This is a genomic window from Micromonospora sonchi, from assembly GCF_014646235.1.
Lineage (GTDB): Bacteria > Actinomycetota > Actinomycetes > Mycobacteriales > Micromonosporaceae > Micromonospora > Micromonospora sonchi.
Map to the genome: position 1 here is coordinate 1 of NZ_BMNB01000003.1, position 57,244 is coordinate 57,244.

A 57,244-nucleotide genomic window follows, 5' to 3' on the forward strand; every position below is an offset into this window, starting at 1 on the left:
GGTCCACCAGTGCCCACCGAGACCGGCGACAACACCCCCCGGATCATGCACACGACAGGGGCAGTAAGTCATACCGGCCTCGGTGACCAGCGAGCCCTTGCCTCAGGGCCACGAAAAAGGTAACGGGGGGGACTTCCGGAGCCGGTTGTGGGCGCACCCACTCGTAAGTGACGCAGGTCACATCAGCCGCCGCGTCACGAACGAGAGGGCAGCTTGCGTCTGCTGGTCGTCCGCCCAATGGGGACGACCGACACGGAAGAGACAGCAGAGCGATGAACGCGACAAGAGCACAGCAGCACGAGGTCCTGGTCCTGGGCGCCGGCTACGCCGGGCTTTCCGCCGCGATCCAGCTCGCGGCCCGCACCAGGAAGAGCGGGAACCTGCGAGTGACGCTGGTCAACCCCTACGACACCTTCACCGAGCGGCTCCGACTGCACATGACTGCCACCGGCCAGGAGACGGCCGAGATGAACATCCCGGAGCTGCTGGACGGCACCGGCGCCCGCTTTGTCCGCGGCTGGGTCACCGCCGTTGACGCCGAGGCGAAGACCGTCCGGATCGACGACGACCGGGTCCTGCGCTACGACACCCTGGTCTACGGCCTGGGCAGCATCGCGGACACCGTCGCCGTCGCCGGCGTGGACGACCACGCCTACACCCTCAACAGCCCGGAGGACGCCACCCTCCTCGCCGACCGGCTGACCCGGCTCGACAGCGGGACCGTCGTGGTCGGCGGCAGCGGCCTCACCGGCGTCGAGGCCGCCGCTGAGATCGCCGAGCGGCACCCGGAGCTCCAGGTGGTGCTGCTGGGCCGGCAGGAGCCGGGCGCGAACATGCACCCGAAGGCCAAGGCCTACCTGGGCGCGGCGCTCGCCCGGATCGGCGTGCGGGTGTGCAGCGGCGTCGAGGTGACCAAGGTGCTGCCGGACAGCGTCGAGCTCGCGGATGGCTCCAGCATCCCGGCGGCCGCGGTGCTGTGGACCAGCGGCACCCGTGTCTCGCCGTTGGCTGCCGCCGCGGGCCTGACCGTCGACGAACGCGGCCGCGTCGTCACCGACAGCGCGCTGCGCTCGATCTCCCACCCGGACGTCTACGCCGTGGGCGACGCGGCGGCGATCCGTCAGGGCTACGGCGTGATGCACGGGACCTGCCAGGGCGGCATGCCCACCGGCGTGCATGCGGCCCTCTCGATCCTGCGGGTGCTGGCCGGCGAAGAGCCCAAGCCCTTCCGCTTCGGCTACTACCACACACCCGTCAGCCTCGGCCGGAACGACGCCGTCGTGCAGTTCACCCACCCAGACGACAGCCCGCGCCGGATCGTGTTGACCGGCAAGCGGGCCGCGAAATACAAGGAGGCGGTCACTGCCGCGCCGTGGCCGGCCTTTGCCCGCATGAAGAAAATGCCCGCCTCGGGCGCGTTCTGGCCGCACGGCGGCCGCTACACCCGGATCCGGAGCGCCAAGTGACCCAGCCGCAGCAGGCCGACCCCGACCAGATCGCCTTCCAGCAGTACCGCACCCTGCTCTTCTCCGTCGCCTACCGCATCCTCGGCACCGCCGCCGACGCCGAGGATCTGGTCCAGGACGCCTGGCTCAAGTGGTCGGCGGTTGACCGCTCCCAGGTCGCCGACCCCAAGGCCTATCTGACCCGGATCGTCTCCAACCTAGCGATGGGACGGCTTCGTTCGACCCGCCATCAGCGCGAGACCTACTTCGGGCCATGGCTCCCCGAGCCGATCCTCACCGGCCCGGACACCGCCGACGGCGTCGCCACGGCGGACTCGGTCTCCATGGCCCTGCTGGTGGTCCTGGAGACGCTGAGCCCCCTGGAGCGCGCGGTGTTCGTGCTGAAGGAGGTCTTCGCCTTCAGCTACGCGGAGATCGGGGAGGCGGTGGAACGTTCGGAGTCGGCGGTCCGGCAGGCCGCGCACCGCGCCCGCGAGCACGTCCAGGCCCGCCGGCCCCGTTTCACCGCCGACCGCGCCCGCCAACGCGACGTCACCGAGCGCTTCTTCGCGGCGACGACGGGCGGCGACATCAACACGCTCATGGAGTTGCTCTCCCCGGACGTGACGCTGTGGACCGACGGCGGCGGCAAGGTCCGCCAGGCCATCGAGCCGGTGGTCGGCCTGGAGACCGTGGCCCGTTGGTTCGCCGCGCTCAGCACCGTGACCTATCAGGGCATCGAGCCCGGGCAGATGCGGGCAGAGATCACCTGGATCAACGGCGGCCCGGGCGTGGTCTTCCGCGGCCCGGACCGCGTGGTCGCCACGCTGACCTTCGACTTCGACCCGGAGGGCCGCATCTCGACCATCCACAACGTGGCCAACCCCGACAAGCTCCACGCCGTCGCCGACGGAACTCGGCACGAACTATCGTGAACTGCCCGATCGTTGTCGACGCCCTCCAGAATCCTCGTGCGCGCCCGGGCCCGCTGCGCCAGCACCCCGGGGCACTTCTCACCAAGATCCAGGGCAACCCTGGTGAATCGGCTCAGGGATTCCCCCGGACGCTGGGGCTCGCGCCGCATGGCAGGGTGGACGCATGCCGGTCCGGGATGACGTGTTGGTCGACGAGCATCTGCGGCAGTTGGCTGGCCGACTACGCGGGCCGCGCCGGGTGCGGGCGGATCTGATGACCGAGGCGCGGCACGGGCTGCTCGACGCGGTCGAGGCGTACCGGGATGTTGGTCTGCCCGTTCACGAGGCCGCTCGGCGGGCCGTCACCGACTTCGGTACGCCGGAGCAGCTCGCCCCGGCGTACCAGGCCGAGCTGGCGGTGGCGGCGCTGCGCGGTCTGTCGCTGCGGGTCCTCGCCTTCGCCGGAGCCGCCGCGATCGCCGGCGATCTGACCTGGCAAGGTTCGAGTTGGAGCGAGGGCCCGCCACCGCCCGCCGGCTACCTGCTGGTGTCGCAGTCGGTGGAGTGGATCTGGGCGATGGCGTTCCTGCTCGGCGCGGCCGGTCTGGTGCTGGTGGGAGCGACCGCGCGCTCGTCCCGCCCGGGGCTCACCGTGCTGGCCCACGCGGTGGGTGGCCTGTTGACCGGCACCGCCGTGTTGGGCGCGCTGGCCGCCGCGGTGCTGTTCGGCTGGTCGATCCTGCTCTGGGACGCGGCGCTCACCTGGCCGCCGATGATCGTCGGCATGCTCGCCGCCGGGGCCGCCCATGTCTGGCTGGGCCGGGCGGCGCACACCTGGCTGCTCGCCACCCGCTGAGCACCGTGGATCAGCCCGCCGGCGCGGACGAGGTGCCCGAGTCGAGGAAGCGGGCGACGGTCGCGCTGAACTCGCGCCATCCCGATCGCTGATCGGCCAGCGCGCGTCGGCCCGCGTCGGTCAGCTCGTAGGTGCGTCGCTCACGGCCGTTGACGATGCTCCAGGCGCTGGCCACGTGGCCGGCCCGCTCCAGTCGCCGCAGCGCCGGGTAGACCGTGCCGGTGGCCAGGTCGAGCCGGCCGTCGCTGCGGGTCCGCAACGCCTCGATGATGGCGTAGCCGTGCAGGGCGCCCCGCTCCAGCACGGCGAGCAGCAAGGCGTCGAGGTGTCCGTGCAGCGCCTGGGCGTTCATAAGTAGACAGGCTACCTGTCAAGTGGCGGCGCCGCCACCGGGGCGGAGACCCGTTACCCACCGCAGCCAACTAGGGTATGTGCCCAGAGTCACCCACCGGCACCCCGCCGTGGGTGGGCAGCCCGACGCACACGGAGGTCACCGTGGCCCGCCAGTCGCCTCAACGGCCAGACGCCGACGAGCCAGAGCTCGATGACACGACCGGCCCCGCCGAACCGGACGCCGCCGTGTCGGCCGACGCGGCCCGCGCGCTCTGGGACGAGCTGCGGATCGACCCGGTGGAGATCGCCCTGCCCGCCGGCACCGGTTACACCCTGCGGGCGTACCGGCCGGCCAGCGAGCTGACCCCGACCGATGTGGCCGAACGCGACGCCGACGACCCCTTCCTGGCCCGCCGTCAGGTGGTGGAGGCCGAGGACGACGAGGACGACGAGGTCGTCATCCTCGACGAGGAGGTCGCCCGGGAGTTCGCCGAGAGCGACGACGAGGAGAAGCAGGCCGAGCGCGGCGCGGGCGACGCCGAGAAGGGCGACGCCGAGAAGGGCGACACCGAGGAGGAGGACGACACCGACGAGAAGGCGGCCGACGAGGCCGGCGACGAGGAAGTGCCGGCATTCCTGAGCCACCGGGGGCGCCTGCTGCTGTTCAAGACCCCCGAGTCGCTGGTGAGTTTCGTCCGCTCCGGCGCGCCCAACGATCTGTCTCAGCTGGACAGTTGGAATGAATTGTCCGAACGGGTGGAACCGGCCGACATCGCGCCCCGCGCCGAGGACGTCTACGAGCTCGATCTCGTGGTGGAAAACCTCCGCGGCGGGCACGACAGCTGGGATCCGACGCTGCTCATCGAGGCTGGCGAGGTGGCCCGCGACGTGGCGTACGCGCTGCGCCTGCCCGCCGTGCTCGACATGCTTTCCAGCGGCTCCAGTCTCGACGATCTGGACGAGGCACTGCGGGCCTCGGTCAATGGCGGGATCGGCGGATTCATGGGGCGTCGTCGATTGAAGAAAATCGGGGCACAAACCGCAAGTCTGGGCTGGCGGACCATTGTCGGCAAGATCTCTGCGGTCGTGGACTGGCGCGACTGACCCGCACCAGGGAGCATCAGTCTCTGGCAGAGGTAGCCCTGTGTCCGGGAGGAGGACGACGCCGTGGCGCTCGTGCGCGTGTACTGCGGTCTGGCCTCGGCTGATCCGGCCGACCGATCGGCTCCGGCCGGTTCGGCGCTGACGTCCGCTGTGGTCGACGACGCAGGCCGTCTGCTGAATGTCTGCGAGATCGGCGACGACCCGGCGGGCTACGCCCGGCTGGTCACGCTGCTCGTGGAACGCTCCGGCGGGCCGAGCGGCGCGGCGATAGCCGCCGACAGCGACGACCACAGCGTCACCTCTCTGCTCAGCGCCGCCGGGCGCCCGTTGGCGATCGCCGACGACGACTCGGTCGACGACTTCGCCGAACGGTTCGCCGATGACGACTCGGTCGAGGAGATGCAGTCGCCCCCGGCCGTACGACGGGCCGTGGGCCTGGCCCGCGCGCTACAGGCGGGTGCGCTGTCGGCGGTGACCCTGCCGGCGCCCCGGGACCTCGCCGGCTACAAGCAGGTGCTCGCGGCGCACGCGGCGCTGGCCAGCGGGCGGCACTCCGCCGCGGTGACGCTCCGCGAGGTGCTCCGCGAGCTCTACCCGGCCGCGCTGCGCGCCTACCCCGACCCCGCCGACCTGATTCCGCTGGCCGTGCTGGACGCCCTCCCCGAACCGGGAATGCTCACCGATGCCGCCGGCCGCGGCCGCGACGCCGCGGTCACCGCCGACGCCGTCGCCGCCCAGCTGACGGCCGACGGCCTGGGCGACGCCGACGCGATCGACGAGGCCGTCACCGCACTACGGGTGGCGATCGCCGAGACCCCCCGGCGGTCTGCGGTCAACCGTGCCCTCACCTCCGCCGCCGCCGAGACGATCCGGCAGGCGGTCGCCTCCGTACGCGCCTGTGACGCCGGCTGTCAGGCGCTGGTCGGCGCGCTGCACGCGCGCATGGCCGCGCCGGTGCAACTGCCCGGCCGGCGGACCGTCGACCGGCGTGGTGAGCCGGCCGGTGAACTGTCGACCGCCGGTTCCGGAACCGGCCTACGTGCGGTGCGTCCCACCGGGCCCGAGCCGAGCGGCGGGCGCCGTAGCCGCCCCGAGCCGGTACCGGGAAGCGCGACGCCACCGTCGCCCCGACCGCTGGGTCCGCCGCCGGTGGCACCCGCCCCGGTCACCCCGCCGCCGGTCGCACCCGCTCCGGTGGCGCCGGCCGCGGTCGCCGGCCCGCCCGTCTCGGCGCCCCCGTCGCGACCCGAGCCGCCGCCGTCGCGACCCGAGCCGCCGCCGTCGCGACCCGAGCCGCCCCCGTCGCGGATCGACGGCCCGACCAACCGGCCGATCTCCACGCCACCGCCGCCCCCGCCCGGAATCACCCCGATCGCGCCGGCGCAGCGCGGCTCGGTGCCGCCCGCCGAGGCGGGCGAACCGTTCCGGCCGATCCTCACCACCGCGGCGATCAACAGCGCGCGCGCCGAACGCCAGCGCACCGTCATCCCGCCACGGCCGAAGACGAACGGTGAACCGCCGGCACCGACGGGTGGCTTCAGCGCCACCGACCTGAGCATCCCGATGCCGGCGTCCCGTCCCGGCCAGGAGGAGCCGCCCGCGCCCGGTTCCCGGGCGAACTGGCCGCTGGTCAACAACCCGGAGAGTCCGGCCGACAGTCCGGCGCACGACCCGGCCGTCGGTCCCTACGAGGGCGCCCGGCGGGCCGCCGCCGACCCGCCGGCCGACGACTCCGCCGCCGAGCGCCGGGTGACTCCACCGTGGCTCGCCGACGACCTGCCGCCGGAGCCCCCGGTGTTGCGGCTGGTCGAGCCTGCGCCGCTGGCCGACCGGGCACTGCGCACCGGGGCGGAATCCCAGTTGGACACCCCGCCGCTGCGCCTGGTGGACCGGGAGAACACGGAACGCGGTGACCGGCCGTCCGAACGCCTGGACGTCACGCTGCCGGCCCGCCGGCCGGAGCCGCCGTCCGAACGCCTAGACGTCGCGCTGCCGGCCCGCCGGCCGGAGCCGCCGTCCGAACGCCTGGACGTCGCGCTGCCGGCCCGCCGGCCGGAGCCGCCGGCCGAGCGCCGGCCGCCACCGATCTCCGACGACGGGGACGGCGACCTGCTGATCTTCGCTCAGGCCAGGTCAGCCTGGTTCGTCGGGCACGGCGAGGACACGGATGCGGATCTGGACTGGTCGTCCCTGGCCGACAGCGGCTGGCAGGCCGCCGAGCAGGCGGCCCGCCCGGCGGTGGGCGCCGAGACGACGGCCGGGCTGCCCAAACGCGTGCCGCAGGCCAACCTCGTGCCCGGTTCTCCGCTGCGCGAGGAGCGTCCACTACGCATCGTGCGGGACGCGGCGAGCCTGGCCGAGAACACCACCGGCTACTTCCGCGGCTGGCGCCGGGGACAGGAGATCGGTGGGTTCGCGGTCGGTGGCCGCCCGGGGCGGGAGTCGGCCGGCGGCTGGGACTTCAGCCGGGACACCGGTGACCGTGACGACGATCGGGAGTACGAGTACCGCTCCGCCGGCTACCGCTCCTGACGCCCCCGCACCCCCGTTCACCTGCGTGTTCATGCCCACACCCGGATAATTTGACGCCGGGTCGCTGGGGCCGGGAGCATACCCGCAGAACGGCCGGCGGCAGGTCGCCGGGCGGGAAGGCGAGTCATGGCAACACCGGCAACCGGCCCATCCGTGCTCACCCGGCGGGGGGTTCTCGCCGCTGCTGCGGGCACCCTGCTGTTGGGCGCCTGCGGGCGCGACGGGGAGCCCGAGGCGACCGTCATCCGGGCCACCGGTGGACCCGAACTGGTCATCGGGGCGACCCTGGAGCTGAGCGGCCCCGGAGCCGCCCTGGGGGTGGGCCAGGAGCGGGCGCTGGCCATCAGCCTGGAGGCCGTGAACGCCAAGGGCGTCCCGGTCGGCAATCTCCGCCGGACGGTACGGCTCGAGGTGCTGGACAACCGCAGTGATCCCCGGCTCGCCGCCCGGCAGGCCACCGAACTGGGCCGACGCGGCGACGTGCACGCCCTGCTCGGCGGCACGCTCGCGGAGACCTCGATGTCGGTCATCAAGGTGGCGCAGGAACTGCGGCTGCCGTTCGTGTCGCTGGCGTTCGGCGACGCGATCACGGTCCCCCTGGCCCAGCGGGCCTTCATCTACAAGGTGACCCCGGATGCCGGGGACGTGGCCCGCAGACTGGCTCGGGTGATCGACACCGGAGGGCTGCGCCGGGTCGTGCTGCTGGCCGAGGAGGGGCTGCACGGCGACTCCGGCGTACGCGCCATGACCGGGGCGTTGCGTACCGTCGGGGTGACGCTCGCCGACACGGTACGGCTACCCCGGCCGGAGGACGGCCTCGCGCGGGCCGCTGAAACGGCCGTGGCGGCGCGAACGGACGGCGTGGTGGTATGGGCCACCGCGCCGAACTCCGGCGCCGCCGCACGGGCGCTACGCGGCGCCGGATTCACCGGCCAACTGTTCTTCGACGCCGGGGCGGTCGCCGAGGAGACACTGGAGGACCACAACGTCCCCGCCGTCGAGGGCGCCCACGCCGTCCACCCGGCCTCGTTGGGCGGCTCCACCCTGGCCAACAGCAGCGCCACCGGGCGGGCGTACCGCGAACTCGTCTCGCAGTACATCCGCCGGCACGGCGCCTACAACGGCTTCGCGCCGTACGCCTCGGACGCCCTGCTGCTCATCACCAACGCCGCCAAGCTGGCCAACAGCGTGGACCGGGGCCGGCTGCGGGCCTACCTGCAGAACCAGATCACCGACGGGATGGCCGGGCTCTACTCCTTCACGCCGATCCGGCACAGCGGCATGGAACGCCACTCCCTCGGCGTGTACCGAGTGGACGGTGGCGCCTGGAACCGCCTCAGCTGACCGTGCCGGGGCCATGGACAGCGACCATCGCCCGGTGTCGACACCAGCCGTCACCGGGCGCGGCGCGCGATCGTCAGGCCGGGGCGACGGCGCGGGAGCGACGCATGGTGAGCACGTACTCGACCAGCGAGATCAGCACGTGCTTCGTCGACTCCCGGTTCCGGGCGTCACAGGCCACCACCGGAACGTCGCTGGAGATCGCGAGCGCGTCCCGGACGTCCTGCGGATCGTGGTACTGCATGCCGTCGAAGCAGTTGATGGCCACCAGGTACGGCAGCCGCCGATGCTCGAAGAAGTCGATCGCCGCGAAGCAGTCGGCCAGGCGGCGGGTATCCACCAACACGACCGCGCCGATCGCACCCCGGACCAGTTCATCCCACATGAACCAGAACCGGGTCTGACCCGGCGTACCGAACAGGTACAGGATCAGGTCACGATCGATCGAGATGCGGCCGAAGTCCATGGCCACCGTGGTCGTCGTCTTTCCCGGCACCTGTCGGGTGTCGTCGACGCCGACCCCGGCTGAGGTCATGATGGCCTCGGTCGTCAGCGGCGTGATCTCCGAAACCGAGCCGACCAGAGTCGTCTTGCCGACGCCGAAACCACCGGCAATAACGATCTTCGCCGACGTCACGCGCCCGCTCGGGGTCGGCGGGCGGTGCGACATGTCAGAGCCTGCGAAGTCCACTCAGCACCCTCTCCAGCAGTTCAGTGCCCACCGCGTCGTCCGAGTCGTCCAGGATGGTCGGCTCGTGGACCGCGACCAGGCCGTCCGTCGCCATGTCGGCGATGAGCACCCGGGCCACGCCGAGCGGAAGTTGCATCCGCGCCGCAATTTCAGCGAGCGACTGCACCCGTCCGTCACACAGCGCGGCGATGTACTGGTGTTCACGGCCATGGCCACCGTTGCTTGTGGCAGCGGCCCGACCGCGCACCGTTGTCTCGACGAGCGCCTCCAAGGCGATGTCGAGGCGGGGACGGGTACGACCGCGGGTCACGGCGTATGGACGGACCAGAGCGCCGGTCGGCTCGTCACGATCGGTCATGTCGCCGCTCACCTCCTTCGTACCCCACACCGGATCCCACCGGCGCTACCCGTCGTGTGCAATATTCTCGCCCTGCTCGTCTCACCGGATGGCGCGACGATCAGCCCATCATCCCGACAGCCGTACGTGGCTGCGGAGTCAGGGCGTCGCCCACCCGATCGACGAGCAGGGCCATTTCGTAACCAACCTGCCCGACGTCGCAGCTGCGCGCGGCGAGCACCGCGAAGGACGAGCCGTCCGAAATCGACATCAGGAACAGGAAGCCATTGTCCATCTCGACCACAGTCTGCAGCACCGCGCCACCTTCGAAGCAGCGGGCCGCGCCCTGGGTCAGGCTGACCAGCCCGGATGCGATCGCCGCCAGCTGGTCCGCCCGGTCCCGCGGAAGGTCTCGTGACGACGCCAGAAGCAGGCCGTCCGCGGAGACGGCGACCGCATGTGCGACACCGGGCACCCGATCGGCGAAGTTGGCCAGCAGCCAACCGAGATCCTGCGTAGTAGTCATCCTTCTTGCTCCTTCTGCCCGCTCCCGGCCACCGGGCCTGAGCCAGACTGCGAGGATTGCTGCCCGCCCGAGGTCTCCTCCGGGCCGGTCGGGTTGCTGTCCGAGGAGTGGCTGCTACGCCCTCGCTGGACACCCCGGTGGTAGGCGGAGAGCAGACCGCGCACCGACTCCGGGTTGCGCCGCTGCACCGAGGTGGTCGGCTTGGCCACCGCTCCCGGAACGAGCTGGGCCATCGGCGTACGCTTCGGCAACCCGGTCTGGGTGGTTCCGGCATCCGGCACCTGACTGGCGGCGCTGGCCGCCCGCCAGCCGTCGTCGGCGGCAGTCTGCCACACATTCTCCTGCGGAGCCGAGCGGTACGGCGGCTTGCTCTCGGCGGCGCCCGGTCGGGCTCCACCGCTCGCCGCCGCGTACCCGCCGGACGCCCCCGCGGCCGTCGGAGTCTCTGCCATCGGCTCGTTACCTGTCGTCCCACTCGGGCTCTGCTGTGCGGCCGGTCGACCGGTGGTGTCGACCGCGGAAAGCTGCTGGGTCGCGCCGTTCGCCGTCGGCTGCCGGGCACCCGCCGACTCCTCCGGGCCGGGACGGCGGGTGCGGAACCACGCCGACTCGAGCTCCCGGAAAATCGGCAACTCCATCGTCTCATCCGCGTACCGCTGCCGGTTCTGGGCCTGCGGCATGGCCGGCCGGGCGGGAGCGGGCGGCGGCGCCGCCGGGCGCTGCACCCGCGGCAGCTCGGTGGTCATGTCCAGCGCCGCGGCCAGCCGCTCGGGCGCGGGCGGCGCGGACGGTTCCCCGGCGACCGGTGGCCATGCCGGCGGTGCCGCGGCGTACGTGTTCGCCGGCCCGGCCGTGGGTGCCGCCGAGACGGGCCGCTGCGGCAGGTGGCCACCGGGCGGCGTCGAGACCGGCGAACCCGACATCGGCGCCGCCGAGATCGGGGCGGACGACACGGGCTGGCCGGAGACTGGAGCGGCCGAGTAGGGCGGGGCGGAGTAGGGCGGGGCGGAGTAGGGCGTGCCCGAGACCGGGGGCGCCGACACTGCCGGCGGCGCGTACGGCCCGGCCTCCGGGCTGCTCGGCAGCTGGCGCGGGATGGTCGGCTGCTGGTCGGTGACGGTCGGTTCGTCGGCGGCCCGGCGTTGCGGCAGCGGATCGATCGACTGGCCGTTGGAGTTGCGCGTGGTGAAGCCACTTCCGCTGCTGACCCCGCTGGCGCCGGTCAGGTCCGACCAGGCGGGCAGGTTTCCCGCGCCCGCCACCTGGGCCGGCGTGCCGGAACCGTTGCGGCTGGCCGGGTCGAAGGGCCGGCCGCCCAGGGTCACCTGGTTACCCGAGCCACCGGGACGCTGCGCGGGCGGCGTCGGCGCGGTCGTCCCGCCGCCCAGCGCAGGCGCCGCGCCGAACGCCGGGTTCGGCCCGGATGGCAGCGCCGGCGAGGCAGGCAGCGCGGCGGGATGCTGCCCCCGACCGGTGAGCGCCCGGGGCACCAGCACCGTGGGCGGCAGCGCGACCTCGGCCACCGTGCCCCGGTCGCTGCTGCCCGGACGCAGCTCGACCTTGACGCCGTGCCGGGACGCGAGTCGGGCGACCACGACCAGACCCATCATCCGGGACACCGCGACGTCCACCTGCGGCGGCGTGGCCAGCCGCTCGTTCAGGTCGGCCAACTGCTCGGCACTGATGCCGATGCCCCGGTCCTCCACGTACAGCGAGGCGCGGTCACCGATCCGGCGGGCCTCGACCAGCACCTGCGAGTCCGGCGGCGAGAAGGCGGTGGCGTTGTCGAACAGCTCAGCGACGAGGTGAACCAGGTCGTTGACCGCGTGCGCGGCGACCTCTATGTCCCGGTCGATCACCCCGAACTCGATCCGGGTGTAGTGCTCGACCTCCGACTGACCGGCGCGCAGTACGTCGATCAGCGCGGCCGGCTCCCGCTGCACCCGGGTCGAGTCCGCGCCGGCGAGGACGAGGAGGTTCTCGTCGTTGCGGCGCATCCGGGTGGCGAGGTGGTCCAGCTGGAACAGCTCGGCCAGTCGGTCCGGATCCTCCTCGCCGCGCTCCAGCCGGTCGAGGTGCCCGATCAGCCGGTCGACCAGGATCTGGGAGCGGCGGGCCAGGTTGACGAACATGGTCGCGACGGACGCCCGCAGCGCGGCCTGCTCGGCGGCGGTGCGGACCGCCTCCAGGTGGACGGCGTTGAACGCCTCGGTCACCTGGCCGAACTCGTCCTTGCTGCGCACCGGCAGCGGCTCGGCGATCTGATTGGCCAACTGCACCGGGGAGAGCTGCCCGGTCACCTGCGGGTCACGCAGCCTGGCCACCGCGTGCGGCAGCCCGTACCGGGCGATGGAGAGCGCGCCCTCGCGTAGCTCACGCAGCGAACGGGCCATCGAGCGGGCGACCAGGTAGGCCAGGAAGATGGCCAGCAGCAGCATGGTCAGCAGCAGGCCGGTCTCCAGGAAGACCTGACGCTGCACGCCGGAGCGAAGCTCGCCAGCCTTCGCCACCACGTCCGAGTCGAACTTCTGCTCGACCGTCCGGATCAGCTCGCCGTTCGCCACCAACGCCGCGTCCCACTGCTCCGGCCGGAAGGAGACGCCGGAGAGGTTCTCGGAGGTGTCGGCGTTGACCTGACTGATGTAGATGGTGGCCTGCCGGCGGTCACCGCCGCCGATGGTCTGGGCGTGGAACTCCGACTCCGCTTCGGTGGCCACCGCGTTGAAGCTCTGCTGTGCCTGTTGCTGGCCGGTCTCGCTGGAGATGTAGTCGGTCCGCAGGGTGGCGCTCATGCCGCCTTGGATCAGGGCGCGGTGCACCACCACCCGGCGGATGGAGAGCCACTCCTTCTCCCGGGACACGGCGGCAGCGGTCCGCATCCGGTCGCTGAGTTCGCTGTCACCGGCGAGCTGGCTGGCCGAGTCCCGGACGGCGAGCAGTTGGTTGATCAGTTCGTCGTACGACTGCAGCGCGTCGGTGATCTTGAACTTGCCGTTCAACACCTGGCTACGGGTGCCCGGCAGGTCACCGAGGCGCTCGTTGATCTGGTTGAGCAACGCATCCAGGCTGTCGGGCAGGTCGCTCAACTCACCCCGCTGCCGCGAGTAGGGGGCCTTGGCCTCGTCCACCCGCGCCGCCACCTCGCCGTAGAGGGCGGAATAACGCTTCTTCTCCGCCGGCTCGGCCCGACCCGGCTGCGGCGTCACACCGAGCAGCAACACGGCCGCGGTCCGCTCGTCCTGGAGGCCGTCCACCAGCTTGCCGGAGTGCCCGACGAGTTCAGCGAGATCACCGGCCCGGTTGGCGTTGCCCAGCGATTCCAGGTGATCGATCAGGCCGCTGGTGCCCACGACAACCGTGGCGATGGTCGGCACGATCATGATGAGACCGAGCTTGGACCAGATCGGCATGTCGCGGAGCCGACCAGCCGGCCGGCGCAGACGCGACAGGAAAGAGCCCGCCGTCTTCGGCCGTTTGCTCACGTCACCGCCCTCGTGATTGCAGCGTCCGCGTTGCCTCGGGCAACGCCCAGCGGCCGACCCGGCGGGGTCGGACCATCCGAGATTCCATCACGCCGTCCCGGAAAGAGAAAGCCCAGGTTGTCCCCAACCGGAGGTGTGATGAGATGTTGATGCAATTTGCTCGCGGTCCGTCTGTCCGGAGTCACTGAACGTTATGGAATCCCCTCGCCGAGTCGTGTTACTTGCCGGTCCCTCCGGCTCCGGAAAGTCGTACATAGCTCAACAAACAGGGTTACCCGTCCTTTGCCTGGACGATTTTTACAAGAACGGCAATGACCCAACGTTACCGCGACGGAACGGTCAGATCGACTGGGAGTCGCCCGGTTCGTGGGATGCGGCTACTGCTGTCGAGGTCATTACGCGACTTGTCCGGCACGGCCGGGCAGAAGTACCGGTCTATGCGATCAACGAGGATCGGCGGGTCGCCAACCGACTGTTCGAACTGGCCGACTCGCCACTCTTTGTCGCCGAAGGGATATTTGCCGCCGAGATTGTGGAGGAATGCCGGCGTCGGGGCCTGCTCGCCGGGGCGTACGCGCTGCGGCGACCGCGCGGCGCGACCTTTCTCCGCCGGCTGGCCCGCGACCTCGCCGAGCAGCGTAAGGGGCCCGGGGTCCTGCTCCGCCGTGGCCTGACCCTGTTGCGCACGGAACCGGCGGTGCTGCGTCGGCAGACCGGCCTGGGCGCCGAGGCGGCCCGTGGCCGGGACGTGCTGCGCCAGGTGGCGGGCCTGCTCGCCGCCGGGCATCCGCACGCCCGCTGAGCTCAGTCGCCCGCTCGCCGCGGCCCGGTCGCCCTCACACCAGCAGCTTCGCGTACGCGGGCTTGATCACCTCGTCGATGATCCGCAGCCGCTGGTCGAACGGGATGAAGGCGCTCTTCATCGCGTTGATGGTGAACCACTGCACCTCGCGCCAGCCGTAGCCGAACGCCTCACAGAGCAGGGCCATCTCCCGGGAGACCGAGGTGCCGCTCATCAGCCGGTTGTCGGTGTTGACGGTGACCCGGAAGCGCAGGTCGCGCAGCAGGCCGATGGGGTGTTCGGCGATCGAGGCGGCGGCACCGGTCTGCACGTTGGACGACGGGCAGAGTTCCAACGGGATCCGCTTGTCCCGCACGTACGCCGCCAACCGGCCGAGCACCGGCTCGGGTCCGGGTGTGATGTCGTCGACGATGCGTACCCCGTGGCCGAGGCGGTCGGCCCCGCACCACTGGATCGCCTGCCAGATGGAGGGCAGCCCGAACGCCTCGCCGGCGTGGATGGTGAAGTGGAAGTTCTCCCGCTGGAGGTACTCGAAGGCATCCAGGTGCCGGGTGGGCGGGAAGCCCGCCTCCGCACCCGCGATGTCGAAGCCCACCACGCCGTGGTCGCGGTGCCGCACGGCCAACTCGGCGATCTCCTGTGACCGGGCCGCGTGCCGCATCGCGGTGAGCAGCGTGCCGACCCGGATCGGGGTACCGACCTCGGCGGCGAGCGCGCTGCCCTCCACGAAGCCGGCCAGCACCGCTTCGACCACCTCGTCCAGGGTCAGGTTCCGCTCCAGGTGCTGCTCCGGGGCGAACCGCACCTCGGCGTAGACCACCCCGTCGGCAGCCAGGTCCAGGGCGCACTCGCGGGCCACCCGGCGCAACGCGGAGGCGGTCTGCATCACGGCGACCGTGTGCGCGAACGTCTCCAGGTAGCGCTCCAGCGAGCCGGAGTCGGCCGCCGCCACGAACCATCGGCCCAGCGCCACCGGATCGGTGGTGGGCAGCTCGTGACCGACCTCGGCGGCCAGGTCGACGATCGTCGCGGGTCGCAGGCCGCCGTCCAGGTGGTCGTGCAGCAGCGCCTTGGGCGCCTTGACGATGTCCTCGTAGCGGATCCTCGCGACCATGACCAGACCCTAGTCCGCGGCGGTGCACTCGGTACGCTCGGGCACGTGGAATCGGCCTGCGACCTGCTGCGGTGATGGATCGTCGAGTCGTCGACCGGCTGCGCTGCCCGGTCTGCGTCGAGCCCCTGGCCGAGATCACCGCCGGTGCGAGCCGGGCGCTGGGCTGCCCGCGCCGGCACAGTTTCGACATCGCCCGGCAGGGTTACGTCAACCTGCTCGCCGGCCGCGCCCCGCACGGCGGGGACACCGCCGAAATGGTCGCCGCCCGAGCGGACTTCCTGGCCGCCGGCCACTACGACATCATCTCCGCCGCGCTCGCCGACGCCGCCCGCAGCGTCCTACCCGTCGACGCACGAGGTGGAGTGGTTGACGACGAGAGGCACGGCGACACCCGGAGGCACGGCGGCCCCGCTGGGGCGTACCCGCTGGTGGTGGAGGCCGGCGCGGGCACCGGCTGGCACCTCGCGGCGGTGCTGGCGGCGCTGCCAGGCGCGGCCGGTCTCGCCCTGGACGTGTCCAAGCCGGCGTTGCGTCGGGCCGCGCGGATCCACCCGCGCGTCACCGCGGCGCTGGCCGACACCTGGCAGCGGTTGCCGCTGGCGGACGCCTCGGCGGCGCTGCTGCTGAACGTCTTCGCGCCCCGCAACGGTGCCGAGTTCCACCGGATCCTGCACCCGGGCGGCCGGCTGCTGGTGGTGACCCCGGCCGCCGACCACCTCACCGAACTGGTCGACGCCCTCGATCTGCTGCGGGTCGACCCGGCCAAGGCGGACCGGGTCGCGGCCAGCCTCGGCGGGCACTTCACCGAGGAGTCGGCCACCGTGCACCGGCAGGAGCTGATCCTCTCCGGTGCGGAGGTGACCACCCTCGTCGGCATGGGCCCGAGCGCCTGGCACGCCGACCCGGCGGGACTGGGCGCCCGGCTCGCCCAGCTGGGCGAGCCGGTCCGGGTGACCATGGCGGTACGCCTCGACGTCCACCGCCCACGCTAGTGCGGTGTCCATGAACGTTCGCCGGGTTGGGCCGATGCGGCAAATTGTCGTACCCGTGGTGTTGGGTGTGGTCCGTGCCTCGTCGTCGGAATCCTGCCGCTGCTCGGGTCGTTTATCGCACGGCGCGTGTCGCTCTGCGGGTGACGGTTGGGCAGCGGCGGCGGTGTTTTGGGCTGCTGCGTTCGGCGGGTGACGTGTGGGCGTGCGTGTTGGAGATCAACGCGTGGCGGCGGCGCCGTGACGACACACCGTTGACCGGTTATCAGGAGTTGTGTCGGGAGTTGTCGGGGTCGGGGCCGGGCACGTTCGGTGAGTTGGACAGCACGGGTGCCCGGTCGGTGTTGCGGCGGTTTTCGGATGCGTGGTTCGCGGCGGCGAAACGCCGTAAGGACGGTGACCTGTCGGCGCGGTTCCCACGGCGCCGCCGTGGGTTGGTGCCGGTGCGCTGGTACCACGGCACATTCAGCATTGAGGGACGTCGGGTGCGGATCCCGATGGCTCAGGGTGCCCGGCCGTTGTGGGTGCGGTTGGCGCGAAAGATGCCGTACCCGGTGGAGCAGGTCCGATCGGTCACGCTGTTGTGTGAGGGCAGTCGGCTGTTCCTGGACGTGACCGCCGAGGTTCCGGTGACAACCTATCCGCCCGGTGAAGGGCCGGATCCGGCCCGGGTGGCCGGGGTGGATCTCGGGATCATCCACCCCTACGCCGTCGCCAGCCCCGACGGGGAAGGGCTGTTGGTGTCGGGGCGGGCGATCCGCGCCGAGCACCGCATGCACCTGGCCGACACCAAAGCCCGCCGCCGCGCCGTCTCACGGCGGGCCCCGACACCGGGCCAGCGGGGTTCGCGGCGGTGGCGCAAGTACCGGCGACGGGCCCGGCTGGTCGAAGGCCGACACAAGCGGCGGGTCCGGCAGGCCCAGCACGAAGCCGCCGCAGCGGTGGTGTCCTGGGCGGTGCAGCAGCGAATCGGTGTGCTCAAGGTCGGGAACCCACGCGGCGTGTTGGACATCGACGCGGGGCGGCGGCACAACCTGCGGCTACGGCAGTGGCAGATCGGCCGCCTCATGCAAGTCCTGGAAGACAAGGCCACACTGGCGGGTATCACCGTTGATCCCGTTAACGAACGGGGCACCTCCTCCACCTGCCCTGCTTGCCGGCGGCGGGTACCCAAGCCGCGTGGGCGGACCCTGACCTGCCCGCACTGCCAATTCTCTGGGCACCGCGACCTGGTCGCGGCTGCCATCATCGCCACCCGCACCCCGGGCGGCGGACCCACCACCCCCACCGCACCTGCTGTGGTGCCGGAGGTGGTCACGCACCGTCGAGCCGGCCGACACCTCCCCGGTGCCGGCCAGTCCCGGCGTGATCCCCGCCGCCCACACCGGGCAGCGAGCGGATCAGTTGGCCCGCGGAGGCCCGCCCCACCACCGAGCGGTGGGGAGTCGCTCGCCCAACGGCGAGGATCCACAACAGCGCACCGGAAACCCGGCAAACGTTAGTGGACACCGCACTAGGTGGAGAGGTCGACCTCTTCCCAGCCGGGCGGCTCGTCATGGTACGGCCCGCGCAGGATCACCGCCCACTCCAGCGCCCACCGGCGCTGCCCGATCGCGTTCGCGTCCACCAGACCGGGTAGCGTCCGTCCCGAGCGGTCCACCTCCAGGTACGCCCAGTCCAGGCAGTAGTGCAGGTCGAGCAGGGCGGCGGCATCCGCTGGGTGTTGCGGCGCGGCCAGGATCCGCGAGCGCCACTGCCGGAAGGTCTCCCCCTCGGCGAAGTTGGGCAGGCGCTCGACCAGCCGCTCGTCCACCGGCATGGTGGGGTCCAGTTGCTTGGCCAGGCCGAGCACCCAGGCCAGCGAGAACAGCGCGTCATGGTGCAGGACGAAGGAGCGGTGGTCGCCCTTGGCGCCGGTGACGAACTGGAACTCCGGCGGGGTGACCATCTCCACCAGGTGCGAGGCGAGCAGCCAACTCATCGCCGCCTGGGGCGGCATCCCGAAGCACCGGGCCAGGATGAGGTGCAGCACTGCAATCCGGGCCTCGATCTCCCCGGTGGGTCGCAGCTCGATCCGGTCGCCGGGTTCCCAGACCAGCGGGAACTGCGGCGGCGGCAACGGCAGACGCAGCCGGGACAGTTCCTCCAGGCTCGCCTCACGCACTTCCCGAGGATCGGGGGCGGGAACGATCACGGCAACATCCCTGTCTGCTCACGACGGCGCAGGCGCCGCCTGTCCCCCATGGCCTGCGAGAGTAGTCGTCCGGTCGGCTCGGCACCATGGGGTCCGACCAGGGTCTCGTCACTCGACGCGTTCGATCACCAACGGCAGCGGCGCCGGCGGACGCTCCGCGAGGGTGACCGCCCGAGCCGCCTCCGCCAGAGCCGACGGGAACTTCTCCGGTTGTTCGGCGCGCAACTCGTAGAGCGGCTCCCCGGCCCTGACCGGGTCACCGGGACGCTTGTGCAGCACCACGCCGGCGGAAACGCTGACCGGGTCCTCCTTGCGCGCCCGTCCCGCGCCGAGCCGCCACGCGGCCACCCCCATGGCGTACGCGTCGACCGCCGCGACGTATCCGTCCCGGTCGGCGCGTACCACCTCGACCTCGTTCGCCTCGGGCATCGGCGCGTCCGGGTCACCGCCCTGTGCCCGGATCATCGACCGCCAGACGTCCATCGCCCGCCCGTCGCGCAGCGCGGCGGCGGGGTCGGCGTCGGGCAACCCGGCCACGTCGAGCATCTCCCGGGCCAGTGCCAGGGTCAGCTCCACCACGTCGGCGGGACCGCCACCGGCCAGCACCTCGACGGACTCGGTGACCTCCACCCCGTTGCCGATGGCCCGGCCGAGCGGGGCCGACATGTCGGTGAGCAGGGCGACGGTCCGCACGCGGTGCGCGCCGCCCAGCTCTACCATGGTCCGGGCCAGCTCGCGGGCGTCGTCGACCGATTTCATGAACGCGCCGGAGCCGACCTTCACGTCGAGCACCAGCGCACCGGTGCCCTCGGCGATCTTCTTGCTCATGATCGAGCTGGCGATCAGCGGAATCGCCTCGACGGTGCCGGTGACGTCGCGCAGCGCGTACAACTTGCGGTCGGCCGGGGCGAGCCCGGACCCGGCGGCGCAGATCACCGCGCCGATGTCGCGCAGCTGGGCGGCGAACTCCTCGTTGCTCAGCGCGGCGCGCCAGCCCGGGATCGACTCCAACTTGTCCAGCGTGCCGCCGGTGTGCCCGAGCCCGCGCCCGGACAGCTGCGGAACCGCCGCGCCGCAGGCGGCCACCAGCGGGGTGAGCGGCAGGGTGATCTTGTCACCGACGCCGCCGGTCGAGTGCTTGTCCACGGTCGGCCGAGGCACGGACGACAGGTCGAGCCGCTCGCCGCTGGCGATCATGGCGGCCGTCCACCGGGCGATCTCCGCCCCGGTCATCCCGTTCAGCAGGATCGCCATGGCCAGCGCCGACATCTGCTCGTCGGCCACCGCCCCCCGGGTGTACGCGTCCACCACCCAGTCGATCTGCGCGTCCGACAACACCCCCCCGTCCCGCTTCACCCGAATGACATCAACCGCAGTAAAAGCACTCACCCTTGAGTCCCATCAGTATTCAAGTCGACCGTCATCCCACACCGACCCACCGCCGGAGCTACGACGTCATGCGTTCCGCGACCGTGCCGCCCGAGCTGACCCGGGGCCGCTTCAGCACGCACGGACCGCGCCCACGACGGGCCGGGGCCTGCCGTGCCCGGCGCAGGGATCAAGCCTGACCGCCCGGAGCCGGGTACGGCAGGCCCCGGCCCCAACCGCAACCACCGGGTACGGCAGGCCCCGGCCCCAGCCGCAACCACCGCGCAAGCTCAACCCCAACGAACCGGTATCTCCGCAGGCGGCTCACCCTCACCGGCCCAGAAGATGGTGCCGGACGGATCCACCACCACCACCCGGGGCGTACGCGCCAGCCCCCAGGTGATCGCCTCGGCCGGATCGTTCCAACTCGGCCCTTCCTCCAGCACCCCGGTCTCGGCGCCCGCGTCGTCGCCGGCCGAGCGTTCCCAGTAGGCCGTCCAGACCTGCTGTCCCGCCGACAGGTCGGCGTGCACGAAGACGGTGCCGCGTCCGCGCCAGGCGGCCAGCCGGTCGGGCACCACCGGCACCGGCTGCTCGCCGGTGACCGCCTCGAGGTCGGCCACGTCGAAGGCGTGCGGCAGCAGCTCGGCCATCCGTAGCGGGCCGCCCCTGGCCTCGACGAGGCACTCCGGCCCGCCCTGCTCCCAGAGCAGCTGCCGGCAGCGCCCGCACGGCATCAGCGGCTCGCCGGTGGCGTCCACGCAGGAGAGCGCGACGATCCGGCCCCCGCCGGTGGCGTGCAGCGAGGAGACCACCCCGCACTCGGCGCAGAGCACCACGCCGTACGCGGCGTTCTCGACGTTGCAGCCGACCACGATCCGTCCGTCGTCGACCAGCGCCGCCGCTCCCACCGGGAACTTCGAGTACGGCACGTACGCGTGCCGCATCACCTCGATGGCCGCGGCCCGCAACCGCTCCCAGTCGATCTCCATGGTTCGCTCCCTGGATCAGCCCTTGATGTACGGCTTGCCGTCGGCGGCCGGTGCCCGGACCCGTCCGACCAGCCCGGCCACTGCCAGGATCGTCGCCAGGTACGGCAGCATGGCCAGGAACTGGCCGGGGATGATGCTGTTGATCGCCCCCAGGTAGGTGGCCAACTGGTCGGCGAAGCCGAAGAAGAGCGCGGCGAGCAGCGCCCCGGTCGGGCTCCACCGGCCGAAGATCAGCGCGGCCAGGGCGATGAAGCCCTTACCACCGATCATGTTCTTGGTGAACGAGAAGAGCGCCAGCGTGTACGAGGCGCCGCCGATGCCGGCGACCGCGCCGGCCATGATCACGTTGCGGTAGCGCAGCCCGAGAACCTTCACGCCCAGGGTGTCCGCCGCCGTGGGGTGCTCGCCGACCGACCGGGTCCGCAGCCCCCAGCGGGTCCGGAACAGCCCGATGTGGATCACGAGCACCAGCAGCAGGGCGAGGTAGAGGAAGATGTTGCCCCGGAACAGCGCCGGCCCCAGCACCGGGATGTCCGACAGCAGCGGGATCTCCCAGTTGCTGAAGCGGGGCGCGCTGTTGTAGCGCGCGGCGTCGGTCTGCATCAGCCGCTCGTAGAGGAAGCCGGTGATACCCAGCGCCAGCAGGTTCAGCACGATGCCCATGACCACCTGGTCGACCAGGTACCGGATGGAGAAGACGGCCAGCAGCAGCGAGATGAACGACCCACCGACCGCGGCGGCGACCAGGCCCACCCAGACGCTGCCGGAGATGCTGCCGAAGAGCGCACCGCTGAACGCGCCCATCAGCAACTGTCCCTCGATGGCCACGTTCACCACGCCGGAACGCTCACAGAGCACTCCGGCCAGCGCGCCGAAGATCAGCGGCAGGGCGAGCAGGAAGGTGCCCCGCACGATGTTGACCAGCGGCATGAAGTTCTGCCCGGTCGGGGCGTCGGAGACCTGCCAGCACAGGAACGACAGCACGAAGCCGACCAGGCCCACCGCGAGCAGCGGGATGAACCAGCGCTTCGGCAATCCGGCCAGCATCGCGCCACCGGCGGCGAGGGTGAGCAGGCCGAAGAGAATCGCGCCGAAGGTGCCGTTGATCTCCAGCGCCGCCCCGGCGGCGTCCTCGCTGAACGTGAAGCGGGCCGGCTCGTCGGTGGCGAGCGCGCCGAACAGCACCGTGGCCAGCAGGCCGAGCGCCACCAGCACCAGACCGACCTTGCGGGTCCGGGTCCAGAAACCCTCGTCGACGGGTGCGACCGCAACGTCGGGAACAGCCGTGGTGGACATGCCTCACCAGCCCTTCGCGAGGCTCGTCTGCAGCCGGGCGGCCCGCGCCGCCCGGAGCTGGAAGATCGCCTTCACCAGGGCCGGCGCGGCGATGAAGATGACGATGAGCGCCTGGAGCACGGTGACCAGTTCCAGCGAGATGCTCGAGTACGACTGCATCCGGTTGCCGCCGGCCTGCAACGCGCCGAAGAGCAGCGCGGCCAGCGCCACGCCCCACGGTTTCACCCGGCCCAGCAGGGCGACCAGGATGCCGTCGAAGCCGATCTGGGCGACCACCAGCGGGGTCAGTGCGGCGGCGGTGGTGCCCAGCACCATCTGCGAGCCGCCGAGCCCGGCCAGGGCCCCGGCGAAGACCATGATCAGGACGTACGTCCGGGTGACGCTGATGCCCGCGGTCCGGGCGGCGTCCGGGTTGGCACCCACCGCCCGCAGCTCGAAGCCGAGCGTGGAGCGGTTGAGCAGCCAGGCGACCGCCCCGGTGGCCAGCACCGCGAGGAAGATGCCGGTGTGCGCCCGCAGCGGTTCGTCGAACAGTCGGGGCAGCTGGGCGGAGGCGTCCACCGGCCGGCTGATCGCGTCGGTCCGCCTCGTGTCCTGCACCCCGTTCTGCACGATCAGCCAGGTCAGGAAGTAGACCGCGATGTAGTTGAGCATGATCGTGTTGATCACCTCGTGGGCGCCGGTGCGCGCCTTGAGGATGCCGGGGATGAAGCCCCAGACGGCCCCACCGACGGCACCTGCCAGCACCGCGACCAGCAGGTGCAGCCCGGGCGGCAGCGGCAGCAGGAAACCGGCCAGCGCGGCCAGGATGACGCCCATGGTGGCCTGCCCCTGGGCGCCGATGTTGAACAGGCCGCCGCGGAAGGCCAGCGCCACCGACAGGCCGGTGAAGACCAGCGGCGCGGTGTAGGTGAGCGTCTCCGAGATCGGGCTCAGCGCGGCGGTGACGGTGGTCGCGCCCGGGTCGAAGACGGAACCCTTGAACAGGTTGGCGTACGCCTCGCTGACCAGCCCCCAGCTGGCGCCGAGCGCGTCCGTCGGGCGGGCGGTGAAGTAGGCGTAGGTGGCCAGCACGTCCGGATCAGAGATGATCATCAGGACGGCGCCGACGACCATCGCGAGGACCAGTGACAGCAGGGTCACGGTGAACGTGTTGGCGGCCCAGAGGTTCTCCAGGAACAGTCGCCCCAGCGTGGGGCGTTCCGGGAGTGCCGTGGGGGTGCTGGCCAGCTGCGCGCGTTCGGTGTCGCCGAGCGCGGTCCGGGCCGCCTGCTCCTCGCTCGCCGGCTCCTTGTCCGGGGAGCCCGGCTGGGGGTGGGTGGTCATGCCTTCTCGTCCTCGCTACCTGGACCATCGGGGGCCGGTGCCTCGCCGTCGCCGGTGGCCGGCACGTCACGGTCGGGGGTGATGCCCGCCATCAGCAGGCCGATCTCCTCGCGCGGGGTGTCCGGGCCGACGATGCCGATGATCCGCCCGCGGTACATCACCGCGATCCGGTCGGCCAGCCCGATCACCTCGTCGAGTTCGCTGGAGACCACCAGCACGGCGGTGCCGATGTCGCGCTCGTGGATGACCTGGCTGTGGATGAACTCGATCGAGCCGACGTCCACCCCTCGGGTGGGCTGGGCGGCGATGAAGAGCTTCAGCGGCCGGGACAGCTCCCGGGCCACGATCACCTTCTGCTGGTTGCCGCCGGAGAGGGTGCCGACCGGCGCCTGCGCCGACGAGGTGCGTACGTCGAACTGCTCGATCCGCTCGGCCGCCGATTTGGTGATCGCGTCCGGCCGCAGCGACAGCCCTCGACCGAAGGGCGGCCGGTCGTAGATGTCGAGCACCAGGTTCTCCGCGACGGAGAACTCCTTGACCAGGCCGTCCACGCTGCGGTCCTCGGGCACGTAGCCGACGCCCGCCCGGAGCACCTTCTTGGTCGACCAGCCGTCGATCGGGCGGCCTTCGAGGGCGATCGTGCCGGCAAGCACCGGGCGCAGCCCCATGATCGCCTCGATCAGTTCGGTCTGGCCGTTGCCCTGCACGCCCGCGATGCCGAGCACCTCGCCCGCGCGTACGGTCAGGTCGACGCCGTCCACCGCGCGGCACTGCCGTTCGTCGTCGACGACCAGGCCGGAGATTTCCAGGACCGGCTCGCCCGGGGTGGCGGGGGCCTTGTCCACGGTGAGCCGGACGGTACGGCCGACCATCAGCGCGGCCAACTCGTCGCGGCTGGCCTCCGGCGACGCGGTGCCCACGGTCCTGCCGCGCCGGATCACCGTGATCCGGTCGGCGATCGCCTTGACCTCGCCGAGCTTGTGGGTGATGAAGACGATCGACTTGCCGGCGGCCTTGAGCGACCGCATCACGATCAGCAGGTCCTCGGTCTCCTGCGGGGTGAGCACCGCCGTGGGTTCGTCCAGGATGAGCAGGTCGACGTCGCGGGTGAGCGCCTTGACGATCTCCACCCGCTGCTGGACGCCGACCGGCAGGTCCTCGATCACCGCGTCCGGGTCGACCCGCAGGTTGTACCGCTGCGACACCTCGGCGACCTCGCGCCGGGCCCGGCGACGGTCCAGGAAGCCGGCGACGCCGCCGCGCACCTGCTCAGCGCCGAGCATGACGTTCTCGGTGACGGTGAAGACCGGTACGAGCATGAAGTGCTGGTGCACCATGCCGATGCCGGCCGCGATCGCGTCGGAGGGGCCGCGCAGCTTCAGCGGCTTCCCGTCGACCAGGATCTCGCCCTCGTCGGGTTGGTAGAGCCCGTAGAGCACGTTCATCAGGGTCGACTTGCCGGCGCCGTTCTCGCCGAGCAGGGCGTGGATCTCTCCAGGCTCCACCGTCAGGTCGATGTGGTCGTTGGCGACCAGATCACCGAACCGCTTGGTGATGCCGCGCAGTTCGAGTCTCAGCGCAACCTCCCGGGGTGCGAAGCGATGGTGCAGCGTAGCCGCTGGAGAGCTGGTCGCGGCAGGGCCGGCGACCGGTGGCGCGGACCGGCCGCTCCGGCACGGTGGGCGTCCCCCGCGCCGGAACGGCCGGATCGATCTGTGGCGTGCTCTGCCGGCCACCCCCGGTTCAACGTGGGTGGCCGGCGACGGTCACTTCGGCTGGGCGGGCGACTCGACCTTGACGGTGCCGGCGGCGATGTCCGCCTTCAGCTTGTCGACCTCGGCCTTCAGCTCGGCCGGGACCTTGCTGTCGTACTCGTGGAACGGGGCGAGCGAGACGCCGTCGTTGGCCAGCGTGCCGACGAAGCCCGGGTCGGCTGCGAGCTGCTCGCCAGCGGCGGCCTTCAGCACGGCCTCCTTGACCGCGCCCGGGATGTTCTTCACCACGGTGGTGAGGATCGCGGCGCAGTCCGGGGTGCTCTCGCAGCCGTCGACGTCCACCCAGATGGTGTGGTACTTGCCGCCGGCGGCCTTGGCCGCGCCGGTGGTGCCCAGGCCGGCGCCGCCGGCCACCGGCATGATGATGTCCGCGCCCTGGGCGACGAGCGTGTCGCTGACCTTCTTGCCCTCGTCCTGCTTCTCGAACGAGTTGGTGAAGGAGCCCTGCTGCTTTTCCTTGTTCCAGCCGAGGGCCTGGACCTTGGCGCCCTTGGCCTGGTTGTAGTGGGCGACGCCGTCGACGAAGCCGTCCATGAAGATGGTCACCGGCGGGATCGGAACCGCCCCGTAGGTCGCCACCTTGCCGGACTTGGTCATTCCGGCGGCGAGGTAGCCGGCGAGGAAGGCGGCCTGGGCGGTGTCGTACTGCATCGGATAGGCGTTGGCCACGCGGGGGTTGGCGTCGACGATGCCGAACTGCTGCTCCGGGTTCGCCTTGGCGATCTTCTCGGTGGCGTCCTGCATCAGGCCGCCGACGGCCAGGATGAAGTCGCACTTCTGGTTGACGTACTGGGTGAGGTTCGGCTCGTAGTCCGCCTCGGCCTTGGATGCGGTGTGTTTGATGTCGATGTTGCTGTTCTCGGCCTTGGCCTGCTCAAGACCCTTCCAGGCCGAGGCGTTGAACGACTTGTCGTCGATACCGCCGACGTCGGTGACCATGCAGGCGGTGTACTTCTCGCCGCCGGAGCCGGCGTTGTTGTCCTCATCCGGGGCCTCGCCACAGGCGGCGGCGCTCAGCACGAGCCCACCCGCCGCGATGATCGAGGCGATCCGCATCCCACGCACCGAGCGCAAGACGACTCCCTTCCCATTGCACACCGCGTGGTATGCGGCGTGCAGCCCTTGAACCGGCTTGCGCTGTGCCGCCGGCGTCCCACGTTACGGACGCAGAGCGTACGCCCGCGCCCACCTGCCGGCCGACAATCGTGCACGACTGTTGGAGGCCTGTTACCCGTACGTAATGCTGGGGTGGGGCAAATCACTCATGCTGTCGGCAGGCGGGTGGACGGGTGCCGGGAAGGTCCGTTTTTCAGGCGCGGGCAGGCGGTCCGGCGGTCACCGCCAGAAGACCGCCACGGCTGCGTTGAGCAGGGTCAATCCCGCAATCGCGAGGAAATGCCCCCGATTGACCTCGGGCCGCTTCCGGGAGAAGAAGACCATGACGAAGATGAGCAGCGCGAGCACCAGCTTCGTCACAAGCTTCGCCGGTGCCGGCTCGTCGCCGTCGCGCAGCGGCGCGGACAGCCCGATGCCGGACAGCACCTGGATCACCGCACCCCAGAGCATGGCAGCGTTGATCCGGAGCTTGCCGGTGAGGTATTGGGCGATCGTGCCGCCGAGCAGCAGCGCGAACCCGACCAGGTGGACGTAGAGGAGGATGAGTCGAAGTGGTTCCACCCGACCCATCCTGCCCTATCAACGACGGTTTGTAGTAGTCCCGTTCGGTCAGCCCTTGGTGCCGCCCGCGGTCAGGCCGGAGACCAGGTGCTTCTGGGCGAAGAAGAAGACCAGGCCGGCCGGGACGGTGACCAGCACGGCCGCGGCGGTCAGGTACTCCCACTGCGGGTTGAACTGCGGCACGAACTGCTGAAGCCCGTACGCCAGGGTGAACCTGTTGTCGGTCTGGATGAACGCCGACGCGTACGCCACCTCGCCCCAGGCGGTGAGGAAGGTGTAGAAGGCGGTGACCGCCACGGCCGGGCGGGCCAGCGGCAGCACCACCCGCCAGAAGATGGCGAACGGCCCACATCCGTCCAGGGCCGCCGCCTCGTCCAGCGAGGTCGGGATGGAGTCGAAGTAGCCCTTCAACATCCAGGCGCAGAACGGCACCGCGATGGTCAGGTACGCGATGATCAGCGCCGGCATGGTGTTGATCAGCCCGAGCCGGGCCAGGATCGTGTAGATCGGCACGATCAGGATGGCCACCGGGAACATCTGGGTGATCAGGAAGACCATCATCAGCGGTCGGCGGCCCGGGAAGTTGAACCGGGACACCGCGTAGCCGGTGGTGGCCGACAGGAAGATGCCGATGGCCATGGTGAAGGCCGCGACGACCACCGAGTTGACGAACCAGCGCGGGAAGTTCGTCTCGGTCAGCACGTAGCTGTAGTTGGCCAGGGTGGTGTCCCGGAACAGGGTCAGCTCGCTGCTCTGGATCGCGTACCCGGGTTTCAACGACGAGAGCAGCACCCAGGCGATCGGCCCGATCGCGATCAGCGAGGCCAGGATCAACGTGCCGTGCAGCAGCACCGACTTCACCGGGCTGCGCCGGCTGCGCGCCGGACGGCCGACCTTCCTCATCACCACACCTCGCCTTGCTTGCGCAGGGCCCGCCGGTAGAACACCGAGAACACCAGCAGGATCGACAGGATCAGTACGCCGTACGTCGAGGCCAGCGAGTAGTTGCGGATGCCCTCGAAGGCCGCCCGGTAGGCGCCGGTCACCAGGATCTCGCTCTGGCCGGCCGGCTCACCTTCGGTCACCAGGAAGATGATCGGGAACATGTTGAACGTCCAGATGGTGCCGAGCAGGATCACGGTCATGCTGACCGAACGCAGGCCGGGCAGGGTGATGTTGCGGAACCGCTGCCACGCCGAGGCACCGTCGATCTCGGCCGCCTCGTAGAGCTCGCCGGGGATGGTCTGCATGCCACCGAGCAGCGCCACCATCATGAACGGCACGCCGAGCCAGACGTTGGTGATGATGGCGGTGAGCAACGCGGTCCACCGGTCGGCGAACATGTCGATCGGGTCCACGCCGATCGCGGCCAGCGCCGCGTTCGCCAGGCCGAAGCGCTCGTTGAAGATGAACTTCCAGGCGAACGCGCTGACGAAGGCCGGCACCGCCCAGGGCAGAACCAGCAGCACCCGGTACAGGCCGCGCAGCCGCATCGGGCGGTTGAGCATGGTGGCCAGCCCGAGGCCGAGGCCGAAATGGCAGATCACGCAGGCGAACGTCCAGATCAGCGTGGTGCCGGTCCACTGCCAGAACTCGCCGACCTCGCCGGTGAGCACCCGGAGGTAGTTGTCGAGGCCGACGAACTCCCACTTGTTGGGGTTGTCGGTGCAGACCTCGCCGCCGGTGATCGACCTGGTGCAGATCTCGGCGACCTGGTTGGCCTCGGTCAGGTTGGTGAAGGAGAGCCAGATCCCGCGGAACAGCGGGTAGAAGATCAGCACCGCCAGGACGATGACGACGGGCAGCACCATCGCCCAGGCGTACCAGTGCTTCTCCCAGCTGCGGCGCAGCCGGGACGGAGGAGCGGATCGGCCGGGCGGCGTCGACGACGGCGCCGAATCGGCGGTCACGGTGGTCATCAGCAGCTCCACTGCTCAAGGTCCGGCGGGGTCGCGTGACCGTGGCGGCCGCGCGACCCCGCCGGGATGCCGAAAGGTCACCGGCCGGCGCCGGCGTCGACGTTCGGGTCAGAGCCCGTAACCGGGCACGACCTCGGCCTTGTACTTCTTGGCGACGGCGTCCAGCGCGGCCTGCGGGTCCTTCTTCTGGATCAGGACCTCGGTGGCCAGCTGGTCGAGCGGGCCGAAGAACTGCCCGGCCTCGGGGATCCACGGCCGACCCACGGCGGCCTCGTTGACCGCCTGGAACGCGGCGACCACGGCGTTGTTCTTGACCGCGTCGACCTGGTAGGCGGAGCTACGGGTGGGCAGCAGGCCGAGCTTCTCCGACAGGAACGCCTGCGACTCGGCGGAGCTCATGAACTTGACGAACGCGACGGCGGCGTCCACCTTCTCCTGCGGCATGCCGGACCAGATCACGTAGTTGTGGCCGCCGACCGGGCCACCGGCCCGGGCCGAGCCGGCCGGCACCGGGGCGATGCCCAGGTTCTCCAGGCCACCGAAGTCCGGCGCGGACTTGACGTTGTTGACCTCCCACGGGCCGTTGATGATCATGGCGACCTTCTGCTCCTTGAACAGGGTCATCATGGTGCCGTAGGAGTCGTTGGCGGAGGGCTTGGCAGCGGCGCCGCTGTCGATCAGATCCTTGGCGATCTTCAGCCCGGCCGCGTTCTGCGCCGAGTTGACGACGATCTTCTTGCCCTCGGTGTCGACCAGGTCGCCACCCTCGCCGTACATGAAGGGCAGCAGGAAGTAGCCGGCCGGGTTGAGGTAGACACCCTCGGCGCCGGCCTTCTCCTTGACGGCCTGCGACGCGGTCTTCAGCTCGGCCCAGGTCTTCGGCGGCGCGCTGACGCCGGCCTTGCTCAACAGCTCCTTGTTGTACATCAGCGCGAGGCTGTCGGTGACCTGCGGAACGCCGTACGTCTTGCCGTCGTACTTGTTGGAGGCGAGCGGGGTCTCGAGGAAGTCGGCGGAGTCGCTGAGCAGTTCGGAGCCGTCCAGCGCGTAGAGGTAGCCCAGCGAGGCGAACTCGGGCACCCAGGCCACCTCGGCCCGCAGGATGTCCGGGGCGCCGGTCTTGGCCTGCGCGGCGGTCTTGAACTTGTTCTGGGCCTCACCGAACGGGACCGACTGATAGTTGATCTTGACGTTCGGATAGGTCTGGTTGAACTTGGCGATCAGTTCCTTGAACGCCGGGCCCTCGTTCTGCGGGTCGGAGGTGTCCCACCAGGTCAGTTCTGCGGTGAGGGCGGCGGGATCGACCTTGGGCTGCTCCTCGGCTGCCTTGTCTCCGTCGCCGCAGGCGGCGACGGAGAGGGCGAGGGTGGCAGCGGCGAGTACGGCGATCCCCCTGGCTGTGCGGCGCATGTTCGCTCCTAAATTGCCTGCCGGGTAACGGCGGGACAGTAGCAAGAGTTTTCGAGACTAGAAACCCTTTGCGAAGTCCTTTGCCGCAACCGTGGCCCATCCGCAACATCAGCGACCGAAAACTGGCATCTTCCCGGGCATTCCACGCCCGCCTGCGGGCCACCTACCGCACCAATCGACCTGCTCACGGCCCTAGGCGGGCGCGGCGTCGGGGCACGCCACCAAGGCCCGCTGCTCGATTCTGCAAGTTTTTGCCGGCCACTGCGCAAGAAGTTGTCAGTGAGCTACAGTGCCGCCATGCGCGCTCGCCTGTCCGACATCGCCCAACAGGCCGGCGTCAGCGAAGCCACCGTGTCCCGGGTGCTCAACGATCGCCCCGGCGTGGCACCCGAGACCCGGCAGGCCGTGCTGACCGCCCTGGACGTGCTCGGTTACGAGCGCCCCGCCCGGCTGCGCAAGCGCAGCGCCGGGTTGGTGGGTCTGGTGGTGCCGGAACTGGACAACCCGATCTTTCCCGCCTTCGCACAGATCATCGAGTCGGCCCTGGCGCCGACCGGCTACACCCCGGTGCTGTGCACCCAGACCCCCGGCGGGGTACGCGAGGACGAGTACGTCGAGATGCTGCTCGACCGCCAGGTCTCCGGCATCGTCTTCGTCTCCGGCCTGCACGCCGACACCGCCGCCGACCACGACCGGTACCGGACACTGATCGCCCGGCCGCTGCCCATCGTCATGATCAACGGGTACGCACCCGGCCTCCCGGCACCCTTCGTCTCCTGCGACGACCGGGAGGCGGCGGAGCTGGCGGTGGCCCACCTGGCGGCGCTGGGGCACCGGCGGATCGGCCTGATCACCGGCCCGGACCGGTTCGTGCCGGTGCAGCGCAAGGTCAATGGCTACAAGACGGCGATGCGCCGCCTCGCCGTGAGCGACGAGGAGCTGGCCGAGCTGACCGAGCTCTCGCTGTTCGGTGTGGAGGGCGGCGAGGCGGCGGCCGGCCGGCTCATCGAACGCGGCGCGACCGGCATCGTCTGCGGCTCCGACCTGATGGCGCTCGGCGCGATCCGGGCCGCCCGGCAGCGCGGCCTCTCCGTCCCGGAGGACCTGTCGGTGGTCGGCTACGACGACTCCCCGCTGATGGCCTTCACCGACCCGCCGCTGACCACCATGCGTCAGCCGGTGACCGCGATGGCCGTGGCCGCCGTCCGGGCCCTGGTCGACGAGATCAACGGCCACGGCGCCCCGCACTCGGAGTACCTGTTCCGGCCGGAGCTGGTGGTCCGCGGCTCGACCGCGGTGGTGCGGCAGGACGGCGCGGAGAACCCCGGGCGGCAGCGCCCCACCCCGCCCGCGCTCCCGGTGCCGGCCTGACGCCGGCCGACCCCGACGCGACGCCGGATCTGACCCAGCCGGTGTGACGCCGGACGCACCCGGAGCATCCACCCGCCTTCCTTGCGCAAGGATTGCTTGACTCTTGCAGCGTCGGCCCGGCATCCTTCTCAGACGCCCGCGCGTCCCACCGTTGCCACGCCGGGTGCCGCCGTCCCGCGCCACAGAACGAGGTTCACCGATGACCGTCAGCACCCCCTCGCCGCTGACCTCCGACGCCGACTGGTGGCGGTCCGCCGTCGTCTACCAGGTCTACGTCCGCAGCTTTGCCGACTCCAACGGCGACGGCATCGGTGACCTGAACGGCATCCGCGAGCGCCTGCCCTACCTGCGCGACCTGGGGGTGGACGCGCTCTGGCTGACCCCCTTCTACACCTCACCGATGGTGGACGGCGGCTACGACGTCGCCGACTACCGCGACGTCGACCCGATGTTCGGCACCCTCGGCGACTTCGAGGCGATGGTCGCCGAGGCCCACACGCTCGGCCTGCGGATCATCGTCGACATCGTGCCCAACCACACCTCCGACCGGCACCCCTGGTTCACCGCGGCGCTGGCCGCCGCCCCCGGTTCGGCCGAGCGGGCCCGCTACCTCTTCGCCGACGGCAAGGGCGAGAACGGCGAGCAGCCGCCCAACGACTGGGAGAGCATCTTCGGCGGCCCGGCCTGGACCCGGCTGCCCGACGGCCAGTGGTACCTGCACCTGTTCGACCCGGCCCAACCCGACCTGAACTGGCGTCACCCGGAGGTGCGGGCCGAGTTCGAGGACGTCCTCCGGTTCTGGCTCGACCGGGGTGTCGACGGGTTCCGCATCGACGTTGCCCACGGCATGATCAAGGCCGAGGGGTTGCCGGACGTCGGCTTCAACTCGATGACCACCGGACGGCGCCAGTCGGAACTGCTCGGCAAGGGCCGGCTGCCGTACTTCGACCAGGACGAGGTGCACGACATCTACCGCAGCTGGCGGCCCATCCTGGACAGCTACCCCGGTGGCCGGATGGCGGTGGCCGAGGCGTGGGCCGAGACCCCGCAGCGGCTGGCCCGCTACATCGGCCCGGACGAACTGCACCAGGCGTTCAGCTTCGACTTCCTCGACGCCACCTGGTCGGCCGACTCGTTCCGCAAGGTGATCGACACCGCGCTCGCCGAGGCGACCATCGTCGGCGCACCGACCACCTGGGTGCTCTCCAACCACGACCGGCAACGGCACGTCACCCGCTACGGCGACGGGGAGGTCGGGCTGCGCCGGGCCCGCGCCGCCGCGCTGCTGATGCTCGCCCTGCCCGGCTGCGCCTACCTCTACCAGGGTGAGGAGCTGGGGCTGCCCGAGGTGCTCGACCTGCCCGACGAGCTGCGGCAGGATCCGGCCTTCCTGCGTACCGGCGAGAGCCGCGACGGTTGCCGGGTACCCATCCCGTGGAGCGGCGAGCTGGCCCCGTACGGCTTCGGGCCGGCCGGCAGTGAGCTGAGCTGGCTGCCGGCCCCCGCGACCTGGCGTGCCCTGTCGGTGGCCGCCCAGACCGACGTGCCCGGCTCGACCCTGGAGCTGTACCGCGCGGCGCTGCGGATCCGCCACACCCACCCGGCGCTGGCCGTCCTCGGCGGCATCACCTGGCTGGAGACCGACCCGGGGGTGCTCGCCTTCCGCCGCACCGCCGGCGACGCCGTGCTGACCTGCGTGGTCAACATCGGCGACACCCCGGCCCGGGTCACCGGGTACGGCGAACCCGTCGTCGCCAGCGAGGCCCTGACCGAGCAGGACGGCGCGCACCTGCTCCCGGTCGATGCCGCCGCCTGGTTCACCCACCGCTGACCCCCACCCCCGGGTCAGCGCCGCGATCGAGAGGTTTGCGTCACCAACCGACCGTTCGGTGACGCAAACCTCTTGATCAACCTGGGGTGCCGCCGCAGGCGGGGCCGGCGGCTGGTCGGCTCAGGTGGTGGCGCCGGGCAGCCGGGCGGCGAGCCGACGGAAGCCGGCGCGCAGCTCGGCCTCGCTCGGCGCGGGCAGCGGTCCCGCCGGCTGGTCGGCTTCGGTCACCAGTTCCTCGTCGACGACGTCCTCGAAGTCGCCGTAGAGGTCGGCCTGGTCCACCTCGACCGCCTCGTCCTCGGCGGCGAGCTGCGCGGCGGCGATCTCGCCGCGGATCTGTTCCACCGAGACCGCCGGCACCAGCGGCTCGACCACGGCGATGAACTGCTCCTCGGCCACCACCGCCTCGGCCAACGCCAACGCGTGCGGCCGTTCGTACGGGCCGCAGACCACCGGCTCCCACTCGTCGACGTCGCCGAGCGGCCCGAACGTGATGATCCACGGCAGGTCCAGCATCGGCGAGTCGTCCGGCAGGTCCAACGTCACGAGTGCCCCCACGCGCTCATCTTCCTGGCCGCGCACCCGGGCCGGGTCCGGGTTCGACACATCCCACCGATCGAGGTGACTCCGCCGGCCACGGTCCGCAGTCGGCGGGCGGTGGCCCGGCGCAGGGCGGCGGAACGGCGGACGGAACCTGCCGGCTCAGCCGGGGCGAGCAGCATCGAGGGCGGCCCGGACCAGGGACGACGCTGTCTCCGGTGCCACCCCCAGCCGGGCTGCCTCGGCCGCGTACCCGGCAGCGAGCCGCTGCAACCGGTCCACCGCGTCGTCGCGTCCGGGTGCCACGAAGGTGCCGTGCCGGCCGCGGGTCTCCAGCAGGCCCGCCGCCTCCAGCTCGCGGTACGCCCGAGCCACCGTGTTCACCGCCAGCCCAAGCTCGGCCGCGAGCCGCCGTACCGTCGGCAGCTTCGCGCCGACCGGCAGCCGGCCGTCCCCCACCATCTCCGCGAGCTGCCCGCGCACCTGCTCGTACGGCGGCACCGGCGAACCCGGCTCGACCGAGATCTGCACGCCTCTCCCTTCCGCCGGTTCAGCCGGCTCCGCCCGGGGTGCCCGGGCCGGTGTCCACGTCGAGGTCGGCCGGTCGGCGCGCAGCCAGATCCACCACCCGCCCGCGCCGACTGGTCGCGGTCAGCGCCGCGCCGAAGAGCACCAACTGGTTGAGCAGATACAGGTAGACCAGCAGACCCACGGCGGTCGCCACCACCGTGTACGCCGGATTGTGCTCGACCCGTCCCACCCAGTACCGGCCGACCGTGTTGAGCAGGGTGATGCCGACCGCGACGAACAGCACCACCGGCCGCAGCCGGGCCCGGCTCATCCGCAGCCGGGGCACCGCGACCAGCAACAGGGTGGCCAGCACCGCGTTGACCAGGGTGCTGAGCACGGCGCTGACCGTGGTCAACGCGATCGAGCCGGTGCTGCGCAGCAGGAAGCGCAGCAGCGACTCCAGCGCGTCCACCGCCGCCACCGAGGCGCCGAGCAGCACGAAGAACACGAGCAGCACGCCGAGGTCGACCAGCCGGCGGACGACCAGGTTGCCGGGGTGCTGGTCGAGGCCGTGGATCAGCCGCTGCGAGGAGCGGATGGCCTCCACCCAGCCGATCCCGGTCAGCACCAGGATGAGCAGACCGACCACACCGACGGTGCCGCTGCTCTTCGCGACGTGCGCCGGGTCGAGGAAGGGCAGGTTCTCCCGGAGGAAATCCTCCGCCGCCGCACGAACCTCGTCGTTCTCGTCCAGGATCGCGCCGAAGACCGCGTACGCGACCAGAGCCAGCGCGAAGACGGCGAAGAACCCGTAGTAGGCGATCGCGGCGGCCAGCCGACCGCCCTGCACATCGGTGTAGCGCACCCCGGCCCGCCACAGGTGGCCGAAGGCGGGCGACCGGCGGCGGGCAGCGCTCAGCCGGCGGTCGATGGCGGCCTCGGTCCGGCCCAGAAGGTTCACGTGGTCATCCTCGCCGACGCCTCCTCGGCACGCCCGTACCCGGCACCGGGTCGGTCAACCGCCCAGCCGGAAGTTCCGCCGCGGCTGCCACCGGGCCTGTCCACTGTGCGAGAAGAGGGTGAAGCGCTCCACCTCGAACATCGCGGAGAAGTCGGCCAGGTCCTCGTACACCCGGTCCAGCGCCTCCGACGCCACGTCCTGAGCCACCGTCACGTGCGGATGGTAGGGAAAGCGCAGCTCCCGGCGGAGCTGTGGCGCGGCGTTGATCGCGGCGGCCAGCAGCTCGCACTCGCTGATCCCGGCGGCCACCGCGACGAAGACCACCTGGGTCACCGGCCGGAAGGTGCCGGTGCCCCGCAGGTGCAGGCTGAACGGGAGGTGCGCGGCGGCGACCCGGTCGAGGTGCCGCTCCACCGCGGGCAGTGCCGCCGCCGGGATCTCGGTCGGCCCGAGCAGGGTGACGTGGGCCGGCACGGTGTTGGGGTCGCCGGCCTCCAGCCGACGCCGGGTCAGCAGGCTGCCCCACGGCTCGGGAATGTCGACCGCGATGCCGATCTGGACGGTGTCGCCGGCCTCCGCCGGTGCCCCGTTCCCCTGATCCACGCCTCGCGCCACCCCTTCGGCCGCCGACTCGTCCCCACCGCCCGCACTGGTACGGACGGCTACTCGCCGCGCGCCGGCGGGAAGAAGCCCACCCGCTCGTACGCCCGCAGCAGCGTCGGCGCCGCCACCCGGCGGGCCTTCTCGGCCCCGGCGGCGAGCAGCTTGTCCAGCTGGACCGGATCGTCGAGGTAGGAGCGGGTGCGTTCCTGGATCGGTACGACGAACTCCCGGACCACCTCGGCGAGGTCCTTCTTCAGGTCGCCGTAGCCCTTGCCGTCGTACGTGGCGACCAGGTCGTCGATGCCGCGTCCGCTCAGCGCCGAGTAGATGGTCAGCAGGTTGGCGATCCCGGGCTTGGTCTCCGTGTCGAAGACGATCTCCCGGCCGGTGTCGGTGACCGCCGAACGGATCTTCTTGGCCGAACGGGCCGGATCCTCCAGCAGGTCGACGATGCCGCCCGGCGACGAGGAGGACTTGGACATCTTCGCCGTCGGGTCCTGCAAGTCAGTGATCTTCGCGGTGTCCTTCACGATGTGCGGGGCGGGCACCGTGAAGGTCGGCCCGAACAGCGAGTTGAACCGCTGCGCCAGGTCACGGGAGAGCTCCAGGTGCTGACGCTGGTCCTCACCCACCGGGACCGCGTTGGCCTGGTAGAGCAGGATGTCGGCGGCCTGCAGGATCGGGTACGTGAACAGGCCCACGCTGGCCCGCTCGTTGCCCTGCTTCTGCGACTTGTCCTTGAACTGGGTCATCCGGCTGGCCTCGCCGAACCCGGTGATGCAGCCCAGCACCCAGGCAAGCTGCGCGTGCTCGGGCACCTGCGACTGCACGAACAGGGTGCAGTGCTCCGGGTCGAGCCCGACCGCGAGCAGTTGCGCGGCGGCCGCCCGGGACCGCTGGTGCAGCACCTTCGGGTCGTGGCCGGCGGTGATGGCGTGCAGGTCGACCACGCAGTAGAAGGCGTCGTGCGACTCCTGCAACGCCACCCAGTGCCGCACCGCCCCGAGGTAGTTGCCGAGATGGAACGAGTCGGCCGTCGGCTGGATGCCGGAGAAGACGCGCGGGCGGGCGGGAACATCGGACATGCCGGCAATTCTGTCAGCATCGCCCGGCGTACGTCATGACGGGCCGGCGGGTCGGGCCCGGTCGACGCCACCGGCGCTCTCCCGCCGTTGTTCCGGCAGGCGGGCGGTGACCGCGAGCCGGGCCACCCGCCGCCCCTCCAGGGTCAGCACCCGCAGCAGCGCTTCGCCCGAACGCTCGGCGGGCACCGCGACCTCGTCGCCCGGCGCGGGCAGCCGCCCCAGCCGGGCCATCACGAACCCGCCCACCGTCTCGTACGGTCCGCTGGGCAGCGGCACACCGGTGCGCTCGGCGAAGTCGGCGAGGTTGAGCCGGCCGTCCACCACCGCCGGGAGCCCGCTGAGCGCAGGCTCGGGCGGGTCGGCGTACTCGTCGTGGATCTCCCCGACCAGTTCCTCGATCAGGTCCTCGCAGGTCACGATGCCGGCGGTGCCGCCGTACTCGTCGACCACGACGGCCAGGTGGTGCCCCTCCCGCCGCATCTCGGTCAGCGCGGCGAGCACCCGCTTGCTGGCCGGTAGCCGTTTCACGTCGCGGATCAGCTGGCCGACCCGCAGGTCCGGGTCGCGGTCCGGCCGCAGCAGTACGTCGCGCAGGTGCACGAGGCCGACCACGTCGTCGTGGGTGCCGTCGATCACCGGATACCGGCTGTGCGTGTCGGCCCGGACCAGCGGTTCGGCCTCGGCGAGGGTCAGCGTCGCGGAGAGGAAGACCACCTCGGTGCGGGGCATCATCACCTCGCGGACCAGACTCGCCCCGGCCACCAGCACCTCGTCGATGATGCGGCGGCCCACCGGATCGAGCACCGTGTTCGCGGCCACCAGATCCCGCAGTTCCGCCGCGCTGATCCGCTCACGCCCGGCCGCCGTTCCCGCGCCGAGCAGGTCGGTGACGAGCCGCAGCGCGCCGTCGGCCGCCCGGACCACCACCCGAGCCACGGCTCGGGCCAACGGCCCTGGCTCGCGGCGGGGCCGATCCGGCTCCCGCCGCCGGGATCCGCGCCGACGCGCTGCCCGCATGACAGTGATGGTAGCCAGCGGCCCGGCCGTAGGGTGGGAGCACCACGAGGCCGACCCGACGGGTCAGGCGGGAGGAGAGCGACGTGAAACTGCTCGTCACCGGTGGCGCCGGCTTCATCGGCAGCGTGGTGGCCCGGATGCTGCTCGACGCCGGTCACGAGGTGGTCGTCCTGGACGATCTGCGGACCGGCCACCGGGAAGCCCTCGCCCCCGACGCGATCCACGTCGAGGTCGGCCTCCACGACGCGGCCCGGGTGCTCACCCCGCAGGCCGGTTTCGACGGCGTGCTGCACTTCGCCGCGCTGATCGCCGCCGGTGAGTCGATGGTCGCCCCGGAGCGGTACTGGCACAACAACACCGTCGGTTCGCTGGCGCTGATCGACGCGGTCCGCGCGGCCGGCGTACCCCGACTGGTCTTCTCCTCCACCGCCGCCGTCTACGGCAACCCGACCGAACTGCCCATCCCGGAGACCGCCCAGAAGGCCCCGACCAACACCTACGGGGCGACCAAGCTCGCCGTCGACATGGCGCTCACCTCCGAGGCGATCGGCCACGGCCTGGCCGCCGTCTCGCTGCGCTACTTCAACGTCGCCGGGGCGTACCTCGACGGCGACACCGCCCTCGGCGAACGGCACGCCCCGGAGACCCACCTCATCCCGATCGCGTTGGAGGTGGCCGCCGGACGGCGGGAGAAGCTGCAACTCTTCGGCGACGACTACCCCACCGTCGACGGCACCTGCGTCCGCGACTACATCCACGTCGCCGACCTGGCCCGCGCCCACCTGCTCGCCCTCGGCGCGGCCACCGCCGGCCAGCACCGCGTGTACAACCTCGGCAACGGCAACGGCTTCACCAACCGGCAGGTGGTCGAGGTGGTCCGCGAGGTCACCGGCCACCCGGTGCCGGTGGAGGTGACACCCCGCCGCGAGGGCGATCCGGCCGAACTGGTCGCCTCCGCCGCGCTGGCCCGCACCGAGCTGGGCTGGGAACCGAGCAAGCCCACCCTGCACGACATGGTCACCGACGCCTGGGCCTTCTACCGCACGCACCTGGACCGGCCGTGACCGACCGTCTCGATGTCGCCGTCCGCGCCGCCGCCGGCTTCCGGACGGTGTACGCGACCCCGCCCGCCGGCCGCTGGGCGGCTCCCGGTCGGGTCAACCTGATCGGCGAGCACACCGACTACAACGACGGGTTCGTGCTGCCCTTCGCGCTGCCGCTGCGCACCGTCGTCGCCGCCGCGCCCCACCCGGCCGGCCGCTGGACCGTCTGGTCCGAGTTGACCGGCGAGACGGTCGACTTCGGCCCCGACGAGGTGGCCGCCCCCGGCCGGATCACCGGCTGGGCCGCGTACGTGGCCGGGGTGGTGTGGGCGTTACGCGAGGCCGGTCACCCGGTGCCGGGTGCCCGGCTGGCCGTCGCCTCCGACGTGCCGCTGGGCGCCGGGCTGTCCTCCTCGGCCGCGCTGGAGGCGGCCGTGCTCGCCGCGCTGGTCGACCTCGGCGGCCTCGACCTTCCCGCCGAGCAGCGGCCCCGGCTGGCCCAGCGGGCCGAGAACCGCTACGTCGGCGCACCCACCGGGATCATGGATCAGTCGGCGGCGATCCGCTGCCGGGCCGGACACGCCCTCTTCCTCGACTGCCGCACCGAACAGGTGACCCACATCCCGTTCGACCTGGACGCCGACGGGCTGGCCGTACTGGTGATCGACAGCCGTGCCCCGCATCGGCACGCCGACGGCGAGTACGCGGACCGCCGGGCCTCGTGCGAGCAGGCGGCGGCGCTGCTCGGCGTGACCGCCCTGCGGGACGTGCCGGCGGACGGGCTCGACGACGCGCTCGCCAGACTGGTCGACGAGGAGGCCCGCCGCCGGGTCCGGCACGTGGTCACCGAGAACCAGCGGGTGCTGGACAGCGTCGCCCTGCTACGCGCCGGGCGGTCCCGTCAGATCGGGGGGCTGCTCACCGCCTCCCACGCCTCCATGCGGGACGACTTCGCCATCACCGTGCCCGAGGTGGACACCGCGGTCGAGGCCGCGCTCGCCGCCGGGGCGCTCGGCGCCCGGATGACCGGCGGCGGCTTCGGCGGCTGCGTACTGGCCCTGGTCGAGGCGGCTCAGGCCGACCAGGTGGCCGCCGCCGTCACCGCCGCGTACGCCGACCGCGCCTTCACCCCACCCACCCACACCACCGTCACCCCCGCCCCCGGCGCCACCCGCCTCGACTGAGACCGGCAGGCCAGACGGACGCCACTGGAGCTGTCGCGGTCACCCGGCAAGGGTCGGCAGGGCAGTTGGAAAGAAGGCCCGCAGGCGCTGCTCAGGCGGCTTCGACGATCATGCCGGCACCGACCGTGCGGTTGGTGGTCTCGTCGATGATGACGAAGCCGCCGGTGGTGCGGTTGCGACGGTACTCGTCGGCGAGCAGCGGCACGGTGGTGCGGAGTCGGACCCGGCCGATCTCGTTGAGACGCAGCTCGGCCGCGGACTCGTCGCGGTGCAGCGAGTTGATGTCGAGGCGGTAGTGCAGGCTGCGGACGATCGCCCGCGCCGCCCGGGTGGTGTGCTTGATCGCGTACTTGCCGCCGATCTGCAACGGGCGGGTCTCGTCCATCCAGCAGACCATCGCCTCGATGTCCTGGGCAACCGCCGGCGCGTTGTTCGGCCGGCAGATCATGTCGCCCCGGGAGATGTCGATCTCGTCTTCCAGGCGTACCGTCACCGACATCGGCGGGAACGCCGCCGCGACCGGCCCGTCGGCGGTCTCCACCGCCCTGATCCGACTGGTGAAGCCCGACGGCAGCACCATCACCTCGTCGCCCGGCTTGAGCACGCCGGAGGCCACCTGGCCGGCGTAGCCCCGGTAGTCGGTGACCACGGTCGACTGCGGACGGATCACGTACTGCACCGGGAAGCGGACGTCGACCAGGTTGCGGTCACTGGCGATGTGCACCCGCTCCAGGTGGTGCAGCAGCGCCGGGCCTTCGTACCAGGGCATGTTCTCCGAGCGGGTGACGATGTTGTCGCCCTTCAGCGCGGAGATCGGCACCACGGTCAGATCCGGGACGTCGAGCTTCGCGGCGAACGCGGTGAACTCGTCGGCGATCCGCTCGAAGACCTCCTGCGAGAAGTCGACCAGGTCCATCTTGTTGACACAGAGCACCAGGTGCGGCACCCGCAGCAGCGAGCAGAGAAAGGCGTGCCGGCGGGACTGCTCGACCAGGCCCTTGCGCGCGTCCACCAGGATCAGCGCCAGGTCCGCGGTGGAGGCACCGGTGACCATGTTCCGGGTGTACTGAATGTGCCCGGGGGTGTCCGCGATGATGAACTTGCGCCGAGGCGTGGCGAAGTAGCGGTACGCCACGTCGATGGTGATGCCCTGCTCCCGCTCGGCCCGCAGGCCGTCGGTGAGCAACGACAGGTCGGTGTACTCGTCGCCGCGGGCCGCGCTGACCGCCTCGACAGCGGCCAACTGGTCGGTGAAGAGCGACTTCGTGTCGTACAGCAGCCGGCCGATCAGGGTGGACTTGCCGTCGTCCACGCTGCCGGCGGTCGCGAAGCGCAGCAGATCCATCGGGCGGGCCTGGTTACCCGCTCGCGCGTCCGACGCGTCTCCCGGCGCGAACGTTTCGGTGGTCATCAGAAGTAGCCCTCCCGCTTGCGGTCCTCCATCGCGGCCTCACTGACCCGGTCGTCGCCCCGGGTCGCCCCGCGCTCGGTGATCCGGGTCGCGGCGACCTCCCCGATGACCTTCTCGACCGTGTCGGCGTCCGAGCGGACCGCCGCCGTGCAGGAGGCGTCGCCCACCGTGCGGTACCGCACCCGCGCCTTGAACCGTTCCTCGCCGGCGCGGGCCGGCAGGAACTCGTTGACCGCGTAGAGCATCCCGTCCCGCTCCAACACCTCGCGCTCGTGCGCGTAGTAGATCGACGGCAGCTCGATCCGCTCGCGGGCGATGTAGTGCCACACGTCCAGCTCGGTCCAGTTGGACAACGGGAAGACCCGGATCGACTCGCCCGGGTGGTGCCGGCCGTTGTAGAGCGACCAGAGCTCCGGCCGCTGGTTCTTCGGATCCCACTGGCCGAACTCGTCGCGGAAGCTGAACATTCGCTCCTTGGCGCGGGCCTTCTCCTCGTCCCGTCGGGCCCCGCCGAAGAGCGCGTCGAACCGGTGCTTCTCCACCGCGTCGAGCAGCACCGGCGTCTGGATCCGGTTACGCATCCCGTCGGCCGACTCCCGGACCAGCCCACTGGCCAGTGCCTCCGGCACACTGGCCACCACCAGGTGCAGGCCCAGCTCGGCCACCCGCCGGTCCCGGTAGTCCAGCACCTCGGGAAAGTTGTGGCCGGTGTCGACGTGCATCACCGGGAAGGGAATCTGGGCCGGCGCGAACGCCTTCTGCGCCAGCCGGAGCATGACGATCGAATCCTTGCCGCCGGAGAAGAGCAGGACCGGCCGCTCCAGTTCGGCGACCACCTCGCGCATCACGAAGATGCTCTCCGCCTCGAGCTCATCAAGGTGTGTGACCTGGTAGGCCGGGGTGACGGTCATGACGACGACCCAGTTCGCTCGCTCATCCGCTTTCCAGACCTTTCCGGTCGGACATGTCAGAAAGTAGCGCCAGGCTACCCGCAATGCCGGTGCAGCGCTGCAAGTAACCGGCTGGCGAGATCCTTACGGCACACCAGCAGATCCGGCAGGCGCGGATCCGCCTGGTTGTATTTCAGCGCAGAACCGTCGATACGGGAAGCATGCAGTCCGGTGGCCGTCGCCACAGCCACCGGCGCGGCCGAGTCCCACTCGTACTGTCCACCGGCGTGCACGTACGCGTCGACCTCGCCGGTGACCACCGCGGCGATCTTCGCCCCGGCCGAACCCATCGGCACCAACTGCGCCCCGACCTCTTCGGCGAAGTCGGTCAAAAACACCGGCGGGCGGCTCCGGCTGGCCGCCAACCGGAACCGCTTGGCGTCCCCGACGGTCGCCGTCTCCACAGGCATCGGAGGGTACGCCGGCGGAACGTCCGTACCCAGCACCCGGTGCCGAACCGGCAACGCGACCGCGCCCGCGACCAGACCGTGCGACGCCGGCGCGTTACGCGCCCAGAGCGCCACGTGCACCGCCCAGTCCGCGCGTCCCTCCTCGCTGAACTCCCGCGTACCGTCCAACGGATCGATGATCCACACACGGTCGGCGGTCAACCGGGACAGCGTCCCGCTGCCCACCTCGGCCGCCCACGCCAGCCGGGAACCCTCGTCCTCCTCGGAGAGCACCGCGTCCCCCGGACGCCACCTCGCCAGCTCGGTCCGGATCAGGTCGTGCGAGACCTTGTCCCCCGCCGACTTCAGCGCACCGGCATCGGCGAATCCCATCTCCGCCCGCAGGTCGGACAACGCCTGACCGGCGCGGGCGGCCAACCACCGGGCGAACGCACCGTCGATCATCGGTGGACTGCTCATGCTCCGCGCTCCCGTCACCCGCCGTGATAGAGGTTCTGTGTCGGCTCCACACCCCGGATGACCACGGACTCCACCACGTCAGCGGCCCGGTCCACCAGGAAATCCAACTCCTTGCGCTCCACCGCGCCAAAATCCGACAGCACGTAGTCGGCGGGATCCTGCCGACCCGGCGGTCGGCCGATCCCGAACCGCACCCGTACGTAGTCCTTCGTGCCCAGCGACTTCGACATCGACCGCAGGCCGTTGTGCCCGCCCTCGCCCCCGCCGCACTTGACCCGCAACTGACCGGAGTCGATGTCCAGCTCGTCGTGCACCGCGATCACCCGAGCCGGCGGCACCTTGTAGAACTGCGCCAGACCGGCCACCGGACCGCCAGAGAGGTTCATGTAGGTCAACGGCTTGGCCAACACGAGCTTCGGGCCACCGAAGCCGAGGCGCACCTCGGCGACCTCCGCCACCGCCCGCTTGTGCCGGCCGAACTTCCCGCCCAGCCGACCGGCCAACAGGTCCGCCACCAGGAACCCGACGTTGTGCCGGTTGCCCGCGTACTCCCGGCCCGGATTGCCCAGGCCGACCACCAGCCACGGCCCGGTCTCGTCCGTCACCGCCCGTCCCCTCCGCTACCTGTTCCGATACGCGGACAGGCGTCCCCGGTTACCGGGGACGCCTGTCGCACAGCCTGCGGACCGATCAGGCCTCGGTCCGCGCCTCGGCGGTCTCCTCGCCACCTGCGGCGGCCGGCTCGCCCGCCTCGGCACCCTCGGAGGACTCGGCGGTCTCCTCGCCGACCCCGGCCTCGACCTCCGCGTCGGCCGTCTCGACCTCGGGCAGCGTCGCCTCCAGCTGCTCGGCGGTCGGCGCGGCGGTCACCGTGGCGACCGACAGCTCCGGGTCGGCGACCAGCTCGACGCCGGCGGGCAGCTCGACGTCGGCGGCGGTGACCTGGACGCCCGCCTCGGCGCCCTCGATCGAAGCCGTCAGGTGGTCCGGCACCTTGGTCGCGTCGGCGGTCACCGAGAGAGTGTCGTGGTCGTGCACGATCAGCGTGTCCCTCGCCGCCTCGCCGGTCAGCTGGACCGGCACGTCGACGGTGACCTTCTCGCCCCGGCGCACCAGCAGCAGGTCGACGTGCTCGAAGGTGTCCCTGATCGGGTCACGCTGGATCGCCTTCGGCAGGGCCAACGCCTGGGTGCCGTCGCTGACCTCGATCGCGAAGAGCTGGTTCGCGCCGCCCTTGCGGATGGCCGCCGCGAACTCGCGGGCCGGCAGCGCGATGTGCTTGGGCTTCTCGCCATGGCCGTACAGCACGGCGGGCACCTTGCCGGCCCGGCGGGTACGACGGGCACCACCCTTGCCAAACTCGGTGCGGGGCTCGGCGCTGATCTTTACCTCGGACACGGGGAAACTCCTGATGCTTCGCTGCGGCAGCTTGTCGTCTGGCGGTGCTGGGCGGGGGGCTCGCAGGGGCTCATGCGTCAGCAGACTGCCCGGAGCACCGCGTCGATCACGGTGCTCCGTGCGGCGCTTTTCAGCGGCCCGCAGGGCACCCTCGCCGTGGCAACCGCACCAGTCTAGCCGAGCGGATTCCCGGGTTTGCGGCAGTCCCCGCCCTCGCCCACCCAGATTCCCGGGCGGACCGGCCGTGCCGGCCGGCCCACCGGGGGCGGCAGCGCCGCGGTCAGCTCAGCCCACCGAAGAGGGTGGTCACCGAACCGTCGTCGAACACCTCTCGGATGGCCCTGGCCAGCAACGGCGCGATGGACAGCTCGGTGAGCTTGTCGAGCTGCTTCTCCGGCGGCAACGGGAGAGTGTTGGTCACCACCACCTCGCTGATCGGGCTGTTCTTCAACCGCTCCGTCGCCGGGTCGGAGAGCAGGGCGTGGGTGGACGCCACGATCACGTCGGCCGCACCGGACTCCCGCAGGATGTCCGCCGCCCGGCAGATCGTGCCACCGGTGTCGATCATGTCGTCGACGATCAGACAGACCCGCCCCTCCACCTCGCCGACCACCCGGTTCGCCACCACCTGGTTCGGCTTCAACGGATCCCGCGTCTTGTGGATGAACGCCAGCGGGCAGCCGCCCAGCCGGTCGGTCCACCGCTCGGCCACCCGCACCCGACCCGAGTCCGGGGCGACCACGGTCATCGGCCGACCCGCGTACTTGCGTTGCACGTACTCGGCCAGGATGTCCATCGCGAAGAGGTGGTCCACCGGGCCGTCGAAGAAGCCCTGGATCTGCGCGGTGTGCAGGTCCACGGTGAGGATCCGATTCGCCCCCGCGGTCTTCAACAGGTCCGCGATCAGCCGGGCCGAGATCGGCTCCCGGCCGCGGTGCTTCTTGTCCTGTCGGGAGTACGGGTAGAACGGCAGGACGACCGTGATCCGTTTGGCCGAACCGCGCTTCAGCGCGTCGACCATGATCAGGGTCTCCATGATCCAGGTGTTCACCCCGTGCGTGATGGACTGCACCACGAAGGCGTCCGAACCACGTACCGATTCCTTGAACCGTACGAAGATCTCACCGTTGGCGAAGTCGTACGCGTCGGCCGGCGTCGGCGCGACGCCGAGCACCTCACCGATCTCCCTGGCCAGCTCCGGAAAGCCACGTCCGGAGAAAAGCATCAGGCTCTTGCGGTTTTCGGCGACGATGCTGCCCATGGGCCCGTCTGCTCCCGTTTTGGTCGGTGGTACCCGGCGTGAGGTGTGGTCGGCCGGGGACTATTCGGTTGCAGTATCTCCCGCCTCGGCCGCCGGTCCCATTGGCTCGCCGACGCCGTGGATTGCCTCACCTTCGCTTGCGGCCGACCCCTTGGGCGACGCACTCTGCGACGCCCGCTCGGCCGCCTCCGCCGACGCCGTGCCGGCCCGCCGCTTGAGCACCCAACCCTCGATGTTGCGCTGCCGCGCGCGGGCCACGCCCATCGCGCCCGCCGGCACGTTTTCGATGATCACCGAGCCGGCCGCCGTGTACGCCCCGTCGCCCACCTCCACCGGCGCGACGAACATGTTGTCCGCGCCGGTCCGGGCGTGGCTGCCGATCACAGTGCGGTGCTTCTTGACACCGTCGTAGTTCACGAACACCGACGCCGCGCCGATGTTGCTCTGCTCGCCGATCGTCGCGTCACCGACGTACGTCAGGTGCGGCACCTTCGAGCCGGCACCGATCTCGGAGTTCTTCACCTCGACGAACGTGCCGACCTTCGACTTCTCCGCCAACCGCGCGTCCGGCCGCAGATACGCGTACGGTCCGACGCTGGCGCCCGGACCGATCTCGGCGCCCACCGCGTGGCTGCGCAGCACCGTCGCGCCGGCGTGCACCACCGTGTCGATCAGCGTGACGTCGGGCCCCACCACCGCGCCGCTGCCGACCACCGAGCCGCCGCGCAGCTGGGTGTTCTGGTCCACCACCGCGTCCCGGTCCAGGGCCACCGTCACGTCGATCCACGTCGTGGCCGGGTCGAGCAGGCTCACCCCGGCACGCATCCAGCGCTCGTTGACCCGGTCCCGCAGCAGCCGGCGCAGCGTCGCCAGCTCCACCCGGTCGTTGCAGCCCAGCGTCTCGGTGTGGTCGGCCGCCAGGTGCACCGCCACCGGCTCACCCGCCGAGACCAGCAGACCGAACACGTCGGTCAGGTACTCCTCGCCCTGGTCGTTGTCCGTGGAGAGCTTGCCCAGCACCTCCCGCAACCGCACCGCGTCGAACGCGTAGATGCCCGCGTTGATCTCACGGATCGCCAACTGCTCCGGGCTGGCGTCGCGCTGCTCGACGATCTGCCGCAGTCGACCCGCGTCGTCCCGCACGATCCGGCCGAGCCCGGCCGGATCCGGCACCTGCGCGGCCAGCACGGTCGCGGCCGCGCCCTCGCCCTCGTGCGCCGCGACCAGCGCGCTGACCGTCTCCGGCCGTAGCAGCGGCACGTCGCCATTGAGCACCACCACGGTGCCGGTCGCCTCCGGTGCCGCCTCCAACGCGATCCGCACCGCGTGCCCGGTGCCGAGCTGCTCGGCCTGGAACACCGCGGTGGCCTCCGGCGCGACCTCGGCCAGATGCGCCCGGACCTGGTCCGCGCCGTGCCCGACCACCACCATCGTGCGCTGCGCCGCGAGCGGCTCGGCCGCACCGAGCGCGTGACCGAGCAGTGTCCGGCCGAGCAGTGGGTGCAACACCTTGGGCAACGAGGACTTCATCCGCTTGCCCTCACCGGCGGCAAGTACGACGACGGTGCGGGGGTGGGGCTCGGACACGACGTGGCTCCCGTCGGAACACGGACACTCTCTCGCGGCCATGCTAACCAGACAATCCGGCCCGGTTGACACGGCCACGAGGATCAGCGGCAGATCCGCCCGTGCTGGGGTGCCTGGATTCGAACCAGGAGTTCAAGGCTCCAAAGGCCTGCGGGTTGCCGTTACCCCACACCCCAATGGCATGTCAAGTCGCGACACACGCTCAACGCACGCTCCGACGCGTCGTCACGGACCCGAACAGCTCGGCGATCATACCTTCTATCCGCCAGTAGAGTTCGCGGCTACGCGGCACGTTGATCACGAGGCAGCCGCGGTAGCCCGCACCGACGTTGCGTCGGTTGGTGGCGGGCTGGTGTCGCTTCAGGCTCGCACGTCGGAAGCGGTCACGCGGCAGCGCCAGCTCGTCCGCCCACCACTCGGCAGCGGCGTCGGCATCGGCCGTCTCGTGGATGCTGACCCGATAGGTCGGCACGCTGCGGTCCATCCCGCAGGTTTCGAGGAACCGCAGGAAGAGCGCGAGCAGCCCTGGGTCGCTGTTGATGAACTGCACATGGTCGTCGCGGCGCCATGGCTTCGACTTGGTGCCCTCACACCAGTAGACAGCCGCGCCAAGCAGCAGCACGTCGCGGTCGTCCAACTGTCCCACGGTTGCGGCCGCCGAGGCGTGCGTCTCGGCCCGAGCCTCGTCCCGCGCCCGGCGATGCGCCGCCCACCGGGCCTCGGTCATGACCTTCGAGTGGGCGCGGCGGCGCTGCCGCTCCTCCTCCTCGTCCCGGTGCAGGGGCAGGTGCCGCACCCACAGATAGGCGGTCGACCGGCTCACCGCCAGCCGGCCGGCGATCTCCGGCACGGAGAGCCCCGTCGCGCGCAGCCGCACCGCCTCGGCGCGCAGATCGTCCTTGGCGTTGGGCCGCCGGGTCCGCTCCGGCACCGGCAACCCGCGCAGCAACTCGTACACCCGGTTGCGGCCGAGACCGGTGCGGGCTCGGATCTCGCGCACCGAGAGCTGTTCCTCGGTGCGCAGTCGGCGCACCTCGGCGGCGTCGAAGTCGGTCACGCGGCGCAGCTTAGAACGAGCGTACGACGTTCATGGCATCGCTCCGAGTCGCTGTCTGATGTGATCTACGGTCCCGTAAGTTACGGTGACGTAGCCGTAGATTCGCGTTCCACCGTCCCCTGCGAGGTGACATGTCCACCGCTCTCATCGATTCGCGCCCAACCGGCCCGAAGCCCCTCACCGAGGGCACCCAGTCCCGCGGCATCCTGATCGCGTTGTGGGCCTTCGTCGTGATCCCGTTCGCCGCGCTGATCGCCGCCGTGCCAGTCGCCTGGGGCGGCTGGTTGAGCTGGGTCGACGTGGGCGTCACGGCCTTCTGGTACGTGCTGGCGGGCCTCGGCATCACCGTCGGCTACCACCGCTACTTCACCCACGGCTCGTTCAAGGCGAAGCGCTGGCTGCGCGTCGCCCTGGCCGTCTCCGGCTCGCTCGCCGTGCAGGGCGACATCATCCAGTGGGTCGCCGACCACCGCCGACACCACGCCTTCTCGGATCTGGAGGGCGACCCGCACTCGCCGTGGCGTTTCGGCGCCAGCCTGGGCGGTCTGACCAAGGGGTTGTTCCACGCGCACGTCGGCTGGCTGTTCGGCCGCGAGTTGTCCAACCGGGAACGTTTCGCCCCGGACCTGCTGGCCGACCCGGACATCCGGCGGATCAGCAAGCTCTTCCCCCTGCTGGCGGTCACCTCGGTGCTCGGCCCGGCGCTGATGGGTGGGCTGCTGACCTGGTCCTGGCAGGGTGCGCTGACCGCGCTGTTCTGGGCCGGCCTGGTCCGCATCTCGCTGCTGCACCACGTGACCTGGTCGATCAACTCGGTCTGTCACGTGTACGGCGAGCGGCCGTTCATGATGCGCCACGGTGACCGGGCCGCCAACTTCTGGCCGCTGGCGTTGGTGTCGTTCGGGGAGAGCTGGCACAACCTGCACCACGCCGACCCGACCAGTGCCCGACACGGAGTGCTGCGCGGTCAGATCGACATCTCGGCCCGGGTGATCTGGCTGTTCGAGAAGGTCGGCGCGGCCTGGGACGTCCGCTGGCCGAAGCCGGAACGGATCGCGGCAAAACTGGCGAAGCCGGCGGACCAGCCGGCGACGTGACGGTGACCGGCTGCCCGGCGGCAAGTTACCTGACAGTATGTTCGGGTGACCGGGCAGAAAGCAGGCAGGATCCCCCCACGACAGGGCGTCACCGAGCGCCGGCGAGGTGACGAGATGGCCGAGAGTCCAAGCGAGGACGGCGGCAGGGCTCGACGACGCACGGCCGCGTCGGCCAAGCCGACCTCCCGGGTGCGCATGTCGGCGGCCCAGCGCCGCGAGCAACTGATCTCGATCGGTCGGCAGATCTTCGCCGAGCGGGGCTTCGACGCCACCTCCATCGAGGAGGTGGCGTCCCGGGCCAAGGTGTCCAAGCCGGTGGTCTACGAGCACTTCGGCGGCAAGGAGGGGCTCTACGCGGTGGTGGTGGACCGGGAGGTCCGGTCCCTGCTGGATCGGATCACCACGGCGCTGACCGCGGGTCATCCGCGTGAGCTGTTGGAACAGGCGGCGTTGGCCCTGCTGGGGTACATCGAGGAGGAGGCGAGCGGTTTCCGGGTGCTGGTGCGGGAGTCACCGGTGCTCTCCGCCACCGGCAACTTCAGCAGCGTGATGAACGACGTCGCCCACCAGGTGGAGCACATCCTGGGCGCGGAGTTCTCCAGCCGGGGGTACGACCCGAAGCTGGCCGAACTGTACGCGCAGGCGCTGGTGGGCATGGTCGCGCTGACCGGCCGCTGGTGGTTGGAGGTTCGCCGGCCGCGCAAGGAGACGGTGGCGGCGCACCTGGTGAACCTCTCCTGGAACGGGCTGTCCCACCTGGAGGCGAAGCCGGGGCTGATCACCGTCGGACGTTGACCGGCCGGCCGGATCGCCGTCGGTCGGTGCGGTCAGCGGCGGCGGTGGACCTCGGCGACCGGGTGGAAGCGGTGCTTGCGGGCTTCCTCGGCGTGCTCCTCCGGGCCGACCTTGTCGTACGCCCCGGTGCCGATCAGGATCAGCCCGAAGAGCATCGAGACGATCACGGTCGACATGGAGAAGTTCAGGAAGTTGGCGCTGGTCTGTAGCACCGACATCATCAGGATGCTGGTGACCAGGAAGACGACGCCGGCGGTCAGGTTCATGTAGTGGCCGAGGTTGCCGCGCCGGGACGCGCCGACGATGAGCACGATCCCGAAGATCACGGAGACCAGCGCGAAGGCCAGGTTGGCGCGGAGCCCGAGGGCCCAGGCGCCGTCCCGGGCGAACGGCGGTTCTCCCCAGGTCAGGACGGTGCCCCAGACACCGAAGACGAGGATGTAGAGCCCGACCAGACCGGAGAGCACCCGGTAGATGGGCCGCGCGGGGTGGTTCACCGGCAAGCGCGCCATAACTCCTCCAGGCCAACGGGAACAATCACCACAATTGTCCCCCAGCCGGAGTCCCCACGACCGGTTTTCGCCGAAGCCCGACCCGCGCAGGGATCAAGCCTGACCGCCCGGAGCGGGTCGGGCTCCGGCGAAAAACCCCCAGCAGAAGCCCCGACAAGCCCTCAGAGGACGAGCCGAGCCTTCTGCCACGCCTCGTGCTCGTCGTCGCTGCCGACCTTGCCGTACATGCCGGCCATCAGCAGCACCAGGCTGGCCGCCATGAGCACGACGACGGTGGTGACGTTCATGTTGAAGAGGTTCGCCTCGGTCCGGAGGAAGCTGAGCCCGGCCAGGCTGACCACCATGATCAGGTACGCCGACCACTGGTTGATCAGCACGTCGAGGTTGCGGCCGATCGCCGTGCCGGCCAGCACGATGCCGCCGACCACGACGCTGAACACCGAGAAGCCGAGGTTCGTGCCCTGCCCCAGGATCTGGGTGTCGCCTCGGCCGATGAAGGGCTCGCCGCTGCTGGCGAAGAAACCGAGCACACCGAAGACCAGCAGGTACAGACCGGTCAGCCCGCCGATCGCCCGGTAGATCGGCTGCGCGGGGTGGTTGACGGGGGTATGCATGTCTGTGTCTCCAACGCCGTTGGGTGAGGGTCGCCGCCGATTCTCCCGCACCCCGCGATATGACGTCGCACACGGGTCCCCGGATGGCCGCAGGTCGCGGGGTCAGGCCGGCCCTAGGCGGGAATCTCCTCGGCCAGTTCCAGCCACGCCTGTTCGACCTGTTCCCGTTCGGCGCGTACCTGACTGAGCTGGGCGTCCAGCTCGGCGACCCGGGTGTAGTCGGTGGCGCAGGCGGCGAGCTGGTCGAGCAGCGCCATCTCCTTCTGCTCCAGCTTGCCGACCTGCCGCTCCAGCCGGGCCAGTTCCTTGCGGGCCTGCCGGGCCTCGGCGGCGCTCATCCCGGTGTCGCCCGTCGCGGTGCTGGACGCGGTGCCGGCCGGTGGTGCCGCGCTGCGGGCCGGCCCCGGCTGGCCGGCGGTCCGGGCCAGGTACTCGTCGACGCCACCGGGCAGGTGCACCAGTTGGCCGTCGCCGAACATCCCGTACGTCGAGTCGGCCACCCGCTCGATGAGGTAGCGGTCGTGGCTGGCCACCACGATGGTGCCGGGCCAGGAGTCGAGCAGATCCTCCAGGGCGGCGAGGGTGTCGGTGTCGAGGTCGTTGGTGGGCTCGTCGAGCAGCAGCACATTCGGCTCGCCGGCGAGCAGGCGCAGCATCTGCAGCCGGCGGCGCTCACCGCCGGAGAGGTCGCCGACGGGGGTCCAGAGCCGTCGGTCGTCGAAGCCGAACACCTCGGCGAGTTGGGCGGCGGAGATCTCCCGGTCGCCGAGGCGTACCCGCCGGGCCACCTCCTCGACGGCTTCCAGGACGCGCAGCTCGCCGGGCAGCTCGGCGAGTTCCTGGGAGAGGAAGGCGGGCCGCACGGTGGAGCCGGTGATCAGCCGCCCACCGTCGGGGCGGGTGACGCCGGCGAGCATCCGCAACAGGGTGGTCTTGCCGGCCCCGTTGGCGCCGAGGATGGCCACCCGGTCGCCGGGGCCGACCTGCCAGGTGACGTCGTCGAGGATGGTCTTGGGGCCGGCGTGCAGGCGGACCTGCTGGAGGTCGTACACCTGCTTGCCGAGCCGGGCGGTGGCCAGCCGTTGCAGCGACATGGTGTCGCGCGGCGGTGGCACGTCGGCGATGAGCGCGTTGGCCGCGTCGATGCGGAACTTCGGCTTCGAGGTGCGGGCCGGCGGGCCCCGACGCAGCCAGGCGATCTCCTTGCGGAGCAGGTTCTGGCGGCGGGCCTCGGTGGCCGCGGCGACCCGTTCGCGTTCGACGCGGGCCAGGGTCCACGCGGCGTAGCCGCCCTCGTAGGCCCGCACGGTCTGGTCGGCGACCTCCCAGGTGGTGGTGCAGACGGCGTCGAGGAACCAGCGGTCGTGGGTGACCACCACCAGGGCGCCCTTGCGGCCGAGCAGGTACCGGGCCAGCCAGTCGACACCGCCGACGTCCAGGTGGTTGGTGGGCTCGTCGAGGATGAGCAGGTCGGCGGCGCGGACCAGCAGGGCCGCGAGGGCCACCCGGCGGCGCTCGCCGCCGGACATCGGCCCGACCGCCGCGTCGAGGCCGAGGTGCGGCATGCCGAGCCCGTCGAGGATGGCCCGGACACCGGCGTCGCCGGCCCACTCGTGCTCGGCGCCCATGTCCTCGGCAAGCCATGCGGTGCCGAGGACCACGTCGCGGACGGTCGCCTGCGGGCTGAGGGTGAGGTTCTGCGGCAGCCAGGCGACCCGCAGGTCACGGCGGTGGGTGACGCGCCCGTCGTCGGGTTCCTCGGTGCGGGTGAGCAGCCGCAGCAGGGTCGACTTGCCGGCACCGTTGAGCCCGACCACGCCGATCCGGTCGGCGTCGTCGAGGCCGAGCGAGACGTCGGTGAGCAGTGGCCCGGCGGCGCCATAGCCCTTGGACACCCGGTCCAGGTTGACGATGTTGGCCACGCCCCACCTCCCATGATCAAGGCGTCCCGGTGCCGGGCTGGCACCTGGGGACGCCTGGAACCTCAGCGTACGCGGAGCGCCACCCGCGTGATCGGGTCAGGTGATCCGGGCCCCGGGAACCGGGCCGTGGGCGATGCGGGCCTGCCGGCACACCCCGGCGGCTTCCAGTTCGACGGCGACGCGTTCGGCGTCGGCGGCGTCGGCGGTGAGGAAGACGCAGGTCGGGCCGGAGCCGGAGACGATGCCGGCCAGTGCCCCGGCCGCCTCGCCGGCCTTGAGGGTGGCCGCCAGCGAGGGACGCATGGCCAGTGCGGCATCCTGCAGGTCGTTGCCGAGGGTGGCGGCGAGCACCCGGGGGTCACGTTGCCGCAGGGCAGCGAGCAGCCCGTCGGTGCTGCCGAGTGGCGGCCCGGCGGCGCCGGTCTCGCGGAGCCGGTCGAGTTCGCGGTACGCCTGCGGGGTGGACAGCCCGCCGTCGGCGATGGCGACCACCCAGTGCCAGGAGGTGGGGCGGGCCAGGACGGGGCTGACCGCCTCACCCCGACCGGTGCCCAGGGCGGTGCCGCCGTGGATCAGGAAGGGCACGTCCGAGCCGAGGTCGGCGGCGATACCGGCCAGTTCGTCGCGGGACAGTCCGGTGCCCCAGAGGGCGTCGCAGGCGACCAGGGCCGCAGCGGCGTCGGCGCTGCCGCCGGCGAGCCCACCGGCGAGCGGGATCTGCTTACGCAGGTGCAGCCGGGCGTGCGGCATGACGCCGGCGTAGCCGGCGAGGGCGTGGGCGGCCCGGAGGACCAGGTTGGAATCGTCCAGGGCGAGCTCTCCGGTGCCTTCGCCCTCCATGGTGAGGGTGAGCGTGTCGCCCCGTCGGGCGGTCAGCTCGTCGTAGATCGAGATCGCGTGATAGACGGTGTTCAGCTCGTGGTAGCCGTCCCGCCGCAGCGGGCCGACTCCCAGGTGCAGGTTGACCTTGGCGGGCACCCGTACCCGGACCGGTCCGCTGGCACCACGCGGCTCGTCGTCCTCCGGTCGCCAGGCCTCGGTCACGGGGTGATGTCCCGGACGGGCAGCCGGATGTCGAACGGCTTGGTCACGATCAGCTCCTCGGCGGAGTCGGCATCGACGCGGGGGCGTCGTCGGGGAGGGCCAGCACGTCCTCGATGGTGTGGTTGGCGAGGCGTTGCCGGACCGGGTCCGGGCCCCACATGCCGCACGCGTCGGGCTCGATCGGCTGCGCGGTCACTCGTACACCTCCTCGGCGGGCACGGCCTCAGCCTACTGCGCGCCGTTGTTGCCGCCCGCGGCCGACGCGGCCACGGCGGCGAACTGCTCGACGGTGAGCGATTCGCCGCGCGCGCCGGGGTCGATACCGGCGGCGGTGAGCGCCGTGGCGGCCCGGTCGGCGCCGCCGGCCCAGCCGGCGAGGGCGGCGCGCAGCGTCTTGCGGCGCTGCGCGAAGGCCGCGTCCACCACGGCGAAGACCTGCTGCCGGGACACGTCCGCGCGGGGCGGGTCGTGGCGGGTGAAGGCGACCAGACCGGAATCCACGTTGGGCACCGGCCAGAACACGTTCGGTGGCACCTTCCCGGCGGCGCGGGCGCGGGCGTACCAGGCGAGCTTGACCGACGGTACGCCGTACACCTTCGAGCCGGGACCGGCGACGAGCCGGTCGGCGACCTCCTTCTGCACCATCACCAGCCCGTGCCGGAGGCTGGGCAGTTCGGCGAGCAGGTGCAGCACCACCGGCACGGCGACGTTGTAGGGCAGGTTCGCGACCAGCGCGGTGGGCGCCGGGGCGGCCAGGTCGGCGGCGGTGATCCGCAGCGCGTCGGCGTGGTGCACGGTGAGCCGGTCGGCGTCCGGGCCGGCGTGCCGAGCGGCGGTGTCGGGCAGCGCGCCGGCCAGCACCGCGTCGATCTCCACGGCGTGCACGTGGGCGGCGGCCGGCAGCAGGGCGAGGGTGAGGGAGCCGAGCCCGGGGCCGACCTCCAGCGCCACGTCGTCGCCGGTGAGCCCGGCGGTGGTGACGATCCGTCGCACGGTGTTCGGGTCGTGCACGAAGTTCTGGCCGAGCCTCTTGGTGGGAGCGACACCGAGCCGGGCGGCGAGGTCCCGGATCTCCGCCGGGCCGAGGAGACCGGTCACCTCGGTAGCGTATGCGGCCGGCCTGCGGTGTTGAGAAGGGGCCCTTTTACTACGCGAGGCGTTAAGCAGGGGCCCTTCCTTTCACCAGGGGCCGAAGGCCCGCTCGCCGGTGGCGGAGATGCTGGCGCACAGCTCGTCCAGGTCGGCACCGGTGGTGGCGGCCAGGGCCCGCACGGTCAGCGGAATGAGGTACGACGCGTTCGGCCGTCCCCGGTGCGGCACCGGCGTGAGGTACGGCGCGTCGGTCTCCACCAGGATCTGGTCGAGCGGGGTCAGCGCGGCGGCCGCACGCAGCGCCCCGGCACTGGCGAAGGTGACGGTGCCAGCGAAGCTGAGCAGGTACCCCCGGCGGACGCACTCGGCGGCGAACTCGGCGTCCCCGGAGAAGCAGTGCAGCACCACCGTGTCCGGCGCGCCCTCGGAGTCCAGGATGCGCAGCACGTCGGCGTGCGCCTCCCGGTCGTGGACGACCAGCGTCTTGCCGTACCGCTTGGCGATGGCGATGTGGGCCCGGAAGCTCTCCTCCTGCGCGGCGCGCCCGTCGTCGCGGGTGCGGTAGAAGTCCATCCCGGTCTCGCCGACACCGCGGACCCGGTCCCGGGCGGCCAGCGCCTCGATCTCGCGCAGGGCGGCGTCGAGGTCGGGCAGCCGGGGTGCCTCGTTGGGGTGCAGCGCCACGGTGGCCAGCACGGCCGCATGCTCATCGGCCACCTCGGCGCCCCACCGGGAGGATGCGACGTCGACGCCGACCTGCACCAGCCGGTCGACGCCCACCATGGCGGCGACGTCGATGGCCGCGGCGACCGGATCGGTGGCGGCGCTTCCGGCCGGTACGCCGGCCTCGCTCACGGTGATGTCCAGGTGGGTGTGGCTGTCCAGCACCGGCTGCGGCAGTGGCTCGGGTGCGGGCGGGAACTCGCCGGCGCGGCGGGCCGCGCGCTGGCTGCGGGACTCGGTCGGCTCGCTCATCTCCTCGACAGCATCACACACCGGCCGAATCCACCCGGCCGCCACCCGGGGTTCACCTCGGCTACGCCCGGCCCCCCTACGGTCACCGGAGG

At 71.4% G+C, this 57,244-nt stretch carries 53 protein-coding genes and 1 tRNA gene; 15 read left to right on the top strand and 39 right to left on the bottom strand.

The genetic code is table 11. The annotated features are described in order from the left end of the window. Window positions 1-272 precede the first annotated feature (272 nt). The 3 genes from IEY61_RS03740 (at window position 273) to IEY61_RS03750 (ending at window position 3,215) form a co-directional block, all read left to right on the top strand. The gene (locus IEY61_RS03740) at window positions 273-1,466 is read left to right on the top strand and encodes an NAD(P)/FAD-dependent oxidoreductase (RefSeq protein ID WP_189040825.1); all 1,194 of its coding nucleotides are present in this window, start codon (window positions 273-275) and stop codon (window positions 1,464-1,466) included. Beyond that, window positions 1,463-2,380, top strand: coding sequence for an RNA polymerase sigma-70 factor (locus IEY61_RS03745; RefSeq protein ID WP_189040826.1), 918 nt, complete (start codon window positions 1,463-1,465; stop codon window positions 2,378-2,380). Before IEY61_RS03740 ends, IEY61_RS03745 begins: the two co-directional genes overlap by 4 nt. A gap of 163 nt (window positions 2,381-2,543) precedes the next feature. Then, complete coding sequence (locus IEY61_RS03750; RefSeq protein WP_189040827.1) at window positions 2,544-3,215, top strand: permease prefix domain 1-containing protein; 672 nt, start codon at window positions 2,544-2,546, stop codon at window positions 3,213-3,215. 10 nt (window positions 3,216-3,225) lie between these two features. Here the strand turns inward: IEY61_RS03750 and IEY61_RS03755 are convergent, their stop codons facing one another. Further along, window positions 3,226-3,567, bottom strand: coding sequence for a PadR family transcriptional regulator (locus tag IEY61_RS03755; RefSeq protein ID WP_189040828.1), 342 nt, complete (start codon window positions 3,565-3,567; stop codon window positions 3,226-3,228). Between the two features lie 113 nt (window positions 3,568-3,680). On the opposite strand from IEY61_RS03755, the gene IEY61_RS03760 reads away from it, so the two are divergent. From IEY61_RS03760 to IEY61_RS03770, 3 genes are all read left to right on the top strand, one after another. Next, a complete protein-coding gene (locus IEY61_RS03760) occupies window positions 3,681-4,652 on the top strand; it encodes a SatS C-terminal domain-containing protein (protein ID WP_189040829.1) in 972 nt (323 codons plus the stop codon). 63 nt (window positions 4,653-4,715) lie between these two features. Then, the gene (locus IEY61_RS03765; protein ID WP_189040830.1) at window positions 4,716-7,184 is read left to right on the top strand and encodes a transposase; all 2,469 of its coding nucleotides are present in this window, start codon (window positions 4,716-4,718) and stop codon (window positions 7,182-7,184) included. A gap of 126 nt (window positions 7,185-7,310) precedes the next feature. Beyond that, entirely contained in the window at window positions 7,311-8,528 is a 1,218-nt protein-coding gene (locus IEY61_RS03770) for an ABC transporter substrate-binding protein (RefSeq protein ID WP_189040831.1), read from the top strand. 73 nt (window positions 8,529-8,601) lie between these two features. On the opposite strand, the gene IEY61_RS03775 is transcribed toward IEY61_RS03770, so the two are convergent. From IEY61_RS03775 to IEY61_RS03790, 4 genes are all read right to left on the bottom strand, one after another. Further along, window positions 8,602-9,195 carry a GTP-binding protein gene (locus tag IEY61_RS03775; protein ID WP_089011241.1) on the bottom strand — a complete coding sequence of 198 codons (594 nt, stop codon included), beginning with the start codon at window positions 9,193-9,195 and terminating at the stop codon, window positions 8,602-8,604. 1 nt (window position 9,196) lies between these two features. Beyond that, a complete protein-coding gene (locus tag IEY61_RS03780; protein ID WP_189040832.1) occupies window positions 9,197-9,574 on the bottom strand; it encodes a DUF742 domain-containing protein in 378 nt (125 codons plus the stop codon). 100 nt (window positions 9,575-9,674) lie between these two features. Continuing rightward, the gene (locus IEY61_RS03785; RefSeq protein WP_013283992.1) at window positions 9,675-10,079 is read right to left on the bottom strand and encodes a roadblock/LC7 domain-containing protein; all 405 of its coding nucleotides are present in this window, start codon (window positions 10,077-10,079) and stop codon (window positions 9,675-9,677) included. Then, the gene (locus IEY61_RS03790; RefSeq protein ID WP_189040833.1) at window positions 10,076-13,561 is read right to left on the bottom strand and encodes a sensor histidine kinase; all 3,486 of its coding nucleotides are present in this window, start codon (window positions 13,559-13,561) and stop codon (window positions 10,076-10,078) included. The genes IEY61_RS03785 and IEY61_RS03790 overlap by 4 nt, the downstream gene beginning before the upstream one ends. Window positions 13,562-14,093: 532 nt before the next feature. Here IEY61_RS03790 and IEY61_RS31010 point away from each other — a divergent pair. Next, complete coding sequence (locus IEY61_RS31010; RefSeq protein ID WP_229705667.1) at window positions 14,094-14,363, top strand: hypothetical protein; 270 nt, start codon at window positions 14,094-14,096, stop codon at window positions 14,361-14,363. A 34-nt stretch (window positions 14,364-14,397) separates the two neighbouring features. On the opposite strand, the gene IEY61_RS03800 is transcribed toward IEY61_RS31010, so the two are convergent. Then, window positions 14,398-15,477: an adenosine deaminase gene (locus IEY61_RS03800; RefSeq protein ID WP_189040835.1), complete on the bottom strand. Its 1,080-nt coding sequence runs from the start codon at window positions 15,475-15,477 to the stop codon at window positions 14,398-14,400. 74 nt (window positions 15,478-15,551) lie between these two features. Here IEY61_RS03800 and IEY61_RS03805 point away from each other — a divergent pair, with 74 nt between their 5' ends. After that, the gene (locus tag IEY61_RS03805) at window positions 15,552-16,469 is read left to right on the top strand and encodes a putative RNA methyltransferase (protein WP_189040836.1); all 918 of its coding nucleotides are present in this window, start codon (window positions 15,552-15,554) and stop codon (window positions 16,467-16,469) included. A gap of 140 nt (window positions 16,470-16,609) precedes the next feature. Then, window positions 16,610-17,968 (top strand): RNA-guided endonuclease InsQ/TnpB family protein, encoded by a 1,359-nt coding sequence (locus IEY61_RS03810; RefSeq protein WP_268240621.1) that lies wholly within the window; start codon window positions 16,610-16,612, stop codon window positions 17,966-17,968. Window positions 17,969-17,979: 11 nt separating this feature from the next. On the opposite strand, the gene IEY61_RS03815 is transcribed toward IEY61_RS03810, so the two are convergent. The 11 genes from IEY61_RS03815 to IEY61_RS03865 form a co-directional block, all read right to left on the bottom strand. After that, on the bottom strand, window positions 17,980-18,660 hold the full coding sequence (locus IEY61_RS03815) for a DUF4272 domain-containing protein (RefSeq protein ID WP_189040838.1): 681 nt from the start codon (window positions 18,658-18,660) through the stop codon (window positions 17,980-17,982). 108 nt (window positions 18,661-18,768) lie between these two features. Continuing rightward, window positions 18,769-20,049, bottom strand: coding sequence for a thymidine phosphorylase (locus tag IEY61_RS03820; protein ID WP_189040839.1), 1,281 nt, complete (start codon window positions 20,047-20,049; stop codon window positions 18,769-18,771). A gap of 269 nt (window positions 20,050-20,318) precedes the next feature. Then, window positions 20,319-21,020: a cytidine deaminase gene (locus IEY61_RS03825; RefSeq protein ID WP_189040840.1), complete on the bottom strand. Its 702-nt coding sequence runs from the start codon at window positions 21,018-21,020 to the stop codon at window positions 20,319-20,321. Window positions 21,021-21,035: 15 nt separating this feature from the next. Further along, complete coding sequence (locus IEY61_RS03830; RefSeq protein WP_189040841.1) at window positions 21,036-22,316, bottom strand: ABC transporter permease; 1,281 nt, start codon at window positions 22,314-22,316, stop codon at window positions 21,036-21,038. A gap of 3 nt (window positions 22,317-22,319) precedes the next feature. Next, window positions 22,320-23,642, bottom strand: coding sequence for an ABC transporter permease (locus IEY61_RS03835; RefSeq protein WP_189040842.1), 1,323 nt, complete (start codon window positions 23,640-23,642; stop codon window positions 22,320-22,322). After that, on the bottom strand, window positions 23,639-25,252 hold the full coding sequence (locus IEY61_RS03840; protein WP_308424549.1) for an ABC transporter ATP-binding protein: 1,614 nt from the start codon (window positions 25,250-25,252) through the stop codon (window positions 23,639-23,641). The genes IEY61_RS03835 and IEY61_RS03840 overlap by 4 nt, the downstream gene beginning before the upstream one ends. A 156-nt stretch (window positions 25,253-25,408) precedes the next feature. Continuing rightward, window positions 25,409-26,473 carry a BMP family lipoprotein gene (locus IEY61_RS03845; RefSeq protein ID WP_189041186.1) on the bottom strand — a complete coding sequence of 355 codons (1,065 nt, stop codon included), beginning with the start codon at window positions 26,471-26,473 and terminating at the stop codon, window positions 25,409-25,411. A gap of 279 nt (window positions 26,474-26,752) precedes the next feature. Beyond that, entirely contained in the window at window positions 26,753-27,094 is a 342-nt protein-coding gene (locus IEY61_RS03850) for a hypothetical protein (RefSeq protein WP_189040843.1), read from the bottom strand. A 48-nt stretch (window positions 27,095-27,142) separates the two neighbouring features. Beyond that, on the bottom strand, window positions 27,143-27,997 hold the full coding sequence (locus IEY61_RS03855; RefSeq protein ID WP_189040844.1) for a sugar ABC transporter permease: 855 nt from the start codon (window positions 27,995-27,997) through the stop codon (window positions 27,143-27,145). Continuing rightward, window positions 27,997-29,013 (bottom strand): carbohydrate ABC transporter permease, encoded by a 1,017-nt coding sequence (locus IEY61_RS03860; protein ID WP_189040845.1) that lies wholly within the window; start codon window positions 29,011-29,013, stop codon window positions 27,997-27,999. The genes IEY61_RS03855 and IEY61_RS03860 overlap by 1 nt, the downstream gene beginning before the upstream one ends. A 108-nt stretch (window positions 29,014-29,121) precedes the next feature. Beyond that, on the bottom strand, window positions 29,122-30,423 hold the full coding sequence (locus IEY61_RS03865) for an extracellular solute-binding protein (RefSeq protein WP_189040846.1): 1,302 nt from the start codon (window positions 30,421-30,423) through the stop codon (window positions 29,122-29,124). Window positions 30,424-30,720: 297 nt separating this feature from the next. Here IEY61_RS03865 and IEY61_RS03870 point away from each other — a divergent pair, with 297 nt between their 5' ends. Beyond that, window positions 30,721-31,794, top strand: a complete 1,074-nt coding sequence (locus IEY61_RS03870; RefSeq protein WP_229705668.1) for a LacI family DNA-binding transcriptional regulator — start codon at window positions 30,721-30,723, stop codon at window positions 31,792-31,794. A 199-nt stretch (window positions 31,795-31,993) separates the two neighbouring features. Then, a complete protein-coding gene (locus tag IEY61_RS03875; protein WP_189040848.1) occupies window positions 31,994-33,625 on the top strand; it encodes a glycoside hydrolase family 13 protein in 1,632 nt (543 codons plus the stop codon). Window positions 33,626-33,745: 120 nt separating this feature from the next. Here IEY61_RS03875 and IEY61_RS03880 read toward each other — a convergent pair whose 3' ends face one another. From IEY61_RS03880 to IEY61_RS03905, 6 genes are all read right to left on the bottom strand, one after another. After that, window positions 33,746-34,183 (bottom strand): hypothetical protein, encoded by a 438-nt coding sequence (locus IEY61_RS03880; protein WP_189040849.1) that lies wholly within the window; start codon window positions 34,181-34,183, stop codon window positions 33,746-33,748. A gap of 144 nt (window positions 34,184-34,327) precedes the next feature. Beyond that, window positions 34,328-34,696, bottom strand: coding sequence for a GntR family transcriptional regulator (locus IEY61_RS03885; RefSeq protein ID WP_189040850.1), 369 nt, complete (start codon window positions 34,694-34,696; stop codon window positions 34,328-34,330). Window positions 34,697-34,715: 19 nt separating this feature from the next. Beyond that, window positions 34,716-35,636 carry a YihY/virulence factor BrkB family protein gene (locus IEY61_RS03890; RefSeq protein ID WP_189040851.1) on the bottom strand — a complete coding sequence of 307 codons (921 nt, stop codon included), beginning with the start codon at window positions 35,634-35,636 and terminating at the stop codon, window positions 34,716-34,718. A 54-nt stretch (window positions 35,637-35,690) separates the two neighbouring features. Beyond that, window positions 35,691-36,239: a 2'-5' RNA ligase family protein gene (locus tag IEY61_RS03895; protein WP_189040852.1), complete on the bottom strand. Its 549-nt coding sequence runs from the start codon at window positions 36,237-36,239 to the stop codon at window positions 35,691-35,693. Between the two features lie 59 nt (window positions 36,240-36,298). Beyond that, the gene (gene trpS / locus IEY61_RS03900) at window positions 36,299-37,324 is read right to left on the bottom strand and encodes a tryptophan--tRNA ligase (protein ID WP_189040853.1); all 1,026 of its coding nucleotides are present in this window, start codon (window positions 37,322-37,324) and stop codon (window positions 36,299-36,301) included. A gap of 33 nt (window positions 37,325-37,357) precedes the next feature. Next, the gene (locus tag IEY61_RS03905; RefSeq protein ID WP_189040854.1) at window positions 37,358-38,341 is read right to left on the bottom strand and encodes a hemolysin family protein; all 984 of its coding nucleotides are present in this window, start codon (window positions 38,339-38,341) and stop codon (window positions 37,358-37,360) included. A gap of 83 nt (window positions 38,342-38,424) precedes the next feature. Here IEY61_RS03905 and galE point away from each other — a divergent pair, with 83 nt between their 5' ends. Both galE and galK read left to right on the top strand, forming a co-directional pair. Next, window positions 38,425-39,405 carry a UDP-glucose 4-epimerase GalE gene (gene galE / locus IEY61_RS03910; RefSeq protein WP_189040855.1) on the top strand — a complete coding sequence of 327 codons (981 nt, stop codon included), beginning with the start codon at window positions 38,425-38,427 and terminating at the stop codon, window positions 39,403-39,405. Beyond that, entirely contained in the window at window positions 39,402-40,568 is a 1,167-nt protein-coding gene (galK, locus tag IEY61_RS03915; protein ID WP_189040856.1) for a galactokinase, read from the top strand. The genes galE and galK overlap by 4 nt, the downstream gene beginning before the upstream one ends. Window positions 40,569-40,659: 91 nt before the next feature. On the opposite strand, the gene cysN is transcribed toward galK, so the two are convergent. The 9 genes from cysN to IEY61_RS03960 form a co-directional block, all read right to left on the bottom strand. Beyond that, window positions 40,660-41,979 (bottom strand): sulfate adenylyltransferase subunit CysN, encoded by a 1,320-nt coding sequence (gene cysN, locus IEY61_RS03920; protein WP_189040857.1) that lies wholly within the window; start codon window positions 41,977-41,979, stop codon window positions 40,660-40,662. Then, window positions 41,979-42,890: a sulfate adenylyltransferase subunit CysD gene (cysD, locus tag IEY61_RS03925; protein WP_189040858.1), complete on the bottom strand. Its 912-nt coding sequence runs from the start codon at window positions 42,888-42,890 to the stop codon at window positions 41,979-41,981. The genes cysN and cysD overlap by 1 nt, the downstream gene beginning before the upstream one ends. Before the next feature lie 74 nt (window positions 42,891-42,964). Next, window positions 42,965-43,798, bottom strand: a complete 834-nt coding sequence (locus tag IEY61_RS03930; RefSeq protein WP_189040859.1) for a 3'(2'),5'-bisphosphate nucleotidase CysQ — start codon at window positions 43,796-43,798, stop codon at window positions 42,965-42,967. Window positions 43,799-43,812: 14 nt separating this feature from the next. Further along, the gene (gene pth, locus IEY61_RS03935; protein WP_189040860.1) at window positions 43,813-44,403 is read right to left on the bottom strand and encodes an aminoacyl-tRNA hydrolase; all 591 of its coding nucleotides are present in this window, start codon (window positions 44,401-44,403) and stop codon (window positions 43,813-43,815) included. An 85-nt stretch (window positions 44,404-44,488) separates the two neighbouring features. Further along, on the bottom strand, window positions 44,489-45,196 hold the full coding sequence (locus IEY61_RS03940; protein WP_189040861.1) for a 50S ribosomal protein L25/general stress protein Ctc: 708 nt from the start codon (window positions 45,194-45,196) through the stop codon (window positions 44,489-44,491). 280 nt (window positions 45,197-45,476) lie between these two features. Then, on the bottom strand, window positions 45,477-46,457 hold the full coding sequence (locus IEY61_RS03945; protein ID WP_189040862.1) for a ribose-phosphate diphosphokinase: 981 nt from the start codon (window positions 46,455-46,457) through the stop codon (window positions 45,477-45,479). 60 nt (window positions 46,458-46,517) lie between these two features. Further along, entirely contained in the window at window positions 46,518-48,044 is a 1,527-nt protein-coding gene (gene glmU / locus IEY61_RS03950) for a bifunctional UDP-N-acetylglucosamine diphosphorylase/glucosamine-1-phosphate N-acetyltransferase GlmU (protein WP_373293098.1), read from the bottom strand. A 104-nt stretch (window positions 48,045-48,148) separates the two neighbouring features. Beyond that, window positions 48,149-48,220 (bottom strand) — tRNA-Gln (locus tag IEY61_RS03955). 26 nt (window positions 48,221-48,246) lie between these two features. Further along, window positions 48,247-49,101 (bottom strand): helix-turn-helix domain-containing protein, encoded by an 855-nt coding sequence (locus IEY61_RS03960; RefSeq protein ID WP_189040864.1) that lies wholly within the window; start codon window positions 49,099-49,101, stop codon window positions 48,247-48,249. 131 nt (window positions 49,102-49,232) lie between these two features. Between IEY61_RS03960 and IEY61_RS03965 the strand changes: the two genes are divergently transcribed. Both IEY61_RS03965 and IEY61_RS03970 read left to right on the top strand, forming a co-directional pair. After that, window positions 49,233-50,198 carry an acyl-CoA desaturase gene (locus IEY61_RS03965; RefSeq protein ID WP_189040865.1) on the top strand — a complete coding sequence of 322 codons (966 nt, stop codon included), beginning with the start codon at window positions 49,233-49,235 and terminating at the stop codon, window positions 50,196-50,198. A gap of 114 nt (window positions 50,199-50,312) precedes the next feature. Beyond that, the gene (locus tag IEY61_RS03970) at window positions 50,313-50,993 is read left to right on the top strand and encodes a TetR/AcrR family transcriptional regulator (protein WP_189040866.1); all 681 of its coding nucleotides are present in this window, start codon (window positions 50,313-50,315) and stop codon (window positions 50,991-50,993) included. Window positions 50,994-51,025: 32 nt separating this feature from the next. On the opposite strand, the gene IEY61_RS03975 is transcribed toward IEY61_RS03970, so the two are convergent. The 7 genes from IEY61_RS03975 to IEY61_RS04005 all read right to left on the bottom strand — a co-directional run bounded on the left by IEY61_RS03975 (window position 51,026) and on the right by IEY61_RS04005 (window position 57,152). Further along, complete coding sequence (locus tag IEY61_RS03975) at window positions 51,026-51,505, bottom strand: DUF4383 domain-containing protein (protein WP_189040867.1); 480 nt, start codon at window positions 51,503-51,505, stop codon at window positions 51,026-51,028. A 161-nt stretch (window positions 51,506-51,666) separates the two neighbouring features. Then, the gene (locus IEY61_RS03980) at window positions 51,667-52,119 is read right to left on the bottom strand and encodes a DUF4383 domain-containing protein (protein WP_189040868.1); all 453 of its coding nucleotides are present in this window, start codon (window positions 52,117-52,119) and stop codon (window positions 51,667-51,669) included. Window positions 52,120-52,232: 113 nt separating this feature from the next. Next, window positions 52,233-54,041, bottom strand: a complete 1,809-nt coding sequence (locus IEY61_RS03985; protein WP_189040869.1) for an ABC-F family ATP-binding cassette domain-containing protein — start codon at window positions 54,039-54,041, stop codon at window positions 52,233-52,235. Between the two features lie 96 nt (window positions 54,042-54,137). Beyond that, window positions 54,138-55,085: a 4-(cytidine 5'-diphospho)-2-C-methyl-D-erythritol kinase gene (locus tag IEY61_RS03990; RefSeq protein WP_189040870.1), complete on the bottom strand. Its 948-nt coding sequence runs from the start codon at window positions 55,083-55,085 to the stop codon at window positions 54,138-54,140. Between the two features lie 49 nt (window positions 55,086-55,134). Next, window positions 55,135-55,281, bottom strand: a complete 147-nt coding sequence (locus IEY61_RS03995; protein WP_189040871.1) for a hypothetical protein — start codon at window positions 55,279-55,281, stop codon at window positions 55,135-55,137. 32 nt (window positions 55,282-55,313) lie between these two features. After that, window positions 55,314-56,183 (bottom strand): 16S rRNA (adenine(1518)-N(6)/adenine(1519)-N(6))-dimethyltransferase RsmA, encoded by an 870-nt coding sequence (gene rsmA / locus IEY61_RS04000; protein ID WP_189040872.1) that lies wholly within the window; start codon window positions 56,181-56,183, stop codon window positions 55,314-55,316. 81 nt (window positions 56,184-56,264) lie between these two features. Next, window positions 56,265-57,152 carry a TatD family hydrolase gene (locus IEY61_RS04005; protein ID WP_189040873.1) on the bottom strand — a complete coding sequence of 296 codons (888 nt, stop codon included), beginning with the start codon at window positions 57,150-57,152 and terminating at the stop codon, window positions 56,265-56,267. Window positions 57,153-57,244: the final 92 nt, after the last annotated feature.

Excerpts from the sequence above, each read along its gene's own strand:
- IEY61_RS03775 (WP_089011241.1), bottom strand. The coding sequence starts at position 9,195 with ATGTCGCACCGCCCGCCGACCCCGAGCGGGCGCGTGACGTCGGCGAAG.
- IEY61_RS03855 (WP_189040844.1), bottom strand. The coding sequence starts at position 27,997 with ATGAGGAAGGTCGGCCGTCCGGCGCGCAGCCGGCGCAGCCCGGTGAAG.
- IEY61_RS03830 (WP_189040841.1), bottom strand. The coding sequence starts at position 22,316 with ATGTCCACCACGGCTGTTCCCGACGTTGCGGTCGCACCCGTCGACGAG.
- IEY61_RS03835 (WP_189040842.1), bottom strand. The coding sequence starts at position 23,642 with ATGACCACCCACCCCCAGCCGGGCTCCCCGGACAAGGAGCCGGCGAGC.
- IEY61_RS03740 (WP_189040825.1), top strand. The coding sequence starts at position 273 with ATGAACGCGACAAGAGCACAGCAGCACGAGGTCCTGGTCCTGGGCGCC.
- IEY61_RS03755 (WP_189040828.1), bottom strand. The coding sequence starts at position 3,567 with ATGAACGCCCAGGCGCTGCACGGACACCTCGACGCCTTGCTGCTCGCC.
- IEY61_RS03750 (WP_189040827.1), top strand. The coding sequence starts at position 2,544 with ATGCCGGTCCGGGATGACGTGTTGGTCGACGAGCATCTGCGGCAGTTG.
- IEY61_RS03980 (WP_189040868.1), bottom strand. The coding sequence starts at position 52,119 with ATGCATACCCCCGTCAACCACCCCGCGCAGCCGATCTACCGGGCGATC.
- IEY61_RS03805 (WP_189040836.1), top strand. The coding sequence starts at position 15,552 with ATGGATCGTCGAGTCGTCGACCGGCTGCGCTGCCCGGTCTGCGTCGAG.
- IEY61_RS03945 (WP_189040862.1), bottom strand. The coding sequence starts at position 46,457 with ATGGGCAGCATCGTCGCCGAAAACCGCAAGAGCCTGATGCTTTTCTCC.
- IEY61_RS03870 (WP_229705668.1), top strand. The coding sequence starts at position 30,721 with ATGCGCGCTCGCCTGTCCGACATCGCCCAACAGGCCGGCGTCAGCGAA.
- cysD (WP_189040858.1), bottom strand. The coding sequence starts at position 42,890 with ATGACCGTCACCCCGGCCTACCAGGTCACACACCTTGATGAGCTCGAG.
- trpS (WP_189040853.1), bottom strand. The coding sequence starts at position 37,324 with ATGTCCGATGTTCCCGCCCGCCCGCGCGTCTTCTCCGGCATCCAGCCG.
- IEY61_RS04005 (WP_189040873.1), bottom strand. The coding sequence starts at position 57,152 with ATGAGCGAGCCGACCGAGTCCCGCAGCCAGCGCGCGGCCCGCCGCGCC.
- IEY61_RS03965 (WP_189040865.1), top strand. The coding sequence starts at position 49,233 with ATGTCCACCGCTCTCATCGATTCGCGCCCAACCGGCCCGAAGCCCCTC.
- IEY61_RS03905 (WP_189040854.1), bottom strand. The coding sequence starts at position 38,341 with ATGCGGGCAGCGCGTCGGCGCGGATCCCGGCGGCGGGAGCCGGATCGG.
- cysN (WP_189040857.1), bottom strand. The coding sequence starts at position 41,979 with ATGACCACCGAAACGTTCGCGCCGGGAGACGCGTCGGACGCGCGAGCG.
- IEY61_RS03970 (WP_189040866.1), top strand. The coding sequence starts at position 50,313 with ATGGCCGAGAGTCCAAGCGAGGACGGCGGCAGGGCTCGACGACGCACG.
- IEY61_RS03780 (WP_189040832.1), bottom strand. The coding sequence starts at position 9,574 with ATGACCGATCGTGACGAGCCGACCGGCGCTCTGGTCCGTCCATACGCC.
- IEY61_RS03860 (WP_189040845.1), bottom strand. The coding sequence starts at position 29,013 with ATGACCACCGTGACCGCCGATTCGGCGCCGTCGTCGACGCCGCCCGGC.
- IEY61_RS03930 (WP_189040859.1), bottom strand. The coding sequence starts at position 43,798 with ATGAGCAGTCCACCGATGATCGACGGTGCGTTCGCCCGGTGGTTGGCC.
- IEY61_RS03800 (WP_189040835.1), bottom strand. The coding sequence starts at position 15,477 with ATGGTCGCGAGGATCCGCTACGAGGACATCGTCAAGGCGCCCAAGGCG.
- IEY61_RS03875 (WP_189040848.1), top strand. The coding sequence starts at position 31,994 with ATGACCGTCAGCACCCCCTCGCCGCTGACCTCCGACGCCGACTGGTGG.
- IEY61_RS03845 (WP_189041186.1), bottom strand. The coding sequence starts at position 26,473 with ATGCGGATCGCCTCGATCATCGCGGCGGGTGGGCTCGTGCTGAGCGCC.
- IEY61_RS03770 (WP_189040831.1), top strand. The coding sequence starts at position 7,311 with ATGGCAACACCGGCAACCGGCCCATCCGTGCTCACCCGGCGGGGGGTT.
- IEY61_RS03975 (WP_189040867.1), bottom strand. The coding sequence starts at position 51,505 with ATGGCGCGCTTGCCGGTGAACCACCCCGCGCGGCCCATCTACCGGGTG.
- IEY61_RS03825 (WP_189040840.1), bottom strand. The coding sequence starts at position 21,020 with ATGGAGATCGACTGGGAGCGGTTGCGGGCCGCGGCCATCGAGGTGATG.
- IEY61_RS03865 (WP_189040846.1), bottom strand. The coding sequence starts at position 30,423 with ATGCGCCGCACAGCCAGGGGGATCGCCGTACTCGCCGCTGCCACCCTC.
- IEY61_RS03785 (WP_013283992.1), bottom strand. The coding sequence starts at position 10,079 with ATGACTACTACGCAGGATCTCGGTTGGCTGCTGGCCAACTTCGCCGAT.